The 54,272-nt window shown below is 69.8% G+C and carries 58 protein-coding genes and 1 riboswitch (1 of these 59 running past the window's edge); of the genes, 27 read left to right on the top strand and 31 right to left on the bottom strand.

Annotation, left to right across the window (positions count from 1 at the left end):
* Nucleotides 1-190: the 3' portion of a hypothetical protein gene (locus tag HNR01_RS24815; protein WP_153876011.1), read on the top strand. Its footprint begins 107 nt before the window's first position; the window shows 190 of its 297 coding nt (coding positions 108-297); the start codon falls outside the window, past its left edge; it ends in the stop codon at nt 188-190.
* A gap of 13 nt (nt 191-203) precedes the next feature.
* On the opposite strand, the gene HNR01_RS24810 is transcribed toward HNR01_RS24815, so the two are convergent.
* Nucleotides 204-497 carry a PepSY domain-containing protein gene (locus HNR01_RS24810; protein WP_183670397.1) on the bottom strand — a complete coding sequence of 98 codons (294 nt, stop codon included), beginning with the start codon at nt 495-497 and terminating at the stop codon, nt 204-206.
* A 241-nt stretch (nt 498-738) separates the two neighbouring features.
* Here HNR01_RS24810 and fliN point away from each other — a divergent pair, with 241 nt between their 5' ends.
* From fliN to HNR01_RS24785, 5 genes are all read left to right on the top strand, one after another.
* Nucleotides 739-1,065, top strand: coding sequence for a flagellar motor switch protein FliN (gene fliN, locus HNR01_RS24805; protein ID WP_017487355.1), 327 nt, complete (start codon nt 739-741; stop codon nt 1,063-1,065).
* 37 nt (nt 1,066-1,102) lie between these two features.
* Entirely contained in the window at nt 1,103-2,212 is a 1,110-nt protein-coding gene (locus HNR01_RS24800; protein ID WP_375373236.1) for a flagellar motor switch protein FliG, read from the top strand.
* A gap of 37 nt (nt 2,213-2,249) precedes the next feature.
* Nucleotides 2,250-3,314, top strand: a complete 1,065-nt coding sequence (flhB, locus tag HNR01_RS24795) for a flagellar biosynthesis protein FlhB (RefSeq protein ID WP_183670395.1) — start codon at nt 2,250-2,252, stop codon at nt 3,312-3,314.
* Nucleotides 3,311-3,757, top strand: a complete 447-nt coding sequence (locus tag HNR01_RS24790; protein ID WP_017487352.1) for a BspJ family T4SS effector nucleomodulin — start codon at nt 3,311-3,313, stop codon at nt 3,755-3,757. The genes flhB and HNR01_RS24790 overlap by 4 nt, the downstream gene beginning before the upstream one ends.
* 281 nt (nt 3,758-4,038) lie before the next feature.
* Nucleotides 4,039-4,773 (top strand): response regulator transcription factor, encoded by a 735-nt coding sequence (locus HNR01_RS24785; RefSeq protein ID WP_183670393.1) that lies wholly within the window; start codon nt 4,039-4,041, stop codon nt 4,771-4,773.
* A 6-nt stretch (nt 4,774-4,779) separates the two neighbouring features.
* Here HNR01_RS24785 and HNR01_RS24780 read toward each other — a convergent pair whose 3' ends face one another.
* From HNR01_RS24780 to HNR01_RS24770, 3 genes are read right to left on the bottom strand one after another with little or no spacing between them, the layout of a single operon-like run.
* Nucleotides 4,780-5,355, bottom strand: a complete 576-nt coding sequence (locus HNR01_RS24780) for a transglycosylase SLT domain-containing protein (protein ID WP_051061725.1) — start codon at nt 5,353-5,355, stop codon at nt 4,780-4,782.
* Nucleotides 5,309-7,075: a flagellar hook-length control protein FliK gene (gene fliK, locus HNR01_RS24775; RefSeq protein ID WP_183670392.1), complete on the bottom strand. Its 1,767-nt coding sequence runs from the start codon at nt 7,073-7,075 to the stop codon at nt 5,309-5,311. Before fliK ends, HNR01_RS24780 begins: the two co-directional genes overlap by 47 nt.
* Before the next feature lie 39 nt (nt 7,076-7,114).
* Nucleotides 7,115-8,374: a chemotaxis protein gene (locus HNR01_RS24770; RefSeq protein WP_375373235.1), complete on the bottom strand. Its 1,260-nt coding sequence runs from the start codon at nt 8,372-8,374 to the stop codon at nt 7,115-7,117.
* Between HNR01_RS24770 and HNR01_RS28105 the strand changes: the two genes are divergently transcribed.
* A complete protein-coding gene (locus HNR01_RS28105) occupies nt 8,276-8,569 on the top strand; it encodes a hypothetical protein (protein ID WP_309236252.1) in 294 nt (97 codons plus the stop codon). The two genes, HNR01_RS24770 and HNR01_RS28105, sit on opposite strands and share 99 nt — an antisense overlap.
* Nucleotides 8,570-8,571: 2 nt before the next feature.
* Here HNR01_RS28105 and HNR01_RS24765 read toward each other — a convergent pair whose 3' ends face one another.
* The 3 genes from HNR01_RS24765 to fliF are packed head-to-tail and all read right to left on the bottom strand — an operon-like array spanning nt 8,572 to nt 12,396.
* Nucleotides 8,572-9,945 carry a MotB family protein gene (locus tag HNR01_RS24765; RefSeq protein ID WP_183670390.1) on the bottom strand — a complete coding sequence of 458 codons (1,374 nt, stop codon included), beginning with the start codon at nt 9,943-9,945 and terminating at the stop codon, nt 8,572-8,574.
* 1 nt (nt 9,946) lies between these two features.
* Nucleotides 9,947-10,711 carry a hypothetical protein gene (locus HNR01_RS24760; protein WP_183670388.1) on the bottom strand — a complete coding sequence of 255 codons (765 nt, stop codon included), beginning with the start codon at nt 10,709-10,711 and terminating at the stop codon, nt 9,947-9,949.
* Complete coding sequence (gene fliF / locus HNR01_RS24755; RefSeq protein ID WP_153876019.1) at nt 10,711-12,396, bottom strand: flagellar basal-body MS-ring/collar protein FliF; 1,686 nt, start codon at nt 12,394-12,396, stop codon at nt 10,711-10,713. The genes HNR01_RS24760 and fliF overlap by 1 nt, the downstream gene beginning before the upstream one ends.
* A gap of 107 nt (nt 12,397-12,503) precedes the next feature.
* Between fliF and HNR01_RS24750 the strand changes: the two genes are divergently transcribed.
* On the top strand, nt 12,504-13,157 hold the full coding sequence (locus HNR01_RS24750) for a hypothetical protein (protein WP_183670449.1): 654 nt from the start codon (nt 12,504-12,506) through the stop codon (nt 13,155-13,157).
* A 25-nt stretch (nt 13,158-13,182) separates the two neighbouring features.
* Here HNR01_RS24750 and fliP read toward each other — a convergent pair whose 3' ends face one another.
* From fliP to flgB, 10 genes are read right to left on the bottom strand one after another with little or no spacing between them, the layout of a single operon-like run.
* Nucleotides 13,183-13,962: a flagellar type III secretion system pore protein FliP gene (fliP, locus tag HNR01_RS24745; protein WP_183670386.1), complete on the bottom strand. Its 780-nt coding sequence runs from the start codon at nt 13,960-13,962 to the stop codon at nt 13,183-13,185.
* Complete coding sequence (locus tag HNR01_RS24740; RefSeq protein WP_017487342.1) at nt 13,959-14,441, bottom strand: flagellar basal body-associated FliL family protein; 483 nt, start codon at nt 14,439-14,441, stop codon at nt 13,959-13,961. The genes fliP and HNR01_RS24740 overlap by 4 nt, the downstream gene beginning before the upstream one ends.
* 11 nt (nt 14,442-14,452) lie before the next feature.
* Nucleotides 14,453-15,163, bottom strand: coding sequence for a flagellar basal body L-ring protein FlgH (flgH, locus tag HNR01_RS24735; protein ID WP_017487341.1), 711 nt, complete (start codon nt 15,161-15,163; stop codon nt 14,453-14,455).
* The gene (locus tag HNR01_RS24730; RefSeq protein ID WP_246417639.1) at nt 15,163-15,801 is read right to left on the bottom strand and encodes a MotE family protein; all 639 of its coding nucleotides are present in this window, start codon (nt 15,799-15,801) and stop codon (nt 15,163-15,165) included. Before HNR01_RS24730 ends, flgH begins: the two co-directional genes overlap by 1 nt.
* Nucleotides 15,802-15,860: 59 nt before the next feature.
* Nucleotides 15,861-16,994, bottom strand: a complete 1,134-nt coding sequence (gene flgI, locus HNR01_RS24725; protein ID WP_017487339.1) for a flagellar basal body P-ring protein FlgI — start codon at nt 16,992-16,994, stop codon at nt 15,861-15,863.
* A complete protein-coding gene (gene flgA, locus HNR01_RS24720; RefSeq protein WP_096483802.1) occupies nt 16,991-17,467 on the bottom strand; it encodes a flagellar basal body P-ring formation chaperone FlgA in 477 nt (158 codons plus the stop codon). The genes flgI and flgA overlap by 4 nt, the downstream gene beginning before the upstream one ends.
* A 57-nt stretch (nt 17,468-17,524) precedes the next feature.
* Nucleotides 17,525-18,313, bottom strand: a complete 789-nt coding sequence (gene flgG, locus HNR01_RS24715) for a flagellar basal-body rod protein FlgG (protein ID WP_017487337.1) — start codon at nt 18,311-18,313, stop codon at nt 17,525-17,527.
* 25 nt (nt 18,314-18,338) lie between these two features.
* On the bottom strand, nt 18,339-18,692 hold the full coding sequence (fliE, locus tag HNR01_RS24710; protein ID WP_183670384.1) for a flagellar hook-basal body complex protein FliE: 354 nt from the start codon (nt 18,690-18,692) through the stop codon (nt 18,339-18,341).
* An 11-nt stretch (nt 18,693-18,703) separates the two neighbouring features.
* Entirely contained in the window at nt 18,704-19,117 is a 414-nt protein-coding gene (gene flgC / locus HNR01_RS24705) for a flagellar basal body rod protein FlgC (RefSeq protein ID WP_183670425.1), read from the bottom strand.
* On the bottom strand, nt 19,117-19,506 hold the full coding sequence (flgB, locus tag HNR01_RS24700; RefSeq protein WP_183670382.1) for a flagellar basal body rod protein FlgB: 390 nt from the start codon (nt 19,504-19,506) through the stop codon (nt 19,117-19,119). The genes flgC and flgB overlap by 1 nt, the downstream gene beginning before the upstream one ends.
* Before the next feature lie 156 nt (nt 19,507-19,662).
* On the opposite strand from flgB, the gene HNR01_RS24695 reads away from it, so the two are divergent.
* Nucleotides 19,663-22,320: a heparinase II/III domain-containing protein gene (locus tag HNR01_RS24695; RefSeq protein WP_183670380.1), complete on the top strand. Its 2,658-nt coding sequence runs from the start codon at nt 19,663-19,665 to the stop codon at nt 22,318-22,320.
* Nucleotides 22,321-22,352: 32 nt separating this feature from the next.
* Here HNR01_RS24695 and HNR01_RS24690 read toward each other — a convergent pair whose 3' ends face one another.
* On the bottom strand, nt 22,353-22,727 hold the full coding sequence (locus HNR01_RS24690; RefSeq protein WP_017487332.1) for a hypothetical protein: 375 nt from the start codon (nt 22,725-22,727) through the stop codon (nt 22,353-22,355).
* A gap of 129 nt (nt 22,728-22,856) precedes the next feature.
* Nucleotides 22,857-24,107: a glutamine-hydrolyzing carbamoyl-phosphate synthase small subunit gene (gene carA, locus HNR01_RS24685; RefSeq protein WP_153876027.1), complete on the bottom strand. Its 1,251-nt coding sequence runs from the start codon at nt 24,105-24,107 to the stop codon at nt 22,857-22,859.
* A gap of 188 nt (nt 24,108-24,295) precedes the next feature.
* Here carA and HNR01_RS24680 point away from each other — a divergent pair, with 188 nt between their 5' ends.
* Nucleotides 24,296-24,754, top strand: coding sequence for a GatB/YqeY domain-containing protein (locus tag HNR01_RS24680; protein ID WP_017487330.1), 459 nt, complete (start codon nt 24,296-24,298; stop codon nt 24,752-24,754).
* A gap of 120 nt (nt 24,755-24,874) precedes the next feature.
* Here HNR01_RS24680 and HNR01_RS24675 read toward each other — a convergent pair whose 3' ends face one another.
* Both HNR01_RS24675 and HNR01_RS24670 read right to left on the bottom strand, forming a co-directional pair.
* The gene (locus tag HNR01_RS24675) at nt 24,875-26,041 is read right to left on the bottom strand and encodes an L-dopachrome tautomerase-related protein (RefSeq protein ID WP_183670378.1); all 1,167 of its coding nucleotides are present in this window, start codon (nt 26,039-26,041) and stop codon (nt 24,875-24,877) included.
* A 10-nt stretch (nt 26,042-26,051) separates the two neighbouring features.
* Nucleotides 26,052-27,041, bottom strand: a complete 990-nt coding sequence (locus HNR01_RS24670; protein WP_183670377.1) for an SMP-30/gluconolactonase/LRE family protein — start codon at nt 27,039-27,041, stop codon at nt 26,052-26,054.
* A gap of 143 nt (nt 27,042-27,184) precedes the next feature.
* Here HNR01_RS24670 and dnaG point away from each other — a divergent pair, with 143 nt between their 5' ends.
* Both dnaG and rpoD read left to right on the top strand, forming a co-directional pair.
* Complete coding sequence (dnaG, locus tag HNR01_RS24665) at nt 27,185-29,113, top strand: DNA primase (protein WP_183670375.1); 1,929 nt, start codon at nt 27,185-27,187, stop codon at nt 29,111-29,113.
* 202 nt (nt 29,114-29,315) lie between these two features.
* Nucleotides 29,316-31,319 (top strand): RNA polymerase sigma factor RpoD, encoded by a 2,004-nt coding sequence (gene rpoD, locus HNR01_RS24660; protein ID WP_017487326.1) that lies wholly within the window; start codon nt 29,316-29,318, stop codon nt 31,317-31,319.
* 44 nt (nt 31,320-31,363) lie between these two features.
* On the opposite strand, the gene HNR01_RS24655 is transcribed toward rpoD, so the two are convergent.
* The gene (locus HNR01_RS24655; RefSeq protein ID WP_183670373.1) at nt 31,364-32,716 is read right to left on the bottom strand and encodes an MFS transporter; all 1,353 of its coding nucleotides are present in this window, start codon (nt 32,714-32,716) and stop codon (nt 31,364-31,366) included.
* Between the two features lie 4 nt (nt 32,717-32,720).
* A complete protein-coding gene (locus HNR01_RS24650) occupies nt 32,721-33,725 on the bottom strand; it encodes a helix-turn-helix domain-containing protein (protein WP_183670371.1) in 1,005 nt (334 codons plus the stop codon).
* 356 nt (nt 33,726-34,081) lie between these two features.
* On the opposite strand from HNR01_RS24650, the gene HNR01_RS24645 reads away from it, so the two are divergent.
* The 7 genes from HNR01_RS24645 (at nt 34,082) to HNR01_RS24615 (ending at nt 40,096) form a co-directional block, all read left to right on the top strand.
* Complete coding sequence (locus HNR01_RS24645) at nt 34,082-35,356, top strand: adenylate/guanylate cyclase domain-containing protein (RefSeq protein ID WP_183670369.1); 1,275 nt, start codon at nt 34,082-34,084, stop codon at nt 35,354-35,356.
* A 122-nt stretch (nt 35,357-35,478) separates the two neighbouring features.
* Nucleotides 35,479-35,601: riboswitch (TPP riboswitch) on the top strand.
* A 76-nt stretch (nt 35,602-35,677) separates the two neighbouring features.
* On the top strand, nt 35,678-36,898 hold the full coding sequence (gene thiO, locus HNR01_RS24640) for a glycine oxidase ThiO (protein WP_183670367.1): 1,221 nt from the start codon (nt 35,678-35,680) through the stop codon (nt 36,896-36,898).
* The gene (gene thiS, locus HNR01_RS24635; RefSeq protein WP_017487321.1) at nt 36,895-37,107 is read left to right on the top strand and encodes a sulfur carrier protein ThiS; all 213 of its coding nucleotides are present in this window, start codon (nt 36,895-36,897) and stop codon (nt 37,105-37,107) included. Before thiO ends, thiS begins: the two co-directional genes overlap by 4 nt.
* A gap of 4 nt (nt 37,108-37,111) precedes the next feature.
* Nucleotides 37,112-37,918 carry a thiazole synthase gene (locus tag HNR01_RS24630; RefSeq protein WP_153876033.1) on the top strand — a complete coding sequence of 269 codons (807 nt, stop codon included), beginning with the start codon at nt 37,112-37,114 and terminating at the stop codon, nt 37,916-37,918.
* Nucleotides 37,919-37,924: 6 nt separating this feature from the next.
* On the top strand, nt 37,925-38,539 hold the full coding sequence (locus HNR01_RS24625; protein ID WP_183670364.1) for a thiamine phosphate synthase: 615 nt from the start codon (nt 37,925-37,927) through the stop codon (nt 38,537-38,539).
* Between the two features lie 141 nt (nt 38,540-38,680).
* A complete protein-coding gene (locus tag HNR01_RS24620) occupies nt 38,681-39,475 on the top strand; it encodes an inositol monophosphatase family protein (RefSeq protein ID WP_017487318.1) in 795 nt (264 codons plus the stop codon).
* A 75-nt stretch (nt 39,476-39,550) separates the two neighbouring features.
* A complete protein-coding gene (locus HNR01_RS24615; RefSeq protein WP_017487317.1) occupies nt 39,551-40,096 on the top strand; it encodes an adenine phosphoribosyltransferase in 546 nt (181 codons plus the stop codon).
* Between the two features lie 111 nt (nt 40,097-40,207).
* Here HNR01_RS24615 and purQ read toward each other — a convergent pair whose 3' ends face one another.
* The 5 genes from purQ to HNR01_RS24590 form a co-directional block, all read right to left on the bottom strand.
* Nucleotides 40,208-40,888 carry a phosphoribosylformylglycinamidine synthase subunit PurQ gene (gene purQ / locus HNR01_RS24610; protein WP_183670362.1) on the bottom strand — a complete coding sequence of 227 codons (681 nt, stop codon included), beginning with the start codon at nt 40,886-40,888 and terminating at the stop codon, nt 40,208-40,210.
* On the bottom strand, nt 40,888-41,127 hold the full coding sequence (gene purS / locus HNR01_RS24605; protein WP_017487315.1) for a phosphoribosylformylglycinamidine synthase subunit PurS: 240 nt from the start codon (nt 41,125-41,127) through the stop codon (nt 40,888-40,890). The genes purQ and purS overlap by 1 nt, the downstream gene beginning before the upstream one ends.
* Nucleotides 41,128-41,320: 193 nt before the next feature.
* Entirely contained in the window at nt 41,321-41,545 is a 225-nt protein-coding gene (locus tag HNR01_RS24600) for a hypothetical protein (RefSeq protein ID WP_017487314.1), read from the bottom strand.
* A gap of 180 nt (nt 41,546-41,725) precedes the next feature.
* Entirely contained in the window at nt 41,726-42,328 is a 603-nt protein-coding gene (locus tag HNR01_RS24595; protein ID WP_026105970.1) for an ActR/PrrA/RegA family redox response regulator transcription factor, read from the bottom strand.
* 36 nt (nt 42,329-42,364) lie between these two features.
* Nucleotides 42,365-43,759, bottom strand: a complete 1,395-nt coding sequence (locus HNR01_RS24590) for an ActS/PrrB/RegB family redox-sensitive histidine kinase (protein ID WP_017487312.1) — start codon at nt 43,757-43,759, stop codon at nt 42,365-42,367.
* 157 nt (nt 43,760-43,916) lie between these two features.
* Between HNR01_RS24590 and HNR01_RS24585 the strand changes: the two genes are divergently transcribed.
* Together HNR01_RS24585 and HNR01_RS24580 are read left to right on the top strand one after the other, a co-directional pair.
* Nucleotides 43,917-45,161 (top strand): polyhydroxyalkanoate depolymerase, encoded by a 1,245-nt coding sequence (locus tag HNR01_RS24585; RefSeq protein ID WP_183670421.1) that lies wholly within the window; start codon nt 43,917-43,919, stop codon nt 45,159-45,161.
* A gap of 94 nt (nt 45,162-45,255) precedes the next feature.
* On the top strand, nt 45,256-45,981 hold the full coding sequence (locus HNR01_RS24580) for a M48 family metallopeptidase (RefSeq protein WP_183670360.1): 726 nt from the start codon (nt 45,256-45,258) through the stop codon (nt 45,979-45,981).
* A 10-nt stretch (nt 45,982-45,991) separates the two neighbouring features.
* On the opposite strand, the gene HNR01_RS24575 is transcribed toward HNR01_RS24580, so the two are convergent.
* Complete coding sequence (locus HNR01_RS24575; RefSeq protein WP_183670358.1) at nt 45,992-46,411, bottom strand: hypothetical protein; 420 nt, start codon at nt 46,409-46,411, stop codon at nt 45,992-45,994.
* A 237-nt stretch (nt 46,412-46,648) separates the two neighbouring features.
* On the opposite strand from HNR01_RS24575, the gene HNR01_RS24570 reads away from it, so the two are divergent.
* The 4 genes from HNR01_RS24570 to HNR01_RS24555 all read left to right on the top strand — a co-directional run bounded on the left by HNR01_RS24570 (nt 46,649) and on the right by HNR01_RS24555 (nt 51,661).
* Nucleotides 46,649-47,191 carry an invasion associated locus B family protein gene (locus HNR01_RS24570; RefSeq protein ID WP_183670356.1) on the top strand — a complete coding sequence of 181 codons (543 nt, stop codon included), beginning with the start codon at nt 46,649-46,651 and terminating at the stop codon, nt 47,189-47,191.
* A gap of 61 nt (nt 47,192-47,252) precedes the next feature.
* Entirely contained in the window at nt 47,253-47,882 is a 630-nt protein-coding gene (locus tag HNR01_RS24565) for a hypothetical protein (protein WP_017487307.1), read from the top strand.
* Nucleotides 47,883-47,927: 45 nt separating this feature from the next.
* A complete protein-coding gene (locus HNR01_RS24560; protein WP_183670419.1) occupies nt 47,928-49,985 on the top strand; it encodes a glycosyltransferase family 2 protein in 2,058 nt (685 codons plus the stop codon).
* Nucleotides 49,982-51,661 carry a glycosyltransferase gene (locus HNR01_RS24555; RefSeq protein ID WP_183670354.1) on the top strand — a complete coding sequence of 560 codons (1,680 nt, stop codon included), beginning with the start codon at nt 49,982-49,984 and terminating at the stop codon, nt 51,659-51,661. The genes HNR01_RS24560 and HNR01_RS24555 overlap by 4 nt, the downstream gene beginning before the upstream one ends.
* A 4-nt stretch (nt 51,662-51,665) precedes the next feature.
* Here the strand turns inward: HNR01_RS24555 and purC are convergent, their stop codons facing one another.
* Entirely contained in the window at nt 51,666-52,460 is a 795-nt protein-coding gene (purC, locus tag HNR01_RS24550) for a phosphoribosylaminoimidazolesuccinocarboxamide synthase (protein WP_017487305.1), read from the bottom strand.
* A 192-nt stretch (nt 52,461-52,652) separates the two neighbouring features.
* The gene (gene nth, locus HNR01_RS24545) at nt 52,653-53,465 is read right to left on the bottom strand and encodes an endonuclease III (RefSeq protein WP_246417638.1); all 813 of its coding nucleotides are present in this window, start codon (nt 53,463-53,465) and stop codon (nt 52,653-52,655) included.
* Between the two features lie 20 nt (nt 53,466-53,485).
* Here nth and HNR01_RS24540 point away from each other — a divergent pair, with 20 nt between their 5' ends.
* Together HNR01_RS24540 and HNR01_RS27390 are read left to right on the top strand one after the other, a co-directional pair.
* On the top strand, nt 53,486-54,007 hold the full coding sequence (locus HNR01_RS24540) for a DUF2244 domain-containing protein (protein ID WP_017487303.1): 522 nt from the start codon (nt 53,486-53,488) through the stop codon (nt 54,005-54,007).
* 25 nt (nt 54,008-54,032) lie between these two features.
* Nucleotides 54,033-54,272, top strand: a 240-nt coding sequence (locus HNR01_RS27390; protein WP_210313594.1) for a hypothetical protein, incomplete at its 3' end; no start/stop codon positions are given.

Raw genomic sequence — 54,272 nt, 5'->3', positions numbered from 1 at the left:
GTACGGCGCGGCGGTGGCCGCTTCCGGCGTGGCCCTGACCCAGGCCGGCGAGGCGGTACGCTCCTTCAAGGAGGAGGGCCGTGAAGTGCTGGATGCCCTGAGCCTCAAGATCGACGAGGCGCGGGCGGCGCTCGCCGAGCTGGAGGCGTCGCGGGCGGCGCTCGCTGCAGCGCGCTCGGAGAAGCCGTGAGGCGGCGTCCGCCTCAGTCGTCGCCCGGCTTGCCGGACCCCTCGACCACGGCGCCGGTGCGCGGATCGACCTGTACCTTGACGGTCCGGCCTTCCCGGCTGGCCTTGGCCTTCCACACGCCGTCATCGGCCTCGATGCTGCGCACGGAGCCGTAGCCGGCTGCGGACAGCTTGGTCAGGACCTGCTCGATCGGCATCCAGTCCTTTGCCGGCGTGTCGGCCAGGGCCGGCGCTGCGAGGCCGACGGTCAGTCCGGTGGCCAGGGCGGCTGTGAGGATGGCGACGAGGACGGTCTTTCGGGTGTTCACGGCGGTCAGCTCCGGTTCTTGTGTCGGACGGCCGCCTGATGCCATGACCCGGTCCCGCGACGCTGACGACCGCCGTCAGCGGAATGTCAGGCGGGGCCGCCGCCCCGCGCGAGGGCAACACGTCCTCGGATCTCCCGCGAGACCCTCGCTTCGGCACAGCCTCGCGCTGGCAAGACAGCCTCGCGTCAGCCAAGCCGGCTAGACCAGTCTCACGCATAAGCCGACCCGACGAGCCCGAGCGATGAGCAGCAGCCCCTTCCCCGACACCGATCTCGCCGGCAACGACGCCCGCGTCGGCGACGGGCGCAACCTCGATTCAATCCTGCGCATCCCAGTGCTGATGCAGGTCGTGCTGGGCTCCGCGACGATGCCGGTGGCCGACCTGATGAAGCTCGGGCGCGGCGCCGTGGTCCCCCTCGACCACCGCGTCGGCGAGCCGGTCGACGTGATGGTCAATGGCCGGGTCATCGCCCGCGGCGAGATCGTCATCGTCGAAGAGGACAATTCCCGCTTCGGCGTGTCGCTGACCGAGGTGGTCGGGCCCTCCGCCGCCGACCAGAACACCTGAGCCTCGGCGAGAACGGGCCGCCATGTCGTCGAGTCCCTTGGCTTCAAGTCCCCTGGCTTCGAACCCCTTGCCTTCGAATTCCCCGGCTGCGAGCCCGATCCCGGTGGAGGTCTTGCCCGCGGGCGCCGTCGCCACCCGCGCAGTGGCGGCCCGGCGGCTCGACCCCGTCGATCAGGTCGCGGCGCTCCTGCTCGCCATGGGCAAGCCCGCGGCGGGGCGGCTCATCAAGTATTTCGAGCCGGACGAACTCAAGCGCATCACCCGCTCGGCCTCGAATCTCGGCGCGGTCAGTCCGGAACAGCTCGACACGGTGGTGGAGACCTTCTCCGCCGAGTTCACCGCCGGCAACAGCCTCATCGGAACCGCCAACGAGGTCGAGAAACTGCTCAGCGGGCTGCTGCCGGCCGACCAGGTCGCCGACATCCTCGCCGACGTGCGCGGCAACGCCACCCGTTTGGTCTGGGAGCGGCTCGCCACCGTGCAGGAGAGCGTGCTGGCGAGCTACCTCGTCAAAGAGCATCCCCAGACCGCGGCGCTGATCCTGTCCAAGGTCAAGCCTGCCACCGCCGCGAAGGTGATGGGCCATCTGCCCGCGCCGCTGCGCAATACCGTGATGCGGCGGATGCTGAGCTTCAAGCCAATCGTCGACGACGTGCTGCACGCGATCGAGAAGACCCTGCACGAGTACTTCATGATCAACGGCGCGCGCAATTCCGGCGCCGACACCCACGCGAAGATGGCCGACATCATCAACAAGATGGAGCGCCAGCAGATGGACGACGTGCTGACCAACCTCGGCAAGTCGCGTCCGAAATCGGTGGAGATCCTCAAGGGCCTGCTCTTCACCTTCGACGACATCGTCAAGCTGGCGCCGCGCGCGCTCACCACCCTGTTCGACGTCGTGCCCAACGACCGGCTCGTGCTGGCCCTGAAGGGGACGGAGGCCGAGTTCCGCACGACGGTGCTCAGCGCCCTCTCGGCGCGCGTGCGCCGCATGGTCGAGCACGAGCTGAACGGCGGCGAGCCGGCGTCGCAGCGCGACGTCATGGAGGCGCGCCGCTTCATCTCCGATCTCGCCATGGACATGGCCGCGCGCGGGGAGATCGAGATCAATCCGGGAGGCGAGGATGACGCCCTCATCCGCTGACCAGCACCCCGTCCGCGCCCGCCCGCGGGGCTGATGCGTGGCGGAGGAGACGGACCAGGAAAGCAAGACCGAAGCCGCTACCGAACGGCGTGTACGCGAGGCGATCGAGAAGGGCGACATCCCCTTCTCCCGCGAGGCCCCGGTCTTTGCCTCGACGGTGGGCCTTCTGATCGCGCTCGTCCTGTTCGCGCGGGGTCAGGCGGCGCAGCTCGCGGGTGATTTCGCGCCGCTCCTCGACGATCCGCGCAGCTTCTCCCTGGAGACCGGCGGCGACGCGATGCTGCTCCTGAGCCGCGTGGCGATGGCGGCGGGCCGCTTCCTGCTTCCGATCCTGCTGATCCTGGCGGTCTGCAGCCTCGCCGCCTCGCTGCTGCAGAATCTGCCGCGGCTCGTTCTCGACCGGATCACGCCGAAATGGTCGCGGATTTCGCCGATGGCGGGCTTCTCGCGGATCTTCGGAACTTCGGGTCAAGTCGAGTTCCTGAAATCCGTCGTTAAATTCCTGTCGGTCAGTGTCGTCGCCCTTCTGCTCCTTCGCTCGGAGCGGACAAGAGCCGTGAACGCCATGTTCGTCGATCCGAGCCAATTGCCTGAACTGATCCTGACGGTCTCGATCCGCCTCGTCTCGGCGGTGGCCATCGCCACCATCGTCATCGTGGCGGGCGACCTCGTCTGGGCGCGGCTGCGCTGGCAGCGCTCGCTGCGGATGTCGCGCCAGGACATCAAGGACGAGCACAAGCAGACCGAGGGCGATCCGTCGGTCAAGGCGCGGCTGCGCTCGCTCGCCCAGGACCGCGCCCGCAACCGGATGCTGGCCAATGTGGACCGCGCCACCGTCGTGATTGCCAATCCGACGCACTTCGCCGTGGCTCTACGCTACGAGCCGAGCGAGAATCCGGCGCCGCTCGTACTCGCCAAGGGGCAGGATCTCATCGCCCTGCGTATCCGTGCGATCGCCGAGGAAAAGGGCATCGCGGTGATCGAGGACAAGCCTCTCGCAAGGTCCCTGTACGATGCTGTGCAGATCGATCAGACGATTCCGGCAGAATTCTACCGCGCCGTGGCACAGATCCTGTTCTTCCTCTTCGCGAGAGCCCGATGACCCTTCAGGTTCAACATTTCGCGCCAGGGCCGTCCGCCGTTCCGCACGCCTACGCGGCGGCCGAACAGATTTTCGCCGAGGCGCTGCGCGACTTCATCGCCGAACTGTGCCTTGTGGATGGCGATATTCTGATCGGCTGGATCCGCGGCGAGCGGCACGGCAACATCGCCGACGTCGTGGCCTCCTCCGCCGAGCTGTTCTTCAAGGAATCGGTGGTGACCTACGCCGACGCGGCCGATGTCTGTCTCGATTGGAGCCGCTCGATGCAGGTGGTCCTCGATCTCGAATTCGCGGCCGAGCCGATGACGGTGTTCTTCAAGCTCGTCCTCGACGAGGTGTTCGCGGGTGTCGCGATCCAGCGCATCGTCGCGGAGGACATGGCGGCCCTCTCTCTCGAAGGCTTCGCCCACGCCGTGAGCCAAGCCCGGGTCGGACACGCCTGAAGATCGAGATCGAATCGCTTCGACGCATCGCCGCGCCCGACAGGCCGGCCGCGCGTCCCAGGACCGGCTGCCTGGATGATCGCCGTGTGCGATTTCCGTCCATGTTTGGAATTGTACATTCCAGCGATTGACCCCTTTGTCGCCCCACGACATGACACGTTTGGCGCTACGTCTCGAAGCCTCGCGACGGGTTGGGCAAGGGCTTCTCGGAGTGCCCAAAACCCGCCCAGATCGCAGCGCAAGGCCGGAGTGATCCGGCTGGGTCAGGGGAATGGTCGTCGATGTATTTTCTGGTCGATCCGCGCGATTCCGTGAACGCGGGTTACAAGGCCAGCTTCGAGCGCGAGGGGATCTCCTCGTTCGCGCTCATGCCCGAGGAGTTCCTAGGCTGGCTCCGGGCGGCCTCCCGCAGCGACCTTGAAGCGGTCCAAGGCTTCCTCCTCGGCGATTTCGAGGAGCGGGCGAAATGCGCGAGCGTGATCCGCAAGCAGTCCCGCGCGCCGATCATCGCCCTCGCCGACCTCCGCTCGCTGGAGCAGACCGTCGAACTCCTGGAAGCCGGCATCGACGACGTCCTGCCCAAGCCCGTCCATGTCCGTGAGATCCTGGCCCGTTCCGAGGCGATCTGGCGCCGGGTCAATGGGGTCGTGCAAGGGAGCGGCCAAGGGAGCGGGCAAGGGAGCGGGCATGGGGCCGAGGCGGAAGGTCAGGCCGAGGGCGCGGCCAAGGCCGACCGGCTCAAGGTCTTCCACGACGGGCGCGATCCGGAGATCGACGGCGTGCCGCTGTCCCTGCCGCGGCGGGAGCGGCACATCCTCGAATATCTCGTGCGCAACCGCGGGCGGCGGCTCACCAAGACCCAGGTCTTCAACGTGGTCTACGGCGTCTACAGCAACGGCGTCGAGGAGAGCGTCATCGAGGGCCATGTGAGCAAGCTGCGCAAGAAGCTGACCGAGCGGCTCGGCCACGATCCGATCGAGGCCAAGCGCTACATGGGCTACACTTACGTCGGTTGAGCTCTGCTACTGGCAGAACGCCTTGGCGCCCGGCGTCCAGTTGCCGAAGCCCGAGGCGACCATGTTGGTGATGACCCGGCAGACATAAACCTTCTGCGCCGGGTTGTTGTTGGGCCCGGCATGGTAGCGGGCGACAGCCAGCGTCCAGCTGCCCTCGCGCTCCTTCAATTCCTTCAGGAAGCGGGTCGCGTACTCGACGTTCTGAGCCGGGTCGATCATCGCCTCGAGCGAAGCGAACTTCGCCCGGTGGTAGTGGTGGTTGATCTGCATGCAGCCGAGATCGACCAGACGCACGCCCTCCCGCTGCGCCTGGGCGAGGCGTTGAACAACGTCCGCGGCGCTGGAGCCGAAATAGGCCTTGCCCTGGATGTTCATGGCGTAGGGCTGGAGCGAGCCGCGGTTGCCGCTCTCGGTCAGCCCGACGGCGTAGAGCATCCCGAGAGGCACCCCGTGCTTGGCGGCGGCCTGCGCCATCTGGCGCTCGCACACGCGGGAGGCGTCGCCCGGTGCGGCCGCCGCGGCGGGGCCGACGACGCTAGAGATACAGGCCGCCGTGATCGCGCCGGCGAGAATCCGTTTCATGGTCGTTCTCCTCGGTGGGCGTGGCGGCCTCGTCCGCGCGCGGGGACGGGCGCCGGCCCGAATGATCGGGCGTCGCGGCGCCCGGCTGTCTGTCCTGCTGCCCGCCCTGCGACCCGGCGAAGGACGCGAGCCCCTGGCCGCGCGTCCCGGTTTCGCCCGGTCCGGTGCCGCCGGTCTGGATCGTCACGGTATCGGCCTCGTAGCCCGCCTCCCGCAGCAGGCCGGACAGCATGTCGCCCTCCCTTCGCAGACGTTCGGCGGTCTCCTCGCGGCTGGTGCGCAGGCTCATTTCCAGCCGCCCATCCTGCAGGCGCATTCGCACCAGCACCGAGCCCAGGTCGGCCGGATGGAGCTGCAGCGTCAGGATCTTCAGCGGTCCGGCTTCGGCTGGTACCATCGCGGGGCGGCCTGAAGCACCGGAGGCGGCCGCGGGCAGCTGGGCGGCGACCGCATCGACGATCTGGCGCAGCGGCGAGGTCGGCACGGGAGCCGATGTGCCCGCCATCTCGTGCGGGACCGGTTCGGCGAGCGACATCTGCGGGCGCGGCGCCTCGGCGGAAGAGCCGGCGCTCGCGCTGCCTGGGCCGGCCTCCGCGTCGGCCTTCGCACGCGGCATCGATGCGTCGGCACGCTCCAGGGCCGTCTCGGGACGGACGATCCCCGTCGGACGCTCCCGCGCCGGCTCCGGATCGCGTGAGACCTGTCCGTCCGGACCGGGTTGGGGCAGGGCCGGCACTTCGGGGAGGTCTCCGCTGGCCGAGGGCTCGGCCAAGGATGGCGCCGATGACACCGCACCGGCCTGCTCCATACGGTCGCTTCGGAGAGCGGCGCGTCCCCGGCTCGCGGCGCCCTTGAGGGCCTCCGTCGCGGCGGTGCCAGTCGCGACACTCGCGGCGCTCGCGCCTGCGGCCGGATTCCGTTCGAGGTCGAGCGGTGCCGGTTGCGCGGGCGTCGCCGCCCCATGGGACGCTGTGATCGCTGCGGGCGGTCGGTCGACGGAGGCTGGTGCGGCGAGCGCGGAGGCGCCCTGAGCGGTAGGCGATCCGTCGATGCCGGCGGCGGAAGCATGAGCCCCGCCGGCTGGGATCATACCGGTCTCGGTCGCTCCGATCCTGACCGGACCGACGGCCGGTGCGCTCGGCGCGGATGTCGGCAGGCGGGCGTCGTCCCGTAGGGCCGAAGGAGCTCCGTCGGCGTCGAGGCCGCCGGATACGGGGGTCGCCGACGAAGTGAGCGCCCCACTGGAGAATGGTTCCGTCTCGGCGGTCACCGGAAGCGCGGCGGTGTGAGGCCGAACGGGCGCGAAATGCGTTTCCAATCCGATCACGGATATCGGCAGGCCAGGCGCCGCCGGCGCCGGTCCGGTGCCAGACCGTGCCGCGGCCCGCTGCACCATGGCCTCGAGGCTGGCATCCGGGGCGGCCGGAGCGGGCGCCGCCGCGGGACCAGTGAGGGCCATCAGCGCCTGCAGGGCCGAACCGGCCGTGTCGGCGGCGTTTGCAACCGGCGCCACGGGCAGGTCGCCGGGTTGGGAGGGCGGTGCGTCGGCGCCGGCTTCGGCCGGATCGGCCGGCGCCTCACCGGCGGGCGCTGTTCCGTTCTCGAAGGCGTCGAGCACCGCCTCGAAGCCGGGGCCGCTGGTGCGCGAATCCTCGCCCGCGGGCGCGCGTCCGGCCTCGGCCTTCGGCCGCATCGGGAAGAGGGTGTCGAGGGACCGCATCACGGGTCGATCGTCCGGGAGTAGGAGGGCGGGAAGAGTTCAGGGTGTGCCGGTGGCGTCATCCATGGCGCGCTCGGCTCGGGCCAGGGCCTCCTGCGCCCGCAGGAGCGAGCCGGATTCGGGGATCGGCCGGCTCGCCGAGGCCGGCGGAGCCGGAGTGGCCGCGGCGACGGGGGAGGGCGTGCGGATCTGCCGGGCCGTCGAGAGCGCGGCGTCGAGCAACTCGGTGTCGGGGGCCGCGAGGTCGGCGCCGTCGAGACCGCGCAGGGCCTCGTAGCCCTCCTCGAAGCGGCCGCCCGCCACGATCAGCGCCGCTCCGCGATAGAGCCGTGCCTGCGCCGCCGGGCGCGAGTCCGGCGCGGCGAGGCCCATCGCCCGCTCGGAGGCGAACAAGGCGGTCTCCCGGCGGCCCTGCTCCAGCCCGGCCCGCGCCACGAGCAGGTAGAGGTCGCGCCGGCTCTCCGGTTCGATCTCGTCGAGCATCCGCTCCAGGCTGGCGATGCGGGTGCGGTCGCTGTCGAAGTCGAGCCGCGTGAGCGCGCCGGCAAAGCGCTGGCGGAAGTTGCCGGCATAGACCGAGCGGCGGAACCGGCGCAGATACTGGATCGCCAGCGCCTCGAAGCGCCGCGCATCGCCGCCCTGCGCGACCACGAAGATCTGGCGGCGCAGCGCGCCTTCCTCGACCAGGGTACCGGGCGCCAGGAGCCGCGCGAGATCGAGAAGTTCGAGGGACTTGGTGGACGCCTCGCGCACCATCAGCGCCGATTGCGTCAGCGCGAGCTGACCCGCGAGGCCGGCCGGCATCGTGCGCGGGTCGATGCCCGCGAGCTGGGCTCGGGCCTCACGCTCGCGACCCTCCAGATAGGCGAGCGCGCCGAGTGCCAGGGGCTGCTCCCCCTCCGGCACCTTGCCGGACTTGAGCAGCACGCGCAGGGCCGTCGGCCCGCCGCCCGCCAGAGCGAAGGTGACGGCGGCCCGCACGTTCTCCGCCTCGGCCCAGGTCTCGGGGGCGAGCGCGATCAGTCGCTGCTCGATATGGGCGAGGAGTTGGCGCTGCGCGAGATGCGCCTGGGTCGAGCCGCGGGCGATGCGGTCCTGCAGGAGTTGCAGCGTGCGCGTCAGCTCGACGGGAAGACCGTGCGCCTTCACCGGCAGCGGTTCGATCGGCTTTGCCGGGGCAGCGTGCCCACCATGGTCGCCATGGCCACCACGGTCGTCGACGGCTTGGCTGCCGGCGGGCGGCGCATGGCCGTCCGCGTGATCGGCGGCGCTTACAGGGACGATGGCGAGGCAGAGGATGAGGGCAGCAGCCGTTGGGCGGACAAGCGCCGTCAGCGCTGTCCGGGATCGCTTCGACGCGCCGGGGAGGACCGGCTCGCCCATTCCGGCATGGCGAGCCGTCAGGCGAGGCGATCCGGCGGGACGGCACTCCCTGTCCGCGTGCGCAAGAGCGGCCGGGCGGCCGGACCGAGCTGGCGATGTCCGGAAGATTGACGTCATTCCGGCAGGCCCCGCAGCAGAATCTCGATGCGGCGGTTCTCGGCGGCCTTCGGATCGGCGGCGATGCGCGGCTGGCGGTCGGCATGGCCCTCGATGCGCTCGATGCGCGCCTCGTCGAGCCCGCCGCGCACGAGCATGTAGGAGGCCATCTGCGCCCGGGCGGAGGACAGGCGCCAGTTGTCGTAGGTCTCGGAGCGGAACGGGCGTCCGTCGGTATGGCCGCGCACGACGATGCGACCGGGGCGGGTGTTGAGGATCTTGGCGATGCGCTCCAGCGCCTTGACCACCTTCGGCGTCGGCTCGGCCGAGCCGATCCCGAACATGCTGAAATTGATCTCGTCGGTGATGCTGATGAGCACGCCCTCGCCGGTGCGGCGCACCTCGACATGCGGCGCGGGCGCAGTGCCGGGCCGCGAGGGCACCGCCTTCGCGATCTCGGCCTTCAGGGCCGAGAGTGCGGCGGTCTCGGCCGCCTTCGCGGCCTGATCGGCACCGGCCGGCGGTTCCTTCACGGGAGGCGCTTCCGCCTTCGCGACCAGCTTCGGCTCGGCCTGGGCCGGTTTTCCCTCCATCGGCGGCGCGTTGGCCTCCGGCGTCTCCGGAGCCGCCTCGGCTGCGGGCTTGGCGGAGGCCTCCAGGGGCATCGGCTCGGCGGAGGCGAGCTTCACTCCGGCCTGCCGCATGGCTTCGTGCAGGCTCTGCCGGGCGATCTCCTTCGGGCTCTCCTTCGGCGGTTCCTTCGCCTTGACCGCGGCGCCGCTCTGGGCGCGCGCGTCGAGGCGCGCCTCCGGGGCGGCGCCGACGGTGTCGAGGGCGCCGGGATTCTCCGTACGCTGACGCGGCAGGGCGGCGACCTGCCAGTAGAGCGGGTCGAACGGGTCTCGCCCGGTCTCCCCGCCGCTGACGCCCGGCTGTCCGACTTCGAGGCCGGAGGCATCCGCGCTCGCGGCCTCCGGACCGGCGGTGTCGGCCTCCGCGGCGAGCTTGGCGAGGATGGCGTAGGGGTCCTGGAACAGAGCGGATTCGCGTGCTCGGCTGCCCGGTGCGCCCGCCGCGTCCCCCTTGCCTTCGGCACTGCCGCCGTCCCCCTTGCCCTTGCCGGAGGGGGCAGGGTCGTTGGGAGCATTCTGCGGGTCGTTCACGCCCTTGCGATCGTGGGTGACCTCCGCGAGCTTCACCGGGTTGAAGTACTCGGCGATGGTCTGCTTCTGCTCCTTGCTGGTGGAGTTGATCAGCCACATCACCAGGAACAGCGCCATCATCGCCGTCATGAAGTCGGCGAGCGCGATCTTCCAGGCACCGCCGTGATGGCCGTCCTCGTGGTCGCCATGGCGCTTGATGATGATGATCTCTTGGGCGTGCTCGGACATCTCACGCCTCCGCGACCGCCGCAGCGATCAGGCGGCTCCAGGCCGCAAGTTCGGTTTCGATCACAGTCTCCCCCGCGCTCACGCTCACCTCCGGCCCCGCACAGGCCTCGAAGGCGACGCCAGAGGCGAGGGCGCCGAGGCGGGTGGAGAGGGCTGCGATCAGGTCTTCGGGCCCGCGCACACGCACCGCCGGCCGCTGCGGCTCGGACAGGGTGCGCTTCAAGGCGGCACCGAGTTCGTCCAGCGTCTGCCGTTGCAAAGCCTGGCTCAGAACCGGCGCGATCAGCCGGGCGACGCGTTCCGACAGCACAGCGTCGAGCGCATGCATCGCCGCGGTGAAGCCGGTGGCGAGGGCTTCGCCCTGCGCCTCGCTCCAGTCGCGGCGCGCCTGCGCCAGTCCTTCCTCGAAAAGGACCTGCTGCGCCTCGCGCTCGCGCGCAGCTTGCGCCGCGGCCTCGGCCAACGCCTCCGCGCGGCCCTGCTCGCGCCCGCGCGCCTCGGCGGCGGCGATCAGCGCCTCGCGGTCCTCGACCGGCCGCGCCACCGGGGCGGTGCGGGGCAGGATGGGTTCGATCTCGGCCTCCGATCGCACGTCCGGCATCGGCGCGAGCGGGTTCGGGACCGGTGCCGCGGAGGCCGGGATCGGCTCCGGAGGACGAGCGGGCGCGCGGAACCACTGGCCGGAAAAGTTGGGCTCCTCGGCAGCCGCAGCCGCAGGGGGCGGCGCGGAAAAGTCGGGCAGGTAGCGGGCGATCACCGCGTCCATCACGCCGGCTCCTCACGCATCAGCCAGCGCTTGAGCACGGCCGCGACCTGCTCCTCGTCGATATCGATCAGCTGCTCCAGACGCTTCTGCGGCGAGCGAGCCATCTTGTCCTCCAGCTCCTCCAGCAGGCCGGCAACGCCCGGCGCAGGGAGCTTGACCGCCTCCGCTTGGCCCGCGGCGCCCGGTCCGGCGATTGCCGCCGTGCCGTCGGCGGCGATGCCCCGGGTCAGCGCGGTCGCGCCCTCGGGGCCGGCGAGAGCGGCGGCCTCGATTGCGGCGGTCTCCGGCGTCGCCAGGATGGCGCGGAGCGCCGGGCGCAGGCCGAACCAGATCAGCAGGCCGGCCACGACGAGGATGGTCGCCGCGTTGATGAGCGTTCCGGACTGCTTCATCATCACGTCGGTGAGCGAGAGCGGCGGCACCGGCTCGAGCGGCTGGCCGTCGTTGACGAAGCCCACCGCGGCGACCTTGATCGTGTCGCCACGCTCCTTGCTGAAGCCGGCGGCCGAGCCGACGAGCTCTTCGATCTCCGCGATCTGTTTATCGAGCGCGGCCTTGTCGTCGGGGCCGGCGAGTGCGGTCAAGCGCGAACGGTTGACGAGGACCGCGACCGAGAGGCGGCGGATGGCGTAACCGTCGCTCACCGTTTGAACGGTCTTCTGGGAGATCTCGTAGTTGGTGAGGTCTTCCTTCTTCGAGCTCTCGTTGCTCGACTGATCGTTGCCGTCCGAGCGGGTGCGCTGGTCGGGCAGGTTCTCCTGGGCGCTGGTCGGGCGCTGGCTGTTGCGGTTCTGCGCGTTCTCGCTCTCGCGCACCGAGCGCACCGAGCGCTCGACCCGCTGGTCGGGGTTGAAGATCGTCTCGTTGGTCGAGGTCTTGTCGGTGTTGAGCTGGGTCGCGACGCTGACCTCGAAATTGCCCACGCCGAGATAGGGCGCCAGCGTGCGGCGGATGTTGTCCTGCATCTCGCGGCTGACCGACTTCTCCAGCGTCGCCATCTTGCCGGTCGGCGCTGTTCCCGCATCGTCGCCCGCGAGCAGCACCGTGCCCTCGGAGCCGATCACGGTGACGCGGTCGGGCTTCATGCCGGGGATCGCCGAGGCGACGAGCTGGCGGATCGCCTGCGCGCCGGAGACGTCGTCGGCGGGCTCGGTCCGCACCACCACGGAGGCCGAGGCCGGCTGCTGGTCGCGGCGGAACGAGCCGCGGTCGGGAAGGACGAGGTGGACGCGGGCGGCGCGCACGCCCTTCATGCCCTGAATGGTGCGGGCGATCTCGCCCTCCAGCGCCCGCACCCGGGTCACCTCCTGCATGAAGGAGGTCATGCCGAGCGAGCCCAGATCGTTGAACAGCTCGTAGCCGGACTTCGAACTCTGCGGCAGGCCCTTCTCGGCGAGCAGCATCCGCGCCTGCGCGGTGTGGCCGAAGGAGACCAGCACCGCCGCGCCGTCGGACGACACGTCGAAGGGGATGCCGTTGTCCTTGAGAACGCCGCCGATGCGCGACACGTCCTCGCGCGACAGCCCCGTATAGAGCGTCTCCTGCGCCGGGCGGCTGAGATAGTAGGCGCCGACGCCGACCCCGAGAAACACCAGAAGGCCGACCAGCCCGAGGGCGATCAGCCGCCTCGCGCCGAGATCGACGATGTTGCTCCACAATCTTTCGGCTTGCTCGCGACCGAACATCCCCGGACCGATCCCGTTGGCGACCTGACATGCGTCGCCAGCCTGTCTGAGGGCTGAGCCTTGCGCGGGGATTGCGACTCGTCGCGTCCGGCCTCCAGAGTGGCCGCATGACCTTCGATCGCGAGGACGAGACCTGGATGGTCCGAGCCCGGCCGCTCGGCTCGGTCCTGTGCGACGCCGCCTTCCGCATCGCCGACAGCCTCTATATCGGCCCCGACCATGACATCGGCCCGGCCGATTGGGAGCGGCTGCGGGTTCCCCTCGGCCCGGCGGACCTGCTGTGTTGCGTCCCGCTCCTGACGGCGACGCTCGATCTGCCGGGCCGCGAGCCGGCTCTGGTCGCCCATTACGAGCGACTGATCGCCCTGGCGCGCCAGCACGGCAAGGACGCCGCCCTTGCGCATCCGTTTCCGTATTTCTCGGTTACGCCTCTGCTGCTGGAAGAGGGCCGGGCGATCGTCACCTTCCCCTGGACCGACGACGTGCCGCAGACCGTCGCCATCCTCACGGCGCTCGCCGGTGCGGGCTCCGACGGCGTGCTGTGGGACGATATCGACCAGGGCTGGTTCATCCGCCTCGTCGTCCGCGACGGGACGCTGTTCATCGCCGAGGGCGATCCGGACGAGGGCGCGGATACCCTGCTCCGCGCCGACGCGAAATCAATCGCCGATCAGGCCACCGCGGCGCTGGCGCGGTTGCGGAGCCTGCACGCGCACCTGATCCGCGCCGTCGGGCGCGATCTCTGGACCTGTGCGAGCTGACCGGCCGAGACGCCGATGCCTTGCGTCAGAAGAACGAGCGCACCAAGCCGCTGACCAGCAGGTTCCAGCCGTCGATCAGGATGAAGAACAGCACCTTGAACGGCAGCGAGATCACGGTCGGCGGCAGCATCATCATGCCCATCGACATCACGATGGTGGAGACGATGATGTCGATGACGAGAAACGGCAGCACGATCAGGAAGCCGATCTCGAAGCCCCGGCGCAGCTCGGAGATCATGAATGCCGGGATCAGGATGCGCAGGTCGATCTTTTCCCCCTGCTCGGCCTTGGGGAAGTTGCGGCTCGCCAAGTCCGAAAAAGTCTGGAGGTCCTTCGGGCGCACGTGCTGGGTCATGAACTCCCGGAACGGCTCGACGATCTTGCCGAAGGCCTCCTCCTCACCGATGCGGTTCTCCTGCAGCGGCTTCACGCCCTCGTTCCAGGCACGGTCGAAGGTCGGGGCCATGACGTAGAAGGTCATGAACAGGGCGAGCGAGACGAGGAACAGGTTGGCCGGCGTGCTCTGGAGGCCGAGACCCGAGCGCAGGAACGAGAAGGCGACGGCGAAACGCGTGAAGCTCGTCACCATCACCAGCAGTCCCGGCGCCAGCGACAGCACGGTCAGCAGCGCAACAAGCTGGATGATGCGCCCGGACGCCGCCCCGTTGCCGGGCGGCAGCAGCGCGTCGAGGCCGGGCACGCCCGTGACGCCGCCGGGCGAGGCACCCTGCGCCAGGGTGGCGGTGGCGCTGAGAGCCAGGACAACCCCGGTCAGCGCGAGACGCCGAACCACCCACCTGCTCATTGTACCACCAGCGATTCGACGATGAACTCGCGCACCGCTCCCTTGGTGCGGATCGCGACGCGTTCGTTGAGGTCCTCGCGCAGGTGCTGGAGGCCGCTTGCGCCCTCGATCTGCGCCATGGAGAGCGTGCGCAGATAGGCAAGCGCGTCGGCGCGGATCTCGGCCAGCGTCACGTCGGGGTTCGGCAGGGCCCCGGTCTTGAAGACGACCGAGGATTCGATCCGGATCCAGGCATCGGTCGGTTCGGCGAGGTTGGCCACCACGGAACCGACGCTGCGCAGGGACAGGTCGCCGGTGTAGTTCAGCACCTTCACCGCCTTGTCGGCCTCCTCGCGCTTCTTGAGGTCGACCGACTTCTCGACGCTGCCGAGAAGGTAGACGCCGAGACCGCCCCCGGTGCCGACGGCGACGAGCGTCACCAGGGCGAGCGCTCCGATCCAGCTCTTGCCGCTCTTCTTGCCGTCCTTGGCGTCCGCCATGATCGCCCCCGTCAGAACGGCGCCACGGTCTCGAAGACCTGCTGGCCCAGCGTCGGGTTCTGCACGTCGGTGAGGCGCCCGCGCCCACCGTAAGAGATGCGCGCCTCGGCGATCTTGTCGTAATCGATGGTGTTCTTGCGCGAGATGTCGCGCGGGCGGACGATGCCGGCGACGTTGAGCACGCGCACTTCGTTGTTGACCCGCACCTCCTGCGAGCCCGAGATCACCACATTGCCATTGGGCAGCACTTCCGTGACGACCGCCGCGACGGAGAGGCTGAGCGATTCCTTGCGGTCGATCGAGCCCTGGCCCTTGGTCTCGGTGCCGGAGCGGATGCCGGTATCGGCCGTGGCCGAATCCTTGAGGCCCGAGACGCCGTAGCCGAAATCGAAGCCGAGGAAGCTCTTCTGGCTGCGCTCGCGTTCGGTGGCGTTGTCGAACTGCGCCTTGTCGTTGATGGCGATGCTCACCGTGATGACGTCGCCGACGTCGCGGGCGCGGGGATCCTGGTAGAGCGCGGCGCTCGCCGGACTCCAGGTCGAATGGTAGCTGTGGCGCCCGCCCAGCGCGCCGAAGGTGGTCGGCAGCGGCTCGCGCGGGGCATTGAGCCCGGTGCCGATCGGCGTCAGCACGGGCGGGCGGCCGAGGCGGTCGAGATCGCTCTGGCAGGCGCCGAGCGAGAGGGCGAGCAGGGCCGCCGCGAGGGGGAGGGCAGGGCGCATCACGACCTCTGGTTCTTCTTCTGGGCCGGCGCGGCCGCATCCTTGCGGCCGGATTCCGACATCGCCCGGGCGAGGTTCGCCGCCCGCGCGGCCTCCATCTCCGAGAGGATGGCGCTCGCCGTGCGGGCGTTGAGCTTGGTCAGCAGCGCGGCGGCCGCCTCGTCGGGCATGTTGGCGAGCTGGAGTGCCGCCGCGTCGGGCCGCATCTTGGCGTAGACCGCGACCACGCTCTCGTCGGCCTTGGCCAGGAACTCGTTGCGGCGCTTGAGCCACGCCTCGTACTCGGCCCGCTTCTCTTCGAGGAGCTTGATGCGCTCCTCGACCTGCCGCTCCATCGCCGCGAGCTGCTCCTTCTGCCACGCGAAACGGGCATCCGCCGCAGCGTCGGCGATGTTGGCGCAGTAGCCGGACTTGGCCGGCTCCCTGGCGACGAAATCCTGGGCGGAGACGTCCTTCGGCGCGTCGCGGGCGGCGAGCGCGCGCATGGCGGCTTCTTTCGCCGGATCGGCATGCTCGCCGCCGGCGGCGAGGGCGGCGCCGGAGAGAGCGAGCCAGCAGAGGGCCGCCAGTCCCCGAAGGATCTCGGCCCGGTGACGGGCCGCGATCCGAGGCAAGCGCGAAGGCGCGTCGCCGCCCATGCGGCGGGCCATCCCGGGGCCGGCTTGCCGGGGCTGGGATGACAGGGAAAGAAATGTCGTCATTGGACGACAAGCTCCGCCTGGAGGGCGCCGGCGGTCTTCACCGCCTGCAGGATCGCGATGATGTCGGTGGGCTTCAGCCCGACCTGATTGAGGCCGCGCACCAGCGTCTGCAGGTCGGAGCCGCCGAGGATGGCGAGCTTGCCGCGCTCCTCCCGCGCCGCCACCTCGGTGCGCGGCACCACCACGGTCTGGCCGTTGGAGAAGGGCTCGGGCTGCGACACCTCCGGTGCCTCGGTGACGCGCACCGTGAGGTTGCCGTGCGTCACCGCGACGGTGGAAATCGTCACGTTGCGCCCGATCACCACCGTGCCGGTGCGCTGATCGACGACGACGCGGGCCGGCGTGTCGGGCTGGATCGTCAGATCGCCGATCTGCGCCACCAGCCGGGTCTGCGCCATCTGGCGGCCGCGCATCACCACCACGGCGCGCTGGTCGCGGGCGCTGGCGATGCGCCGGCCGAAGGCCCCCAGCGACCAGGCATTGATCGCGTCCGAGATCTGGGTCGCGGTCTTGAAGTCGGGGTTCTTCAACTCGAACACGAGTTCGGGCAGATCGCGGAAGGTGCCGGGCACCTCGCGCTCCACCAGGGCACCGTTGGGGATGCGGCCGGCGGTGGGCACGCCTTGCGTCAACTGCTCGGCCTGCCCCTGCACCGAGAAGCCCGAGACCGCGAGCGGCCCCTGCGCCGCGGCGTAGACGAGGCCGTCGCCGCCGGTCAGCGGCGTCATCAGCAGCGTGCCGCCCCGCAGCGAGGTAGCGTCGCCCATGGAGGTCACGGTGACGTCGATGCGCGAGCCGGTGCCGGTATAGGGCGGCAGGTCGGCGGTCACCATCACGGCGGCGATGTTGCGGGTGCGCAGGCGCGCGTCGCGCACGTTGATGCCGAGCCGGTCGAGCAATGATTGCAGCGACTGCTCGGTGAACTGCGCGTTGCGCAGGGTGTCGCCGGTGCCCTGGAGGCCGGTGACGAGGCCGTAGCCGAAGATCTGGTTGTCGCGCACGCCCTTGAGCGTGGCGATGTCCTTGATGCGGGTGCCGGCCGCGAAGACCGGACCGGTCATGAACGCGAAGCCGAGCCCGGTGAGCAGGCCCAGCAGAACGGCGAGAAACAGGCGGCGAAGGGGTGTCATTGCGCGCCGATCCGGATGCGGCCGTCGGCCATCACCGTGCCGAGGATGATGCGGTTGGTGTCGGTGTTGCGCACGCGAATGGTCTCGCCGAGGCCGCCGTTCTGCAGCGGTGCGCCCACGGCGGTGATGACGAGGCCGTTCTCCTCGAAGATCATCTGCGTCGGTGCGCCGCGACTGACGAGACGGGGATCGTCCACGGCGTTGACCGGCACCGGCTCGCCCGGCAGCAGCATCCGCCGCGCGGTGCGGCCGGCGATCGCCGCGGCGGCGTCGATCACGGCCGTGCGCGCCCGGTAGGTCGCGGGGTAGGCCTGCATCCGCAGCATCGATTCCTTGATCGTGTCGCCGGGATAGATCGTGACGGTGGGCACCGGCAGCATGAGCTCGGCATTCGCCATGCCTTCGGCGGCGTGAGCCGGGCCGGCGGCGAGGGCGGCGAGCACGAGGCCGCGGAGAAAGGTCTTGCGGAGCATGGGAAATCGCGCCGGAGGAGGGGGCGGGAGACGACGCAGCGGGGGACGCCGCGGGCGCTAGCGGATGCCCTTGGAGATCGTGCCGGCCATCTCGTCGGCGGCCTGGATCACCTTCGAGTTCATCTCGAAGGCGCGCTGGGCCGTGATGAGGCTGGTGATCTCCTTCACCGGGTCGACGTTCGAGCCTTCGAGGTAGCCCTGCTGCAGCCGGCCGTAGCTCACGTCACCGGGATTGCCGACGACCGGCGCGCCGGAGGCCGGCGTCTCGCGGTAGAGGCCGTTGCCGAGCGGTTCGAGGCCCGACTCGTTGGCGAAGTTGGCGAGCGTGAGCTGACCGATGTTCTGCAGCGCGACCTGGCCGTCGATCTTGGCGAAGACCTGACCCGATTCGTTGATCGTCACCTGGGTGGTGTTCTGCGGGATCAGGATCGCCGGATCGACGGCATAGCCTTCCATGGTGACGAGCTGGCCGGCGTTGTTCTTGTTGAACGAGCCGGCGCGGGTGTAGTTGATCTCGCCTGCCGGGCTGGTGATCTGGAAGTAGCCGCGCCCGTTCACCGCGAGATCGAGCTGGTTGCCGGTATTGGCCAGCGACCCCTGCCGGTGCAGGTTGCGGATCGCGGCGGCGCGGACGCCGAGCCCCAGCATCGCGCCCTCCGGCACCGCCTCCTGGCCCGCCTGGTTCGGCACGCCCTGCTGCCGCTCGGCCTGGTAGAGCAGGTCGGTGAATTCGGCCCGCGCACCCTTGAACCCGGTGGTGTTCAGGTTGGCGATGTTGTTGGCGATGACTTCGAGGTTGAGCTGCTGGGCGGACATGCCCGTGGCGGCGATGGCGAGAGCGCGCATGGCGAAAAATCCTTGAAGTGACCGATCAGATCGGCATGCGGCTGAGTTCGAGGTAGGCGGCGACGACCTTGTCGCGGATCGCCACGACGGTCTGCAGGCTCTGTTCGGCGGACATCACCGCCTCGACCACTTGCTGGGCGGTCGCCTTGCCCTGGATGCCGGAGATCGCCGTGGCCTCGCCGCCGCGGATCGCGTCGCGGGCGCTGGCCGCGACCTGGGCCATGACGTCGCCGAAATCGGTGGGCGCCGTCGGGGCGGTCCCGGCGATGCCGGATACGGCGGACGGGCTGAAGGCGGCCTTCTGGGCCGGCGCCGTCTCGGCGAACGAGGTGCCGGCGACCTTGTCGAAGGCGGCGAGCGAGGTGAGGGCTTCGATCATCGCGGGCGGTCTCAGGACTTCAGGAGATCGATGACGCTGGCGACCATCGCCCGGGCCTGCTTGATGACCTGGAGGTTCGCCTCGTAGGAGCGGTTGGCCTCGCGCATGTCGGCCATCTCGACGAGCATGTTCACGTTCGGCAGCTTGACGTTGCCGTTCTCGTCCGCCGCCGGATTGGCGGGGTCGTGCTCGGTGCGGAACGGGGCGGTGTCGGTGCCGATCTCGCGCAGTTTCACCGAGGCGGTGCCCGCGGCCCGGTCGAGCTCGGAGCGGAACGTCACCGTCTTGCGGGCATAGGGGTCGGCGCCCGGCGTGGCGCCGGTCGATTGCGCATTGGCAAGGTTTTCCGAGACGACCCGCATGCGCAGCGACTGCGCTTCGAGGCCGGCGCTGGCGAGCCGCGAGGCGGAGAGCAGGGGATCGATCATGATCCGCTTCTCACCGCGGCCATCAGCATGCGGTGGAACGACTTCACCACCGCCGTGTCGAGGTTGTGCTGGCGGGAGACGTCGCCGGCCTTGAGCATCTCCTGCTCCAGGCTGACGGCGCTCGACGATTCCAGCACCTCCCAGGTCTCGCTGGATTTGGCCTCGCGCACGGGAATGCGCGTACCCTGGGATTCGATATGGGTTTTGGCGGTCGAGGCCATGTCGAGCCCGGTCCGGGCCAGGACCTGGGCAAAGGGCATCACGTCTCGCGCCTTGTAGCCGGGCGTGTTCGCGTTGGCGACGTTGCCGGCGATGGTGGCCTGCCGCGTCGCGAGGTAGCGCGCGTGCTGCGAGGCGAGATCGAACAGGTAGACGCCGGTTGTCATGGCAACGCCCCCATCCGAGGGCCTCCGGAGAAACGCGGGACGCGGGCGGGCCCGAACGGTTCGCCCTGCGTCGGAGGGGAGGTTTAGGTAGGCAATCTTGCACGAGGCTGGCTCGTACCTTGACAGGCCCGCCCCTGGCGGTAGCGCCTGCGGGTGATGGACCAGATCGACGAGCGGGCCGGTGCGGCGGTCTCTGACGTGGACGGCGCCGAGGGGGCGGCACCCCTTCTGCCGGCCCCTGCCCGCTATGCCGGCGGCGCCGGGCCGGGGAGAGGCGAGGGGCTGCACCGCATCACGCCCAACAACCGCTTCTCGCGGGTGGGACTGAGATTTTCCGATCTCCCCTCAGGCCGCTGGGCCTGCCTGGAGTTCGGTCTCGCTTTCGACGAGGACGAGGAGGCGGCGCTCGCCGTCGATGCCGCCGCCGCCGGATTCGAGTTCCTGACAGCGGACGGCTCCAGCCTAGATCTCGACCATGTCCCGGGTCTCGCCCGCAGCCTGCTCGATCCGCAGGTCGCCTGGATTCCGGGGCCGGCGCTGCTCGGGCCCGCGCCGTTCCGCATCGCCTTCCGCGTCCCCGATCAGGCGCGCGCTGTCGTCGTCACCCTGCGCTCCTGGCGCAATAGCCACGATTTCACCGTCGCGGATCCGGTGCTGCGCCCCGATTCGGCCGATACCGGGCCGGCGCCGCGTCGGCGCTTGCTGGGCGGAGAAGGGGTGAGGCTCGGCTTCGCGCTCGCCGAGGAGACCGCCCTCGTGCTGCGCGGTCAGATCTACGCGGCCAGGGCCGACGAGCACGCCGCGCGCGTGCGGCTCGTCTACCGGGATCGGGCGGGGGGAGAGATCGCCCCGCCCTATGCCAACGCGGTCTCCGTGCCGGGGCTGGGGGCGGTCATCAACCTGTCGGCCCAGCCGCAGGCCCGCCGCTTCACCCTGATCCTGCGTCCGCCGCCCGGCGCGGCGGCCGTCGAGCTGCATTTCGGTGTCTGGGAGGATGCGGAGGATCCGCCGGAGGCCGAGTTGATCGGCCTGCTCGAACTGGCGCTCGAGGATGATTTCCGTCTCGAGAGCCTGTGCGAGGACGAACTCCTCGACGCGCCCGCCTTCCTTGCGCGCCTCGCCGACCGGATGGGCCTGCCGGAGGGTACGCCCGCCGCGTGGCTGGCGCGTCCCGGTGCGGGGGCCCCGCCGATCCTCGCCCGCGCCCGCGCGTTGCGGGCCGGGCCGGATCGGAGCGCGCGCATCGAGGGCGACAGCGTGGTCCTGAGCCTTGCCGGCCTGCCGGATTGGGCGTTGCCGGAGGCGCCGGATTGGCGCGAGGACCCGTTCCGCTCCGTGGCGTGGCGTCTTGCCTACCAATCCCTGGCATGGCTGCAGCCGCTCGCCGCTCTCCCGGGCGGCGCGGTTCGTGCCCGAAGCATTGCCGTCGCTTGGTCGCGAGCCAATCCCTGGGGACGGCCGGCGGACGGGCTCAGCCTGCACCCGGCGTCGTTGGCACCCCGGGGCGACGTCCTGGCGAGCCTGATCGCGGAGGGCGACGAGCCCGCCCAAGCCGAGATCGCCGCGGAGGCCGCCCGGCACGGCTTCGCGCTCGCCGAGATCGTCGGGCAGAACGCCCTGGCTCGGGCTCTGCACGGCCTCCAGACGGCGGCCGCTCTCCTCGTGCTCGCGCGGGCTCTTCCCGGTTTCCCTTTCGCCGGGCATTGGGACACGCTCGCCCGCGACGGCCTCGCCCACGGCTTCGACGCGCTCCTGCCCGAGGACGGCGCCTTCGCCGAACCCTCACCCGTGCGGCGTCTCGACCTCCTGAGCCACGGGCTGGCGATTGCCGCGGCCCTCGACGAGTCCGAGCCCGGCCCGACGATCCGCCGCCGCGTCGAGGCGGCGCTGCCGGGGCTCGCCGGCCTGCTCGATCCGGGCGGACGCTTCCCCCCATTCGGCGATGCACCCGCGGGACTCGACCATGCCGGCTGGATCGCCCGGCTCTCGTCGCCCGATCGGGACCTCGTGGCGGAACGCGATACGACACCGCGTCCCGAGGCGCGTACCGCCGGCATGTTCGCGCTGCGCCACGACGCGATGGAGCGCGGCTGGGGACACTTCGCCCTCACCTACGCGGCGCAATCGCCGCACGGCCACCGCGACTGCACTTCCTTCACCTTCGCCACCGGCTCGCGGCGCTGGATCGCGGAGGGTGGCGGTGCCGAGGGTGTCGAGGTCGGCCCGGCCCGCCATCACCTGCTCTCGGCCCGCGCCCACAATGTCGCCCTCCCGGACGGGTGCGAGACCGTGGCCGGTTCAGGGATGCTGACGGCACAGGTGAGGCTCGACGGGGCCGAAGCCATGAGGCTCGCCACCACGGTGCACGGGCCGGACTACGCCCATGCCCGCCTCTTCGTCGTACTCGACGACCTGAGCGGTCTGGCGGTGATCGATCGTTTCGCCCGGCCGGGACGTGCCCTGTCCTTCGAGGGGCGGCTGCATCTTCTCCCCGATACGCTCGTCGCCCTCGCGAGCCCGCGCCGGGCGCTGGCCCAGCAGGACGGGCGGCGGCTCGACGTCTTCGCCGTTCCGCTGAAAGGGCAACCGGCGGGGATGGAAGCCACGATCGGCCGCAACGACCGGCCGCACGCGATGCAGGGCTTCTGCGCGACGGGAGCGGGCGGGCTGAGGCCCGCGCCGGTGCTGCGCTACGCCTTCAGCGGCCGCGACAGCGTCTGCGGCGGCGTCGTCGTCGCCGCGGATACGGCGGCGGAGCAGCGGCTCCTGCGGCTTCTCGCCGACGATGCGGTGAGGCGCTTGACGGAGGCGTGAGTGCCGGTCGAAGCCCCGGCACGACGGCGGGTTCAGAACCCGGCGCTGATGACGGCGACCGCCCGGTCGATCGACAGGTAGAAGACGCCGAAGGCCACCATGGCCGCAGCCGCGAATTCGAGGGTCTGATTCGGCAGGGTCTGGAAGCGGCGCATGGTCTCGCGACCGAAATAGGCCGAGGCCCAGGCCAGGGTCAGCACGGCCGGCATCACGAACAGGTAGGAGAGCGTGCTCTCGATCCGCACCGGTCCGGCCGGGTCGATCAGCGCGCGGATGTTGCGCACCCACGGCGCCGAGGCGGCGGCATAGAGCGTCGTCAGCCACGCGAGGCCGACCGCCACGCCGAGGTGGAAGGTGAACAGGCGATGCAGGCGCGAGAAGTCGTCGCGCGCGTCGTCGAGCGTCATCCGGCAAGCCCCCAATGATACCGGCCGCTGATTCTTGTCCGATCCGGCCATGAACCAGGGGATGGGGGGCAAGGTGGGGTTTTTTGTGACACGGGGACGGCGGCGTTCGGGCCGCCGTCCCCGGGAGTCTCAGGCGGTGGTTTCGGGCCGGTTCTCGCGCATCAGCTTCACGAAGCGCTCGAACAGGTAGTGGCTGTCGCGCGGGCCGGGAGAGGCTTCCGGGTGATGCTGCACCGAGAAGGCCGGACGGTCGGTGAGCGAGAGGCCGCAATTCGAGCCGTCGAACAGCGAGACGTGAGTTTCGACCGCGGTCGCGGGCAGGCTCTTGGGATCGACCGCAAAGCCGTGGTTCATCGAGACGATCTCGACCTTGCCGGTGGTGTGGTCCTTCACCGGATGGTTCGCGCCGTGATGGCCCTGGCCCATCTTCACCGTGCGCCCGCCGAGCGCGAGGCCCATGAGCTGGTGGCCGAGGCAGATGCCGAAGGTCGGCACCCGCTCATCGAGCAGCTTGCGGATCACCGGCACGGCGTATTCGCCGGTCGCGGCCGGGTCGCCGGGGCCGTTGGAAAGGAACACGCCGTCCGGCTTCATCGCCAGGATGTCCTCGGCCTTGGTGGTGGCCGGCACCACGGTGACGTCGCAGCCGGCCTCGGCCAGCAGGCGCAGGATGTTGCGCTTCACACCGTAATCGATCGCCACGACCTTCAGGCCCTGGCCCGCCGCCCGCGAGCCGTAGCCGCCCTTCACCGCCCAGACGGTCTCGGTCCAGGCCGAGACGTCGCGGGAGGTCACCGGCGGCACGAGGTCGAGCCCTTCCATCGGCGCCAGCGCGGCGGCGCGGGCCTTCAGGGCCTCGCGGTCGAACCGGCCCTCGGGATCGTTGGCGATCACGGCGTTGGGCATGCCGCGGTCGCGGATCAGCGCCGTCAGCGCCCGGGTGTCGATGCCGGTGATGCCGACGATGCCCCGGGCCTTGAGCCAGCCGTCGAGATGCGAGGAGGAGCGCCAGTTCGAGGGCTTGGTGACGGCGGATGCGATCACCGCGCCGCGCACGCCCGAGGCCGGGGCCTGATCGAGGCTCTCCAGATCCTCGTCATTGGTGCCGACATTGCCGATATGCGGGAAGGTGAAGGTGACGATCTGTCCGGCATAGGACGGATCGGTGAGGATCTCCTGATAGCCGGTCATCGCGGTGTTGAAGCAGACCTCGCCGTCGGCGATGCCGGTCTGGCCGATGCCGAAGCCCTCGAGCACGGTGCCGTCGGCGAGCACGAGCAGCGCCGTCACCAGCGGCTCGCTCCAAGGTTCCGGCGTCTTGGGTTCCGGGTTCGTGCGCGCGGGATCGGCGCGCAGGGTCGCGTGTTCGTCTTGCAGCATGGGTCCGATCCGGCTTATGTCCGCCGCCTCGCGCGGCCGCATAGCGGGCCGCGGGGCAAGGCGATATCTCGCGGGGCTCATAGCGAGCCGGCCGCGCCCGGGTCAATCTGGGCGCGGAAGCAGCCCTGCGCAATGCCCTGGACAAGCAGGGCGGCTACGCCGAATCATCTGACTGGAGTTCGATCATCATGCTGCGCGAGCGCATCACCGCCGAGATGAAGGCGGCCATGAAGTCCGGCGAGAAGCAGAAGCTCTCGACCGTGCGCATGATCCAGGCGGCGCTCAAGGACCGCGACATCGCCGCACGCGGCGAGGGCAAGAGCGAGACGAGCGAGGAGGAAATCCTCGCGCTGCTCCAGAAGATGATCAAGCAGCGCCAGGAGGCTGCGGGCGTCTACGAGCAGGGTGGCCGGCCGGAGCTCGCGGAGAGCGAGCGCGCGGAGGCCGAGATCATCCAGGCCTTCCTGCCGCAGCAGCTCGACGAGGCCGAGATGCGTGCGGCGATCGCCGACGCCATCGCCGACACCGGCGCCGAGAGCCCGAAGGACATGGGCAAGGTGATCGGCGCGCTGAAGGGCAAATATACCGGCCGCATGGATTTCGGCCGCGCCAGCGCACTGGTGAAGGACGCGCTGGCAGGCAAGTAGGTTGCGGCTCCGCCATCGCGAACGTCAGCGAAGCGACCCAGCGCCGCGACCGGTTCTGAACAGGTGCGGACTGGATCGCTTCGGCCCGGCCTCGCGATGACGGGTGGGACCGGGAGCGGCTCACGCCGGCCCTGCATCGATCCGCATCCGGAAGATCGCGTAGGGCGGCTGCTGCCGGTCGATTCCGCCGTTGTGCTCCGGCCGCCGGTTGGCCTGGGCGGATGACAGGTACAGCCAGCCGTCGCCGGTGATCCAGAACGTGTCCGGCCAGATCAGGCGCGGATCGGTGGCGACGACCTCGATCCGGCCGTCCGGGTCACGCCGGCCGATGCCGTTGAACTCTTGCAGGCTGAGATAGACCCGGTCGCGGGAATCGGCGATCAGCCCGCCCGTGAGGCCTTTCTCGCCGAGATCCGTCACCGTGTCCGCGACCGCCGCATCGTCCTTCGCGGGATCGAGCAGCGCGGCCGTCTCGACCGCGTAGAGGCTTCGGCTCATCAGCGGCGTGTAATACAGCCGCGCGCCGTCGGGGCTCAGGGCGATGCCGTTGGCGCCGCCCTTGATCGGGCTCGTGGTGCCGTCGGCCTCGCGCTTCATCAGCACCCGGCCCTCGACGATCTTGAGGATGCCGTCGACCGATCGCGTGCTGGCGTGGCCCGCGAGCCGCCGCACGGCGCGGCCGCTCGCGAGATCAACGGCGATCAGTGCGCCCTCGCCGGTCTGGCCCTGATCGGTGAGGTAGGCGACTTCGCGCCCGGGCCGGACATCGACCCGCAGGTCGTTGAGCGAGGAGGTCTTCGTCACGACCGGTTGCAGGGAGATCGTGCGCACGATCGCATCGGTCGCCGGATCGATGCAGACGAGCTTGGCCGCGCCGGGCACCGGCTCGCCGGAGGAGGCCATCAGGCCGGCATCGAGCAGCCAGAGACGATTCCTCCGGTCGAAGACGCCGTTGGGAACGTGGAACAGGGTCTCGGCCGGGCGGGCCGGGTCGGGTCGGTTCGCGGCGTCGCTCGGATAGGCCGCGACCCGACCGTCAGGAAACAGCTCGCCCGCCGTGAAGACCGTCTTCTCGTCGAAGCGCGGCATGAACAGGAACATCCTGCCGTCGGACGAGAGCGTCAGCCCGGTCGGCGTCGTCGGCGCCCGGGCACCGACGACCAGATCGAGGATGCCGACCGGATCGGACGCCGGTTGGGCGCTGACCGGCCTCGCTGCCATCGTCCGCGCGGTGGCGAGAGCCGCGGTGCCGGCCAGCAGCGTGCGACGGGCGAAACGAATCGTCATGGGCGGCGCCTCACGCGCGGACCGCCGCGCCGCGAACCTTGGTCTCGACGGCGAGCACTCTCTTGCCGGCGCAGAGAAACAGCTGCCGTCCATCCGGACCGCCGAAGGCGACGTTGGCGCAGGGCCCCTCGGTCGGGATGTGGCCGAGCGGGCGGCCGTCCGCCGCCCAGATCCTCACGCCGTCGCCGGTCCCGGCATAGACGCGGCCATCGGTATCGACCTTGATCCCGTCCGGCACGCCGTTCGTCACGTGCGCGAAGACGCGGTCATTGGACAGCCGGCCGTCGGCGACATCGAAGGCACGAATCTCGCTCGACGTATTCGCTCGGGCTACGGTGCCCGCCTCGCTGACGTAGAGGGTGCGTTCGTCCGGCGAGAAGGCGAGGCCGTTGGGCTGTACGAACCGATCCGTCGCGACGGTGAGGCGACCGTCGGGCGCGAGACGGAAGACGAAGCGTCCCTTCTGCTCGGAAGCGCGCGGCTGACCCTCGTCGGCCTGCGTGATCCCGAAGGTCGGATCGGTGAACCAGACCGCGCCGTCGCGGGCCACGATCACATCGTTGGGCGAGTTGAGCCGGCCGCCGTCGAATCGCTCGGCCAGGACGGTGAGCGCGCCGTCCGCCTCCCGGCGCACCAGGCGCGAGGTGCGGTGCTCGCAGGTGAGGAGGCGGCCCTGCCCGTCGAGGGTGTTGCCGTTGGCATTGTCGGAGGGTTCGCGGAACACCTCGGCGCGTCCGCCCCGGCGAATGACCATCATCCGGTTGCGCCGGACGTCGCTGAAAACGAGGCCGCCGAGGGCCGGCGCCCAGACCGGCCCCTCGCACCACGCCCCGTCATCGTAGAGGGTTTCCACCCGGGCGGAGGGATCGAGCACGGCGGACAGGTCCTCGGCGGCCTCCGCCTTACAGGCGAGTCCGGGGACGAATGCGCCCAGCAGGCCGAGGCCGAGGAGCGGGCGGCGGGCGATGCCGCGTTGCGGAAGAGGCAGGGTCACTGACATCGAGCCGCCAACGCATCGCTCGGGCGAAAGCTCCGCGCCACGCTTTAAGACTCGGGCAGGCCCTCTCGGCTACACTGCGCGGCCGAGGCCGGTCCTCGTCGTCCAAGTGATCCCTCACCCGATCCGCTTCCGGCAGAGCCCCCGTGCGCTACCCGCCCCACATCCTCGAAGAGATCCGCGCCCGCGTTCCCACCTCCGAGGTGGTCGGCCGCCGCGTGCGGCTGAAGAAGGCCGGCCGCGAGTGGCGCGGCCTGTCGCCGTTCAATTCCGAGAAGACTCCCTCGTTCTACGTGAACGACCAGAAGCAGTTCTATCACTGCTTCTCGTCCGGCAAGCACGGCGACATCTTCCGGTTCGTCATGGAAACGGAGGGCCTGAGCTTTCCCGAGGCGGTGGAGCGCCTCGCCGGCGAGGCGGGCGTCGCGTTGCCGAAGATGACGGTGGAGAGCGAGCAGGCCGAGGAGCGGCGCAAGGGCGCCCTCGAAGTCATGGAACTGGCTGCCGCCTATTTCGAGGAGCAGCTGCGAGGGGCAGCCGGCGGCGAGGCCAGGGCCTATCTCGACCGGCGGGCCCTGGGCGAAGCGACGCGCAAGACATTCCGGCTCGGCTACGCGGTCTCCGGCCGCTACGCCCTGCGCGACTTCCTCGCGGGCAAGGGCGTCGATCGCGACCTGATGCTCGAGCTCGGGCTGCTCACGGCCCCCGAGGGTGTGAGCGTGCCCTACGACAAGTTCCGCGACCGGGTCATGTTTCCGATCCTCGACATCCGCGGCCGGGTCGTCGCCTTCGGCGGTCGGGCGATGCAGGCGGACGCCAAGGCGAAGTACATGAACTCGCCGGAGACGCCGCTCTTCCACAAGGGGCGGATGCTCTACAATCTCCACGCCGCCCGGAAGAGCGCGCATGACCGCGGCCGGATCATCGCGGTGGAGGGCTATGTCGACGTCATCGCCATGACGCTGGCGGGCTATCCCGAGACGGTGGCGCCCCTCGGCACGGCGCTGACCGAGGATCAGCTCGCCCTGCTCTGGCGTCACGCCGACGAGCCGATTCTCTGCTTCGACGGCGACGGCGCGGGCCAGCGCGCCGCCTTCCGCGCCCTCGATGTGGCCCTGCCGATGCTGGAGCCCGGCAAGTCCCTGCGCATCGCCATGCTGCCCCAGGGCCAGGACCCGGACGACCTGATGCGCGCCAGCGGTCCCTCGGCGATCGAGGCGGTGCTCTCGGGTGCGCGACCTCTCGTCGAGATGCTGTGGGCCCGCGAGACCGAGGCGGCCACCCTGGACACGCCGGAGCGCCGGGCCGGGCTCGCCCGAACCCTCAGGGAGGCGGTGGCCGGAATCCGCGACGAGACCGTGCGTCGCTTCTACCGCGACGACATCGAGGAGCGCTTGCGGGGATTGTCCGGCGGTCAGGCGCGGGAGTTTTCCGGCGGACGATCCGGAGGTTCGGCCGGCGGGCGGGCCGCCGGACCGCGCGGCGCGCCGTTTCAGCGCCGGCCGCGGCCCGGCGACCCGCCGCCCTCGCCGCGCATCACCACCGGATTCAACCCGCTCCTGAAGACGGCAGCGCCGGTGCCGGCCGCGGGAGGGCGGGCGGCCAAGCGCGAGGCGATGATCGTGATGAGCCTGCTCGCGCATCCCGAGCTGCTCGGAATCGAGGAGGAGGCTCTCGCCGCCCTGGAACTCGTCAACCCGGACGCCAGCGCGCTGCGCACCCTGCTGCTCGACCGGGCGGCGGAGGCCGGCACGCCGGAGCCCGAATTGCTGGAGGCCCGGCTGCGCCGGGCCGGGCTGGAGGAGGCGCATGCCCGGCTGCTCGGCCTGGTCAATCCCGGCGACCGCTGGATGCTCGATCCGAACGCCGATCCGCAGCGCCTGGAACATACGCTGCATCAAGCCGTGATCTTGCACCGGCAGGCAGGAGCGCTACATAGCGAACTCCACCAAGCTGAGAGAGCTCTTGCCGAGGATGGGTCCGAGGCCAATTTCGCTTGGCTGTGCGACGTACAGCAGCAATTGGCTGTGATCGCCGCGGCCGAGGCGGAAGCGGAGGTCTCTCAGGATGAATGAATTCGTGCCGGCGTGACCGGAGGGTGACGGCGGCGGGACGCCGACTTGGTTAACGGTCGGTCAACGCACGGCAAGTTAGAGCGAATGAACGAGAATCGGCGCGGGCACTCGACAAGCGCGCCATTCCACGACATTGCGACGGGTCTTTCGCGGAGCGCGCGGGCTCAGCCTGCGGCGCCGCCACGAGAACAATAGGCTGAGCATGGCAACGAAGGCAACCGAGCGGGACGATGCGGACGCCGCCCAGGATCAACCGACGGACGGCCCGCTCCTTGACCTGACGGATGCCGCGGTCAAGCGGATGGTCAAGCTCGCGAAAAAGCGCGGCTACGTCACCTACGAAGAGATCAACGAAGTTCTCCCCGACGGTCAGGTCGACGGCGACCAGATCGAGGACGTGCTCGCGCAGCTCGACGACATGGGCATCCGCGTGGTCGAGGCCGAGGAATCGGAAGAGACCGCGACCGAAGCCAAGGCCAACGGCGAGGCTTCCGAGGAGGAGGAGAGCGCGGAGGGCGGCGAGGTCGCCGAGGCGTCCGGCTCGCGCGCCGTCGCGGTGGCGACCCCCACCACCCGCGAGCCCACCGACCGCACGGACGATCCCGTGCGCATGTATCTGCGCGAGATGGGCTCTGTGGAGCTGCTCTCGCGCGAGGGCGAGATCGCGATCGCCAAGCGCATCGAGGCCGGCCGCGAGGCGATGATCGCGGGCCTGTGCGAGAGCCCGCTGACCTTTCAAGCGATCATCATCTGGCGCGACGAGCTCGTCGACGGCAAGGTGCTCCTGCGCGACATCATCGACCTCGAGGCCACCTATGCCGGCCCCGACGCCCGCGGCGCGCCGCAGGGTGGCGAGGCCGAGGAGAGCGAGGAATCCGAGGAGGGCGACGGCGCCGTCCCGCCGGAGGGCGGCGACGACGAAGACGACATGGAGAACAACGTGTCGCTCGCGGCCATGGAGGCCGAGATCAAGCCGCGCGTTCTCGAGACCTTCGACAACATCGCCTCGAATTACCGCAAGCTGCGCAAGCTCCAGAACGAGGAGACCGAGCTGAAGGCCGGCGGCGGTACGGTCACGTCCGCCCAGACCAAGAAGCAGGCCGAGCTGAAGGACATCGTCGTCACCGACGTGAAGTCGCTCTCGCTCAACGCCAACCGCATCGAGGCGCTGGTCGAGCAGCTCTACGACATCAACAAGCGCCTCATCAGCCATGAGGGCCGCCTGATGCGCGCTGCCGAGCACCACGGCGTCGCCCGCGACGAGTTCCTGCGCCACTACCAGGGCTACGAGCTCGACCCGAACTGGATGGACCGCGTCGCGACGCTGGGCGGCAAGGGCTGGAAGAACTTCGTCGAGCGCGGCGGCCGTCAGGTCGCGGACCTGCGCGAGCAGATCCTGACGCTCGCCTCCGAGACCGGCCTGCAGATCGGCGAGTATCGCAAGATCGTCGCCATGGTGCAGAAGGGCGAGCGCGAGGCCCGCCAGGCGAAGAAGGAGATGATCGAGGCCAACCTGCGCCTCGTGATCTCGATCGCGAAGAAGTACACCAACCGCGGCCTGCAGTTTCTGGACCTGATCCAGGAGGGCAATATCGGCCTGATGAAGGCGGTCGATAAGTTCGAGTACCGCCGCGGCTACAAGTTCTCGACCTACGCCACGTGGTGGATCCGGCAGGCGATCACCCGCTCGATCGCCGACCAGGCCCGCACCATCCGCATCCCGGTGCACATGATCGAGACGATCAATAAGATCGTCCGCACCTCGCGCCAGATGCTCCACGAGATCGGCCGCGAGCCGACCCCGGAGGAGCTGGCCGAGAAGCTGGCCATGCCGCTGGAGAAGGTCCGCAAGGTCCTGAAGATCGCCAAGGAACCGATCTCCCTCGAGACGCCGATCGGCGACGAGGAAGATTCGCATCTGGGCGACTTCATCGAGGACAAGAACGTCGTCCTCCCGATCGATGCGGCGATTCAGTCGAACCTGCGCGAGACCACGACCCGCGTGCTCGCCTCGCTGACGCCGCGCGAGGAGCGCGTTCTGCGCATGCGCTTCGGCATCGGCATGAACACCGACCACACCCTTGAGGAGGTCGGCCAGCAATTCTCGGTGACCCGCGAGCGCATCCGCCAGATCGAGGCGAAGGCGCTGCGCAAGCTGAAGCATCCGAGCCGGTCGCGGAAGCTGAGAAGCTTCCTCGACAACTGATCCGGACGACGAACCGGCCGCCCCTCGGGGCGGCCGTTCTCGTTTCAGCGGGTGGGCCGAGGGGTCGGGCGCCAAAAGCGGCGCGCGAATGCGGCGGACAGGACGCCCAACCCTCCGACGAGCGCGTACACCGCGAGGAGGGCGAACCCCAGGCCCGCCTCCCCGAACACGTGATCGCTAAGGAGGCCGACGAGGAGCGGCCCGAGGCCGAAGCCAGCTAGAGTGACGGTCGCGAGGAAGAGGGCATTGACTCGGCCACGCAGCCTTCGCGGGGTCAGGATCTGGATGCCGGCCAATCCGGGTGGGCTGGTGAAGCCGAGCAGTGCGACGAGGCCGGCGAAGCCTAGCAGCGACAGGGACAGGTCGGGGCTCAGGCTCACGAGCGCGGTCACCGGCACGGCCAGGATCAGACCGAGCGCCAGAAGCAGCGGCGCCGCATCCGCGCGTCCGGCGCTGCGCAGTCGGTCCAGAGCGAACCCGCCTGCGGCGTGCCCGAGCGGCGCGGCGATCAGCGCCAAGAGGCCGAGACGCAGGCCACTTTCCGCCGGGCTGAAGCCGAAGGCGCGGACGTAGAAGGTCGGCGCCCAGGCGGTGAGGGTTTGGGTCATCAGCACCGCGGCGGTGGCGGCAACGGCATGCGGCAGGTAAGCCCGTCGCCTCCGCCGGATCCAGGCTACAGCGCCCCGAAGCGACGATCCGTGCGGCCCGCGGCTCTCCTGTCCCCGCCGAGGGGCGGCTGCGTGCCGACTCGTCCGGATGCGGAGGATGAGAAGGGCGAGAGGAAGATTCGCCAGCCCTGCGAGCACGAAGAGGGCCTGCCACGGGGCGAGCGGGTCGAGGCCCGGAGGAGCGAGGCCGCCGCGCGCGGTCAGCCATGCCAGCACGGCGCCGCCCGCGAGCAGGGCGACGCTGCGCCCGAGCGTGGCTGCGGCGGTGAGGGCGGAGAGGCTCCGTCCGAGCCGCTCCGGGCGCAGGTGCAGGCTCATCAGGGAGAGCGCCGCCGGGCCGAAACCTGCTTGGCCGAGCCCCAGTGCGAGCCGCGCGGCGAGCAGTGCGCCAAACCCGCCCGCGAGGCCGCTGGCGAAGGTCGCTCCACCCCACAGCATGAGGCCGCCCAGGAGGAGACCGCGCTGGCGGCCGCGATCGGCAACGATGCCGAGGAGCGGCAGGGCGAGCGCGTAGGGGAGGGCGAAGGCCGAGCCCTGGAGCAGCCCGAGTTGAGTGTCGCTCAGTGCCAGGGCCTGCTTGAGCGGGGTGGCGACCAAGGTGAGAAGGAAGCGGTCGCTGAACGCCGCGAACTGTATCGTCGCCAGCAGCGCGACGAGCGGCCATCCCGCGAGTCCGCCCCCTGCGGGCGCCGTGGACGGGGGCGAAGCTTTGAAGGCTGATGGGGTCACAGGGTCAGGCGAGGGCGCGCGACCACATGGACATCAAACTCGCGGCGCTCTCGCCGGGCCGAGGCTCGCTCCGCCCGCCCGCCCAGGTATGACGCATCTCGGCGCGGTAGCGGCCCGGCGGCAGTCCGAAGGTGCCGCGGAAGGCTCGGCTACAATGGCTCTCGCTGGCGAAGCCGTGATCGAAGGTGAGCGTGGTGACCGAGCGCGTCTCGCTCGGGTTGCGCAGCGCCGCGCTCAACCGTTCGAGACGGCGGCTCAGGATGTGCTGCGCCACGCCCCCCATGGGCTCGAACAGGCGGTAGAGCGCGCTGCGCGACAACCCGGCTCCCCGGGCCACCGCCGAGACGCCCAGGGACGGGTCGTTGAGACGAGCTTCGATGAACGCTTCCGCCCGCCGCCGCCGCAAATCGGCGATGACGGAGCCCGAGGCTTCGTCGTCGAGCCGGACCTGCCCGAGCGTACCGGCCAGCAGCTCGGTGAGGGCGCGGGCGATGTTTGCCGCGTTGTCGGGCGTCGTCGCCCCCGCCCGTCGGGCGAGAGAACCCATCAGATCGCCGAGCAGTCCCGATGCCGCCTCGGGCAGGATCTGCCCATGATAGCGGCTCGCCTCGGGGGCGGCGGCCTCGACGAGCTCCCGGCTCAGGCTGACGGTGACGGTGCGCGCCGATTCGAGGCGTGTGCGCTGCGGGCGGGTCAGATCGAACAGAATGATGTCGCCGGGGCTGAGGCGGCGCTCCGCGTCGAGGGCGCCGCCGTGGAAGGTGCCGCCGCGCAGGTATTGGAGCGTGAAGTGATCGAATCCATCGCGTCTCACGCGGGTCTTGTCGCGCCGATGCTCGACACCGCTCAAGGCGCGCTCGAACACATTCATCCGGCCGAACCGATGCGCCTCCACCCGCGCGTGAAACGGTGCGCCGGTCGCCGTGACGTCGGCTCCGCTCGCGTAGAGCGCTTGATAGCCCTCGAAGCCGTCGGCTTCAGACGTGAAGGTGAAAGACTGGTTCGACACGGGATGAAAAATAGGAAAAGTTAATTGAAGCGAAGTCCCCTTTTTATCGGAGACATTCGAGTCTTTCGCAAGTGCAGTATTCTCTTGGGGGATTCTCCTCCGCGTTCTTGTGCCCCGTGATGGCGTCGTCGTGGCGTTGTCATTCAGTCGACGGTCGACCGAGCAAAACCTCTTGATTCCGTTGCCTCACTGCGTCCACCGTGTCGGCACCGGACGGCGCTCATGTCACGATGCGGCCAAGCTTGCCCGCTAAGCAAACGGCCTGCCGGGAAGCCGTCGCCGGACACGGGCTTCGAGCCCGTGTCGTGACCGGCGCGAAGCCTTGCTTTGGCGATCCGAGGACCCACCTTCCCCCGATGCGCGACGCGGACGCCCCGAGACCAACGCCGACGGCTCTCGCCGACGGATCGGAAGCCGAAGACGTCCCGTTCGGAGCGCTTCAACCCTGCGTTGGTATCCGCGACTGGCTGCTCGGTGAAGGCGCCCGGCTGCCGAAGGCCGACGACCTGCTCGCGGGGCTCGCCGAGCGTCTCAACGCCATCGGCGTGCCGATCGATCGCGCCTCCACCGCCATCGACACGCTTCACTCGGAATATTCGGGTGTCGGCCGCGTCTGGACCCGCGGTGCCGGCTCGACGGTCCGGCTGTTCCCCCACGGCGAAGTCTCCGCGAAGGCTTATCAGGCGAGCCCGTTCTACGCCGTCCATGAAACCGGCGAGTGGCTGAGCCTCGATCTCGCCGAGACACCCGACGACGCCTACGCGATCATCCCCGAACTGAAGGCGGCCGGGTACACGCATTATCTTATCGCCCCGCTGATCTTCACCAACGGCACCAAGAACGGCATCACCTTCGCCACGCGTGCCGATGGAGGCTTTCGCGACGACGACATCGCGATCCTGCGCTTCGTCATGCCCGCGCTCGCCGCGGTGATGGAGATGCGGCTCCTCAACAAGCAGCTCGACACGGTGCTGCGCATCTATGTCGGCGACGAGCCGCATCGGGCGATCCTCTCGGGCGACATCCGGCGTGGCCAGGTCCGCCGCATCCGCTCGGCGATCCTGTTCGCGGATATGCGCGACTATACCCGCCTGTCCGCCGGGCGGACGCCGGAGGGCGCAGTCGATCTCCTGAACGCTTTCTTCGATTGCCTCGTCCCGCCGATCGAGCGGGAGGGCGGCGAGGTGTTGAAATATCTCGGCGACGGCCTGCTCGCGATCTTCCGCGAGTCGGGGGACGACCTCGGCGGCGCAGCCAAGAGCGCGCTGACGGCGGCGGAGGCGGCGCTCGCGGCGTTGACGGAGGCCAACGCGGTCGGGCGCTTCGGCGAGGGAGAGCCGGCGGTCGATGCCGGCATCGCCCTGCATCACGGCGAGGCGGCCTACGGCAATGTCGGGTCCGGTACTCGGCTCGATTTCACGGTGATCGGCCGGGACGTGAATCTGGCGAGCCGGCTCGCGCGGCTCAACCGCACGCTTCAGGAGCCGCTGCTGATGTCGAAGCCGTTCGTCGACTTCCTCTGGGGTGATCCGGAGCCGCTCGGAAGCCATGCCCTCGACGGGTTCGAGGAGCCGATGACCGTCTATCGACCGGGGCGGCGGCCGGCCGCGAAGGCCGCTGCGGCGGAATAAATCGTTCGACGATCGCCCGCTGGCCACCCCGCTCGCACGTCGTGTGCGGTGCGTCGGAAGACCGAATCGCTCGATCCCGGTTCGCGAGGGATTGACCGCGCGACCGGCTGGGCCCACATCCGAGGTGTTCCAGGGAGATCCCCGACAAGGGGCTGAGAAACCGCTATCGCCGTCACCGGCAGCGCGGAAATCCTTCGAACCTGATCCGGCTCATACCGGCGTAGGGATTGGACCTGAGGGCCGCTCGATCGAGCGAACCTCGCTTCTTCGGGAAGCACATGGTGCCGGTTCCTGCGGGCAGATCCGCGGAAGGCCCTTTCGATGTCCGACTTGCTGACTTCGCCGATCGGCCAGCGCCGTAGCCTCTCGATGCGCCCGCGCGCGGCCGAGCTACCGCAGCGCACCGACGTCGGGATCGTGGGGGCTGGGCTGATCGGCCTGTCGATCGCGTGGCGGCTGGCACAGTCCGGCCGCTCGGTGACGGTGGTGGAGCGCGGCAGCGTCGGCAGCGGCGCGAGCCTCGCCGCCACCGGTATGCTCGCGCCCGCCGCCGAGCACGAGCCCGGCTCCGACCTGTTGCTGCCCCTGGCACTCGAATCCCTGCGCCGCTGGCCGGCTTTCCGCGACGCGCTTCAGGTGGCGTCGGGCCGGGGGATCGACTACCGCGAAGACGGCACCCTGGTGATCGCTATCGGGCGCGACGAGGTGGAGCGTCTGCGCTTCCGCCACGACCTGCAGCGGCGCTCGGGCGTCGCCGCCGAGTGGCTGTCCGGTCCCGAGGTGCGCGTGCGCGAGCCGCTGCTGCGCCCCAACGTCACCGCCGGCATCCTCTGTCCGCTGGACGCGCAGGTTGATCCCCGCCTCGTGATGGAGGCATTGCTCCGCGCCTGCGAAGCGGCGGGCGTCACCATCGTCGAGAACGTCGCGGTGGAGGGGCTGGAGAGCGAGGGCGGCCGCGTCAGCGGTCTGCGTGCCGCCGGCCGCGCCCTTGCCGCCGAGACGGTGATCCTGGCCGCGGGGGCCTGGAGCGGAGAGGCGGGCCTGCTGCCCGATGACCTCGCGCTGCCGGTCCGCCCCCTCAAGGGGCAGTCGCTTGCGCTGCGCACCACGAAGCGGACCGGCACCCTGTCCCGCATGGTCTGGACCGACGCAGTGCATATGGCGCCCAAGGGCGACGGGCACCTCATCGTCGGCGCGACGGTAGAGGATTGCGGCTTCAACAGCGGCGTCACCGCCGGCGGCTTGTTCGCCCTGCTGGAAGGGGCGCGGCGGGTCCTGCCCGGCATCGAGGAGATGGAGATCGATGCGGTCTGGAGCGGTTTCCGCCCGACTTCGGACGACGACGCGCCGATCATCGAGGAGGCGGCGCCCGGCCTCGTCGTCGCCACCGGCCATCACCGCAACGGCTACCTGCTCGCCCCCGCGACCGCCGACGCCGTCGCCGCGCTCGTCGGCGAGGGAGATCTGCCGGACTTCGCCCGCGGCTTCGGGCGGGCGCGCTTCTCAGCATCGCGTGAAGGCCGGGGGAGGGCCGTGGCATGAGATTGACCGTCAACGGAGAGCCCTGCGAGCGCGAGGCGCCGAACCTCGCTGCCCTCTTCGCCGAAGAGGCCGAGGAGCGGGGCATCGAGAGTTCCGAGGGCATCGCCATCGCCGTCAACGGACGAGTCGTGCGCAAGGCCGCCTGGGCCGGGACAGCACTTAACGAGGGCGACCGCATCGAGATCGTCCGCGCCATGCAGGGAGGCTGAGCGCATGAACCATCACGACACCACCCTCGCGCAGACTGCCGCCGGGGACGACGCCCTGGAGATTGCCGGCATCCGGCTCTCCTCACGGCTGTTTATCGGGACGGCGGGCTATCCGAGCCAGGAGATCATGGCCCAGTCGGTGCGCGCCTCGGGCGCCGAGGTCGTCACCGCCTCGATCCGCCGGGTCTCGCTCCAGGGCCACGGCTCGGACACCTTCCAGAAGCTGAAGGGCGCCCGCTTCCTGCCCAACACCGCCGGCTGCGAGACGGCGCGCGACGCGATCATGACCGCCGAACTCGCCCGCGAGGCCCTCGGCACCGACTGGATCAAGGTCGAGGTCATCGGCGACCGCGAGACGCTCTACCCGGACGTCACCGAGCTGCTCGAAGCGTGCCGCCACCTCGTCGATGACGGCTTCACCGTTCTGCCCTACTGCAACGACGATCCCGTGATCTGCGAGCGGTTGGCCGATCTCGGCTGTGCGGCGGTGATGCCGATGGGCTCGCTCATCGGCTCCGGGATGGGCATCGCCAACCCGGCCAATATCGAGCTGATCTGCCGCCGGGCGAAGGTGCCGGTGATCGTCGATGCCGGCATCGGCACGGCCTCGGACGCGGTGATCGCGATGGAGCTCGGGGCGGCCGCCTGCCTCATCAACACCGCCGTGGCCAAGGCCGACGATCCGGTGCGGATGGCGGATGCCATGCGCCATGCCGTCGAGGCGGGTCGACTGGCGCATCTGGCAGGACGCATCCCCCGTCGTGGCCGGGCCGAACCGTCCAGCCCGCAGCTCGGCCTCGTCGGGTCCTGAGGCTGGGTGGCGCTTCCGCCCCTCCTCGTCGTCACCGACCGCCACGGTGCCGACCGGCCGCTCCCTGACACCGTCCGCGCGGCAGTCGCGGGCGGTGCGCGCTTCGTCTGGCTGCGCGACCGCGATCTCGATCGGGAGGCGCGCAGAAATCTCAGCCGCGACCTGGTCGCGATCCTGGCGCCGGTCGGCGGACGTCTGGTCGTCGGCGGGGATGTGGAACTGGCGGCGGAGATCGGCGCCCAGGGCGTGCATCTGCCGGGCTCCGCCGGGAGCGACGGCATCCGCGCGGCGCGGACGACGCTCGGCGCGGCGGCGCTGATCGGGGTCTCGGCCCATACGGTGGCCGAGATCGCGGCGGCCGAGACGGCAGGTGCCGATTACGCCACGCTCAGCCCGATTTTTCCGACTGCGAGCAAGCCCGGCTACGGCCCCGCGCTCGGCGTCGCGGCCCTGCGCGCCGCCGCGCACGGCCTGCCGGTCTTCGCGCTCGGCGGGATCGACGCCGACAATGCCCGCGCCTGCCGGGAAGCCGGGGCAACGGGCGTCGCAATCATGGGCGGCGTGATGCGCGGGTCGGATCCTCAGGGAGCGACCGCCCGCATTCTGGCAGGACTGACTTGAGGACGGCCTCGTCCCGGCGCCGATCCTGGCCGGATACCGGCCTTGCACCGATCACCCCTGGCGCTGTGGCGCGAGGCGTATAGAAGCGCTGACAGATTCCACTCTCAGCCAGGCGCCCCTCGGGGCTGCGAGCCGACCCGCATGATCAACTCTCCCCTCATGACCGTCATGGTCGATGCCGTGCGCAAGGCCGCCCGCGGCCTCAAGCGCGATTTCGGCGAGATCGAGAACCTTCAGGTCTCGCGCAAGGGCCCCGGCAACTTCGTCTCCGCCGCCGACAAGAAGGCAGAGGAAGTCCTACGCGACGCGCTGATGAAGGCCCGGCCCGGCTACGGCCTCATCATGGAGGAGAGCGGCAACATCGAGGGCAGCGACAAGAGCCACACCTGGCACGTCGATCCCCTCGACGGCACCACCAACTTCCTGCACGGCATCCCGCATTTCGCGATCTCGGTCGGCCTGGAGCGCGACGGCCAGATCGTCGCCGGCGTGATCTACGATCCGGCCAAGGACGAGCTGTTCATCGCCGAGCGCGGCAAGGGTGCCTTCCTCAACAACCGCCGCCTACGCGTCTCCGGCCGTCAGGACTTCGCCGACGCGCTGGTCGCCTACGGCACGCCCTACCTCGGCCGCGGCAGCCACGGACGGCTGCTCAAGGAGGTCGCCGCGGTGATGGCGGTGTCCGGCGGCACCCGCCGCCTCGGCTCGGCGGCGCTCGACCTCGCCTACGTCGCCTGCGGCCGGACCGACCTGTACTGGGAACGCGACCTTCAGACCTGGGACATCGCGGCGGGCATCATCCTCGTGCGCGAGGCCGGCGGCTTCGTCACCAGCGCGGATGGCGGCGCCGAGCCGCTCGCCGCCCGCTCCGTGGCCTGCGGCAACGAAGTGCTACACCGCGAGCTGATCGGCCTGCTGCGCAAGGCCGCCGCGTAACCGGGCGGAGGCTCGGTCTCGCACCGTGCCTTCTGCTCAACCCTCCGCGAATTCGAAACGAATCGAGCGCCCCGCATGGAAGCCCGCCGCCACTCCGCCCTCAAGGACTCGGTCCGCTCGATCCCCGATTATCCGAAGCCGGGCATCATCTTCCGCGATATCACCACTCTGCTCAGCGATCCGCGATCGTTCCGCCGCGCGGTCGATTCACTGGTGCATCCCTACGCGGGCGGACGGATCGATCAGGTCGCGGGCATCGAGGCGCGGGGCTTCATCCTCGGCGGCGCGGTGGCGCACCAGCTCTCCTCGGGCTTCGTCCCGATCCGCAAGAAGGGCAAGCTGCCCCACAAGACCGTCTCGACGGCCTACGCCCTCGAATACGGCACCGACGAGATCGAGATCCACGTCGATGCGATCAAGTCCGGCGATCGGGTGATTCTCGTCGATGACCTCATCGCCACCGGCGGCACGGCGACGGCGGCGGTGAATCTGCTGCGCCAGCTCGGGGCGGAAGTGGTCGCCGCCTGCTTCGTGATCGATCTGCCGGAGATCGGCGGCGCCCAGCGCCTGCGCGACCTCGGTGTCACGGTTCGCACGCTGATGGAGTTCGAAGGGCACTGAGGCCCCTCTGGATCGGACTCCCGCGGGTTCGGCGGAGACCGATCCGGTCGCCCGCGCGGCCAGACCGCTTCGGCTCCGCCGCGCGATGCCGCGACGGTCGAAAGAAAACCCTCAGGCCGCCAGGCTGTCGAACAGACCCTTGCCGTCGGTGCCGCCGACGAGGCCATCCACGAAATTTTCCGGGTGGGGCATCATGCCGAGCACGTTGCGCTGCTCGGAATAGATCCCGGCGATGGAGTTGAGCGAGCCGTTGCGGTTGGCATCCTCCGTAAGAGCACCGGTGGCGTCGCAATAGCGGAACGCGACGCGGCCCTCGCCCTCAAGGCGCTCGATGGTCTCTGAATCGGCGAAGTAGTTGCCCTCGCCGTGAGCCACGCAGACGTCGATCACCTGACCTTCGGTATAGGCCGAGGTGAAGCGCGTATCGGTGCGCTCGACCCGCAGGAATTGCCGGTGGCAGATGAAGCGCCGGTTGAAGTTGCGCATCAGCACGCCCGGCAGGAGGCCCGACTCGCACAGGATCTGAAAGCCGTTGCAGATGCCGAGCACGAGGCCGCCGCGCGCCGCGTGCGCGCGCACCGCGTCCATGGCCGCCGCCCGGCCGGCGATGGCGCCGCAGCGCAGGTAATCACCGTAGGAGAAGCCGCCTGGCACCACCGCGAGGTCGGTGCCCGCAGGCAGTTCTGTGTCGGCGTGCCAGACGCTGACGACCTCCGCGCCGGAGCGGCGGAGCGCACGGGCCACGTCGCCGTCGCGATTCGAGCCCGGAAAGACGACGACGGCGGCGCGCATCAGGCGATCTCGACGGTGTAGTTCTCGACGACGGTGTTCGCGAGCAGCTTCTCGCAGGCGGCTTTCAAGGTTGCCTCGGCCTGTTCGCGGTTCTCGGAAGCGACCTCTAGGTCGAAGACCTTGCCCTGCCGTACGCCGGAGACATCCTCGATCCCGAACGACTTCAACGCCGCTTCGATCGCCTTCCCCTGCGGGTCGAGAACGCCGTTCTTCAAGGTGACGACGATGCGGGCTTTCATGACTAGCACTCGTTTGAATGGTGGGCGGGCGGCGCGGCAAGGGGGCGGTGCGACCGGGGAGGGAGGTGCCGGTGCTAGACCGTGCACGAGAAGCCTGAACTCAGGTTTGTCATCTGAGTGCAGTCGACGCGTTGCTCGCCGGAGAACGAAACTCTATCGCGCTTTCGTGACTGCGTCACCGCAGGGGTCCTCGCTACCGGTGCTTGGCCGATCCGATCGGCTCAGCTTCGGTCGCGCGACGCCAGAGCTGGACCATGATCCAGGCGGCGACGAGGCTGAACACGCCCATGAGGACGTGCCCGACGCGGTCGCCCAGATCGAGCAGTCCGGCGAGTGCCCAACCGGCGGCGATGGCGGCGGCGAACACTTCCGTGCCGACCAGCACCATCAGGCCGAGTATCGTGATGAGGTTCCGCATACCCGCGCAAGCCTGTTCAATCCACTGACCGGCGAACTAGCCCGAGGGCGGTGTCCGGTGCAACCGTTCCCGCGATGCGTCTTACGCAGCGTGAGAAGAGAACCGGGACGATCCAGCCCGAAAAGAAACGGCCGGCGATGTTCCGCCGGCCGTCCGATCCGTAACCTGTTCCCTGCTCCGTCAGCGCGGCGCGCGCTTGGCGAGGATGCGCTGGAGCGTGCGCCGGTGCATGTTGAGGCGCCGGGCCGTCTCCGAGACGTTGCGTCCGCACAGCTCGTAGACCCGCTGGATATGCTCCCACCGGACTCGGTCGGCCGACATGGGATTTTCCGGTGGATCGGCGCGCTCGCCCGGCTGCGCCATCAGCGTTCCGTGGATCTCATCGGCATCGGCGGGCTTAGCGAGATAGTCGAAGGCGCCGAGCTTCACCGCGGTCACGGCGGTCGCGATGTTGCCGTAGCCGGTGAGAATGACGCCGCGAGCCTCGGGACGGCGTTCCTTCAGGCGAGCGATCACATCGAGCCCGTTGCCGTCGCCCAACCGCATGTCGATCACGGCGAAGGCGGGCGCTTTGTTCTCGACGGCAGCGACGCCCTCGCTGACGCTTTCGGCCACGTGAACCTCGTAGCCGCGCGACTCCATCGCCCGGGCGAGGCGGGTCGAGAACGGCTTGTCATCGTCAACGATCAGCAGGCTGCGATCGCTGAAGGCGGAGAGAGGATCGGAATCGGATAGAAAAGCGGTGTCCGAGCCTGGCACCGTCGTCCCGCTCTGCGTCAGCATGCGGCGCTCCTCGTCGGTTCGTGTCATCTATGTGCATTATATGGGTGCGGCATCGCGTTCCGTTAGGGGTCGCAGAGAATTGTGCGCAACGCGATGGGGCGCAATCGCCTCCCTCTCGAAAACGTGACGTGCCCAGGTCACCCGCACCAGGGCGCCGTGCTGCCCCGCCTCGGTGATGTTCGACAGCAGGAGCTGCGCGCCGGAGCGCTCGATCAGCGTCTTGGCGATGAACAGACCCAGCCCGAGACCCCCGCCCGCCTCGTCGGGCTTGCGTGTCCGCCCGCGGCTTCGGGTGGTGACGTAGGGTTCGCCGGCCCGCAGCAGCACCTCGCTGGGAAAGCCCGGACCGTCGTCGCGGATCGTCAGCGTCACCCGCTCGGCAGTCCAGCGCGCCTCGATCAGCACGCGCGACTCGGCGAAATCCACGGCGTTGTCGAGGATATTGGCGAGCCCGAACATCACGCCGGCATTGCGTCGGCAGACCGGCTCCGCGCCTTCGCCCTGCTTGGAGACATCGACCGCGATGCCCAGCGCGCGCTGAGGTGCGACCAGCTCCTCGACGAGGTGGCCGAAGGTGACGGTCTGGAGGAAGGTCTCGCCTTCCTCGGTCTCCTCGCCCATGGAGGTGAGCTTCGAGAGAATGCCCCGGCAGCGGTCGACCTGATCGCGCAGCAGGCTGAGATCCTCGGCGATGGCCGGCGATGCGGTGGGGCCGAGCTGCCGGTCGAGTTCCTTCGCCACCACCATGATGGTGCCGAGCGGCGTGCCGAGTTCGTGCGCGGCCGCTGCGGCGAGGCCGTCGAGCTGCGATAGGTGCTGCTCGCGGGCTAGCACCAGTTCCGTCGCGGCGAGCGCCCGGGCGAGCTGGCGCGTCTCCTCCGCCACCCGCCACGCGTAGACCCCGGTGAAGGCCGTGCCGAGCAGGATCGCGGTCCAAACGCCTGAAACGTAGAGGAAGGGCAGCTCGATCCGCCCGTCGGCGAACCAGGGAAGGGGGCGGTGGACGAGGGCAAGCAGGGTGGCGAGGCCCACCGCCAGAAGGCCCAGTGCGAGGGTCCGCTCCGGAGGCAGGGCGGTCGCCGAGATCAGGACGGGGGCGAGGAACAGGAGCGAGAACGGGTTCTGCAGACCGCCGGTGAGGAAGAGCAGGCCCGCGAGCTGGACGATGTCGAAGGCGAGCAGGAGCGCCGCGGAATCGTCGCTCAGGCGGTAGCTTGCGGGGAAACGGATCCGCAGGGCCAAGTTGAGCCAGCACGAGGCGGCGATGACGAGGAAGCACCAGCCGAAGGGCAGGTTGAGGCCGAGCCCGAACTGGGCGCCGACGACCGCCGCGCTCTGCCCGGTCAGGGCGAGCCAGCGCAGGCGCACGAAGGTGTCGAGCCGCAGGTGGCGGCCCGCTGGCGTGAAGGTCTCGTGGGCCGCTTCCATCATCCTGCGGCTACGATAGGGCTGGCTCGGGGCGCGTCCACTGCCCTGTCCACAGATGCCGCGGCCGGCAGCGCGTTTTTGCCGGATTTCTCCGGCTGCAACATACGATAGGATCGGCTCGTTGACGGTCGATCTGCGGACCGAGACAGGGAGGGCCGAGATGGATCTGGCGTATGTCTGGTACGAGACGGCGCGCGCGATGCTGACGCCGGCCCGCCTCGCAGCGGATGCGGCCCGGCACTCTCTCGGCAATCCAGGCAACCCCTTCGCCTATGGCCCCTATGCCCGCTCGACCGCGGCGGCGCTCGAGATGTTCGAGCGGGTCACGCGCCGCTACGGCAAGCCGGCCTTCGGCCTGCCGACGACCGTGATCGACGGCCAGGCCGTTCCGGTCTCGGAGCGCGTTGTGTGGGAGCGGTCCTTCTGCCGCGTGATCGCGTTCGACCGGGCGCTGCCGGTGGGGCTCTCGGAGCCGCAGCCGAAGCTCCTGATCGTGGCGCCGATGTCGGGGCATTACGCGACGCTCCTGCGCGGCACCGTGGAGGCGATGCTGCCCAATCATCGGGTCTTCATCACGGACTGGTCCGACGCGCGGATGGTGCCGCTGCTCGACGGGCGCTTCGATCTCGACACGTATATCGACTACCTGCAGGCGATGTTCCGCGATCTCGGGCCGGACCTTCACGTCATGGCCGTCTGCCAGCCCGCCGTGCCGGTCTTCGCCGCCGTCGCGCTGATGGAAGCGGCGGATTCGGCCCCTGTGCCGGTCTCGATGACCCTGATGGGAGGACCCATCGACACGCGCTGCTCGCCGACCGCCGTGAACTGTCTCGCGCAGGAACGCGGGATGAGCTGGTTCGAGAAGAACTGCATCACCGTGGTGCCGCCGCTCTACCCGGGGGCGATGCGCCGGGTCTATCCCGGCTTCCTGCAGCTCTCGGGCTTCATGGCGATGAACTTCGACCGCCACGTCACCGCTCATACCGACATGTTCCACCATCTCGTCACCGGGGACGGCGACTCGGCGGAAAAGCATCGTGACTTCTACGACGAATACCTCGCGGTGATGGACCTGACGGCGGAGTTCTACCTCCAGACCGTGCAGACCGTGTTCGTCGATCACGCCCTGCCGCGCGGGCACATGCGCCATGCCGGGCAGCCGGTCGACCTCTCGGCCATTCGGCGCTGCGCGATCCTCGCCGTCGAGGGCGAGAACGACGACATCTCCGGCGTCGGCCAGACCAAGGCCGCCCTCGATCTCACGCCGAACCTGCCCGATGCCCGCAAAGCCTATCACCTGCAGGAGAAGGTGGGGCATTACGGCGTCTTCAACGGCTCCCGCTTCCGCTCCGTCATCGCACCGCGCATCGCCCGCTTCGTGCGGGAGATGGAGGGAAGCGCCTGATCGCGGGGCGAGCGCACGTCCGGCAGGTGAATTTCCGGTGAGAGACGGTTTGCTGGGATGGCTGAGCCGGCCGCCTGCGGCTAGGTTCGCCGCCATGACGCGCGCCCTGCTGCGACGGCCGGATCCGGATCACATCGAGATCGCCCATGAGGGCCAGACCTTCCGCGTCGCCATCCTGCGGCGGCCGACCGCGCGCCGGTTGACCCTGCGAGTCTCCAGCGCCACCGGCGCCGTGGTGCTGACGCTGCCGACCCGCTCGTCGGTCGCCACGGCGCAGAAATTCGCCCAGAGCCATGGCGGCTGGATCGCCACCCGCCTCGCCAAGCTGCCGGAGCGGGTTCCGTTCGCGGCTGGCTCGGTCATCCCGCTGCGCGGCGTGCCACATCGGATCGTGCCGCGCGAGGGGCGCGGTACGGCCGAGGCGGATCCGGGGAGCGCGACCCTGGCCGTCCCGGGTGATCCGGTCCACATGCCGCGCCGCGTCCGCGAGTTCCTGATGCGGGAGGCGCGGCGCGACCTGTCGCAATCGGTAGCGGTCAACGCGGCCCGGCTCGGCCAGCGCCCGGCGCGGGTGACCCTGCGCGATACACGCAGCCGCTGGGGCTCCTGTACGGCCCGCGGCGAGCTGAACTTCTCCTGGCGACTGATCCTCGCGCCGCCAGTGGTCCTCGACTATCTCGTCGCCCACGAGATGGCTCATCTGCGGGAGATGAACCATTCCCCGCGCTTCTGGGCGCTCGCCAACGAACTCTGCCCCCACGTCGAGGAGGCGGAGCGCTGGCTGAAGCGGCACGGCTCGGAGCTGCACCGCTACGGCTGAGAGCGTCCGATCAGTACTTCGTCACGACCGCCCGGCCGCGCGCGGCGGCGGGCTGGGCCGGCCACGCCGGACGCGGGTTGACGTGGCCGGGCCACATCGTGCGCGGCGCGACGTTTTCACAGACCTCGCGCTGGCGAAGGTAGGTCGGGCGGCCCGACGCGTCGCGTCGCAGCACGGTGCCCCCGTCCCGGCAGAAACCGGCAATGGCCGCCGCATCGCCGCGAAGGCGCCCGCGCGGATTCCGCTCCACCGGCGGGTGCTCGATGGTGAGCGGCGCCTGATGGTTCAGGGAGCGCTCGATATAGGTCGTTGTCGCTTCGGGCGGCAGGTAGTCCGATTCCTCGAAGGGCAGGGATAGGGCTGAGGCGCCCCCGGTGCCCAGCGCGATGATCAGTGACGCGAGAGCCAGGGAGGAGGCGAGGCGGCGCATGGCGGTTTCCTCGGATGACGGAGAGCTTGGCCTTACTTTAGGGCAGTGCGGCGGCGAGGGGTAGCTGCTTTGCCTCAATCCCGACACACGCTCGCCGCGATTGCTTGACACCGGGACACCTGCATGGTCCCAACGCCCGAGCCCGCGCGGCGCCTCCGAACGCATGGACTGCGCGAGCGCGACGGGCGCTCGCCCGGAACCGGACGCCGCCTCACGAAGCGATCGATCGGAGTTCGTATGAGTCTGTTAGCGGGCGTGGTTCGCGCGGTTCGGCCGGGGAAGTGCCGCCGTCTTGCGCTGTCGGTCGCGACCGCTGCCACGATTCTGGCCGGGGGCGGCGCCGCGCAGGCGCAGGGAACCGTGCGCAAGACCTTCGATGACTGGCAACTGCGCTGCGAGACGCCGGCCGGTGCCAAGGCCGAGCAATGTGCCCTGGTGCAGTACGTGGCGGCGGAAGACCGGCCGAACCTCAACCTCGTCGTCATCGTGCTGAAGACCGCCGACAATCGCGGCTACCTGCTGCGCGTGGTGGCCCCGCTCGGTGTGCTGCTTCCCTCCGGCCTCGGCCTCAAGATCGATCAGACCGATATCGGCCGCGCCAGCTTCGTGCGCTGCCTGACCACGGGCTGCGTCGCCGAGGTGGTGATGGATGAGGGCCTGATCAAATCGCTGCGCAACGGGTCGCAATCGACCTTCATCGTGTTCCAGACGCCGGAGGAGGGCGTCGGCATCCCGGTCTCAATGAAGGGGTTCGGCCCCGGTTTCGACACGCTCAAGTAAGTTCGTTCGGCTCCGGAGCCTTCGAAAGTATCGCCAGGGAAGGGCAGGGAACGGTCAGACGATGCGTAGGGCCTCGATCATCTTCGCCGGTTTGGTGCTTGCCGTTCCGGGTGCCGCGCGGGCCGAACCCGGCGGCTTCTTCAAGAACATGTTCGGCGGGAGTGAGGGCGGCGCATCCGTCGCCGCACCCCGCGCGCAGGATCCCGACGACGTCTACTGCCCGCCGGTCTTCGTGCCGGACGGAGGTGCGGCGATCCAGGCCTTTGCCGGAGCCGCCGGCGACAACCGGCGCCTTCGGCACCAGATCGTGTTCAGCCGGCTCAGCCGCGAGTGCAAGGCGCGGCCGGATGGTTCTGTGGCGGTGCGCGTCGGCGTCGAGCTGCGCGCCCTGCTTGGACCGGCCGGCACTGCCGGGCGCTTCGAGGCGCCGGTCACCATCGCCGTGAAGTACAACGAGCAGCCCGTCATGGCGCGCACCCACCGCGTCGCCGTGGCAGTGCCGGCCGGCGCCGTCCAGGGCGAGGCCACGGTGATCGAGAACGACCTCTCCGTGCCCGCCGACAAGGCGATGGGTTACGATATCGAGGTGACCCTGGCCGGTGCGGCAACGCGGGCGAAGTCGGCCGTACGGCGCCGCAAGCCCGCCCCCGCGGCGGCGGCGGAGCAGAGCGAGGCGGCCGCCGAGCAATGATCCCGTCGCGCGCGCCGCACGGTTCGGAACACGCCGGAGGACGGCATCGCCCATTCTGATGCTCGGCGAGGCATATGGTGGAATCTCTGGCGGGGCCGGGCGACGCCGTTCTCGCTTGTGCCCGCCGACGACCCGCTCTTCAATTGCAGACTCGCCCTGCCCGCTACCTTCCGAAGCCCACGGAAGGGGCGGTGGCTCGTCCTGACCTACACGCTGCCGGCGCGTGCCCGGCCGCAGCGACCGCTGCTGCGCCTTAGGCGCGCCGGGGGCGGCCACGACAGCTTCGTGCTGCCCGGGCTCGCACTCGGCAGCGCCCACTGGCTCGGCTACCTGCCCGGCGATTGCGAGGGCATCGAGATCGCCGCGGAGCCGGGCTTCGTTCTCGAGCGGGTCGGGCTGCGTCGAACCGGAAGCGTTATCGCCGAAGCACTGCTCAAGCGGCCGCTGCGCGTCGCAGCGGCCCTGCGGGCCCGGTTCGCCCGCGATGAACGGCGCTGGCGCGACAGCCTGCGCGGGGCCTGCGCGGTGACGCCGATCGGGCGCTACCCCGCCTGGAGGAGTGCGCGCCTGTTCCGGACCGGCGTGGCCGAGCCCCTGTCCGCCACCTCAATCCGCCTCGTCCTGCCCGCCCCCTTCGCGCGGGCCGATGCCGTTGCGCGCAGCGTGGCCAGCTTGCGTGCCCAGACCCATCGGAACTGGTCACTGTGCATTGCCTGGACCGATGACGGCCCGCCGATGAGGCCGGCGGGCGCCGATCCGCGCGTCGTATCGACGGGCTGGGATCCGTCCGCGCCGATCCACGACCTCTGCGCGGGCGCCGAGCTCTTCGGCATGCTGCGTCCTGGCGATGTTCTGGCCCCGGAAACGCTGAGCCTGCTCGCGAATGGCTTCGCGTCGGAGGCGGCTGAGTTGATCTATGCCGACGAGGAAGCCGGCGCCCGGACGACGAGGCCACGCCTCAAGCCGGATTGGAGCCCCGACCTCGCTCTGGTTACGGGCTATGTCGGCGCGCCTGCCCTCCTCTCGCGCGCCTTCCTCGCCGCCCTGCCGGTCGAGCCGGCAGGCTCACTGGAGGAGGCGGCCCTGGCGCTCGATCTCGCGGCCGGGGCTGCCACCCGCGTGGTTCACATCCCGCGGATCCTCTGCCGCCGCGAGCCCCTCGCGGCCGCGATCTCCACCCGCGCGGCGCGCCTCGACCGGCACCTGAAGGCCGTACGCTCGCCGGCGCGCGCGAGGCTTAACCGGGACCGCCTCGACCTCCACTGGCCGCGTCCGGAGCCGGCGCCGCTCGTCAGCGTGATCATCCCCTCGCGCGACCGGCTCGACCTCATCGCGCGGGTCACGGAGGGCGTCCTCCAGAAGACCGACTATCCCGCCCTCGAACTGATCATTGTGGACAACGGCTCGACGGAGCCGGGTGTGCTCGCGCTGTACGGGCGGCTGCGCGCCGACCGCCGTGTGCGGATCGTGCCCTATCCGCACCCCTTCAATTTCTCCGCGATGGTCAATGCTGGCGCGCAGGTGGCGCAGGGCGGGATTCTGATCCTGCTCAACAACGACGTGGCGGTGTTGCGGCCGGACTGGCTCGACGTCCTCGTCGCCCAGGCGGCCCGGCCCGAGGTCGGCGCCGTCGGCGCGAAGCTCCTCTACGAGGATGGCCGGCTCCAGCACGCCGGCGTGGTGGTGGGGCTCGGCGGCGAGGCCGGGCACATCCTGCGGCGGCGTCCCGCCGACACCCCCGGCCATCTCGACCGTCTACACGTGGCGCACGAAGTCTCGGGTGTGACGGCGGCCTGCCTCGCCGTGGCGCGGGAGAAGTATCGGGCGGTCGGCGGCTTCGACGAGGAGACCTTTGCGATCGACTTCAATGACATTGACTTCTGCCTGCGCCTCGGCGCACGGGGCTGGAAGACGATGTGGACGCCCCACGCCGTTCTCTCTCACCTCGAATCCGTCAGCCGGGGCCGGCCGGTCGGAGCCGCCCGCACTCGCTTCGAGCGGGAGGCCGTCGCTTTCACCGAGCGCTGGCGCGACGTGATCCGGCACGATCCGTTCTACCATCCGGCCCTGTCGCTGACGACGTTCGGCGAGGAACTGGAATGAGCGTCGGGGCGGCGCCCGAGACCCTGGCCGATGCGTTGCCTGACGCGCTGCGCTTCGCTGCCGAGCCCGTGCCGGGACGCTTCGCGCTCTTCCTTCGCGCCCTGCGCCATCCGAGGCGTCTCCTGTCGCTCCTGCTCACGCGCCTCTCGGGCCGTCGGCTTCGGGCGGCGCAGCGGTTCGTCGCCCTGGTCGGCGCCCATCATCATCTACATTGGCCCGTCGGCCTGGCTCCGTCAGCAGAGCCTCCTGCCGCTCTTGCCGCGGCCGGGATCGAATGCGTCGAGGTCGATGCAGGAGGTCTCGTCCGCATCGCACCGGCGGGACATCCTCTCGTTCTCCTCTCGGTCGACGGGCAGCGGATCGCGGCCGGGGCATCCGCTGCCATCGCCGCCGCCTTCGCCGACCCGGATCTTCACGCCCTTTACGGCGACGCCCTGTGCGGTCGAGGATCCGACGGGCCCTGGCTTCCCCTGCTGCGCCCGGCCTTCGACCGGGACTACCTGCATTCGGTCGATTACCTCGGCCCCGTCCTCGCCCTCCGTCGCGCCAGCCTGGCCGGTGCGGCGCCCGTCGCCGGCGCCGCCGCTCTCGATCTCGCCTTGGAACTTGCTGACCGGTTCGGCGAAGGTGCCGTGCGCCACCTCCCGCAGATCCTGTCGTTCGGACAATTTGACGGGGGAGGGGGAGAGCGACAGGCGCGCTGCCAGGCCCGGCTGAAAGCCGTCGAGCGCGATCTCGGCCGCGTCGGGGAGGCAGGCACGCGCGTCGTCCTTGAGGCGGGCGGCGTGATCCGGCTCGACCGCCCGCTGCCGGAGCCGCATCCCCTCGTCAGCCTGATCGTGCCGACCCGCGACCGGATCGACCTGCTGCGGCCCTGCATCGAGAGCCTGCGCCACCGGACCGACTGGCCGGCCAAGGAGATCCTGATCTGCGACAACGACAGTCGCGATCCCGCGACGCTCGCCTATTTCCGTACCCTCGAAGCGGAAGACGCGGCGCGGATCGTCGCCTGTCCCGGCCCCTTCGATTTCGCCGCCATCAACAACCGCGTCGCGGCGCAGGCGCGCGGGAGCCTCCTGGCCTTCATCAACAACGACGTCGAGGCCGAGGCGCCGGATTGGCTGGAGCGCATGGCCCGCGAGGCGCTGCGCCCCGGAACCGGCGCGGTCGGCGCCCGGCTCATCGACGGCGAGGGCCGCATCCAGCACGGCGGCATCGTGCTCGGCACCGGCGGTCTCGTCACCCACGGCCACCGCCACTTCGCCGCCGACGCGGTGGGTTACCTCAGCGCCTTGCGCGCAACCCGAAGCGTCTCGGCCGTGACGGCCGCCTGCCTCGTCATCGGGGCGAACAAGTTTGCCCGCGTGGGCGGCTTCGATGCGTCGGCCTTCGCGATCGATTTCAACGATGTCGATCTCTGCCTCAGACTGAACGCGATCGGCCTGCGCACGCTCTACGTCGGTGGCGCCGTGCTGCACCACCGGGAATCGGCGAGCCGACGGCCCTCACTGGAGGCCGCTGCGCGCCACGACCGCGAGGTCGGGGCGTTCAAAAAGCGATGGGGGCCGCTGCTCGCGCAGGACCCCCACTATCATCCGGGCTTTGATCCGGATCTCTCGACACATCTGCGCCTGCGCCGCGGCTGGACCGGCCGAGGACCAGTCGAGCCGCGCTGAGGGCTTACTGCACCAGGCGCGGCCCGCCGGTCTGGACCTTCTCGTTCTCGGACATGATGCCCAGGCGCTTGGCGACTTCCGTGTAGGCCTCGATCAGACCGCCCAGATCCTTGCGGAAGCGGTCCTTGTCGAGCTTGTCAGAGGACTTGATATCCCACAGCCGGCACGAGTCCGGGGAGATCTCGTCGGCGACGACGATGCGCATCAGGTCGCCCTCCCAGAGGCGGCCGGTCTCCATCTTGAAATCGACCAGACGGATGCCGACGCCGAGGAAGAGGCCGGACAGGAAGTCGTTCACGCGGATGGCAAGCGCCATGATGTCGTCGATCTCCTGGGGCGTCGCCCAGCCGAACGCGGTAATGTGCTCCTCCGACACCATCGGGTCGTTGAGCTGATCGTTCTTGTAGTAGAACTCGATGATCGAGCGCGGCAGCTGGGTGCCTTCTTCCAGCCCGAGCCGCTGGGCGAGCGAGCCGGCCGCCACGTTGCGCACGACCACCTCGAGGGGAATGATCTCGACCTCACGGATCAACTGCTCGCGCATGTTGAGTCGGCGGATGAAGTGGGTCGGCACGCCGATGTCGTTGAGGTGCTGGAAAACGAACTCGGAAATCCGGTTGTTCAGCACGCCCTTGCCGTCGATCACCTCGTGCTTCTTGGCATTGAAGGCGGTCGCGTCGTCCTTGAAATGCTGGATGAGCGTCCCCGGCTCCGGTCCCTCGTAGAGGACTTTCGCCTTGCCCTCGTAGATGCGACGGCGGCGGTTCATAGGCGTGTACCGTGGTTTGAGGAAGTCCATGGGGCCGTGGCTCCTTCGGAACTGGCACGTGAAGCGAAATCCGCGGCGCGGCGACCCGTCTGGCGGGCGGACGGCCAGGACCTGCCCTCGGGTGCCAATCCCGGCCGCCATACCATCAATCTACCGGAACGAGGTTTGCAGCACAACGCGTTGGCGCTGCACCGCTTCGCCGACGAGGGCGCGGGTCTGTGTCTATTCGCCGTCCGATATGGGGGCGAGCGCCAGCGTCTTCGAGGGATAGCGGCAAAGATCGGCGATGGCGCAGCGCGGGCAATCGGGGCGGCGGGCCTTGCAGGTGTAGCGCCCGTGCAGGATCAGCCAATGATGCGCGTTGAGGCGGAACGGCTCCGGCACCCGCGCTTCCAGGCCGGCCTGGACCTTGTCGGTCGTGCTCGCGGGAAACAGGGGGATGCGGTTCGAGACGCGGAAGATGTGGGTATCGACCGCGATCCGCGGAATGCCGAAGGCCACGTTCAGGACGACGCTCGCGGTCTTCGTTCCGACGCCCGGCAGTACCTCCAGGGCTTCGGCCTCGCGCGGCACCTCGCCTCCGTGCCGCTCCACCAGGATCCGTGAGAGCGCGATCACGTTCTTCGCCTTGGTGTTGAACAGGCCGATGGTGCGGATGAAATGGCGCACCCGCTCCTCGCCGAGCGCCAGCATCTTCTGTGGCGTGTCCGCAAGGGCGAAGAGCGGCGCGGTTGCCAGGTTCACGCTCTTGTCGGTGGCCTGCGCCGAGAGAACGACTGCTACCAGCAGCGTGTAGGGATTGATGTACTCGAGTTCCGAGCGTGGCTCCGGATCGGCCGCCCGCAGACGTGAGAAGATCTCGACCAACGTCGCATCGTCGACGGGGGTTGGCGCGATTTCGATCCGCGTCGTCAATGCCGGCTGCAGCGTGGCCTTCGGTTTCGACGGCTGAGCTTGTGCCGTCACTGACTTCGCCGCCTGACGTTTTACCGCAGTCGGGGCGGAAGGACGGGAAGACGGCTTTTTCGCGGACATCGGCGCGTTATATTCGGCCCATGGCGAGCGGCAACATTCCAGCACATCCGGACGGGCTCGATCCCGCGACGATGGACCGGCCGGTCTACTCGGCCGTGATCCGGCCTCATCAATCCTTGAGCCAGGACGGCTTCCGGGTCGTGATGGGGTTCTGCTGCCTCGTCTCGCTCGTCACATCGATCGCTTGCTGGCGCGCCGGCTTCTGGCCGATCGCCGGTTTCTTCGGCCTCGACATGATCGCGCTCTACGTCGCTCTGAAGGTGAGCTTCCGCCGCGGGCGCTCCTTCGAGGAAGTGGCGATCTCGCCGATCGAAGTCTTCCTGGCGCGCATCGATCCGCGGGGCGTGCGCCGCGAGTGGCGCTTCAATCCGCTCTGGACCAAGCTCAGTCGCGTCGATGACGAGGAGTTCGGTCTGCGCACGCTGACCCTGATGTCGCGTCGCGAGCACGTCGTGGTCGCCCGCGACGCCTCGCCCGACGAACGGGCGATCGTCGCCGATGGCCTGACGCGGGCTTTGGCGCAGGTGAAGAGGGGATACTGACCGCACCGGCGATCGCAGTCCCTTCATGGAACGGTCGCAGAATGCGCTCCGCGGTCCGGTGGCGGCCTTCCTCGCCCTTATTTCGGATTTTCCGATTGACGCGGTGCGGCGCGCCCCCTATACCCCATTTCACCGACGGGGCGCCGCGGTCCACCGCTTGGTGGGCGAGGGCTTCGACGGTCTTCGGGATTGTCGGTGGAGCGGAGCTGATCCGGGTAACTGGATCGGGCGATCGCTGTCCTTCTCGTCCCGGGGTGTCGATCGT

The organism is Methylorubrum rhodesianum (assembly GCF_014199985.1).
Classification (GTDB): domain Bacteria; phylum Pseudomonadota; class Alphaproteobacteria; order Rhizobiales; family Beijerinckiaceae; genus Methylobacterium; species Methylobacterium rhodesianum.
The sequence above is the reverse complement of the archived record's forward strand: the minus strand, read 5'-3'. Positions and strand labels throughout refer to the sequence as shown.

Excerpts from the sequence above, each read along its gene's own strand:
- purC (WP_017487305.1), bottom strand. The coding sequence starts at position 52,460 with ATGGACTTCCTCAAACCACGGTACACGCCTATGAACCGCCGCCGTCGC.
- HNR01_RS24580 (WP_183670360.1), top strand. The coding sequence starts at position 45,256 with ATGACGCGCGCCCTGCTGCGACGGCCGGATCCGGATCACATCGAGATC.
- HNR01_RS24575 (WP_183670358.1), bottom strand. The coding sequence starts at position 46,411 with ATGCGCCGCCTCGCCTCCTCCCTGGCTCTCGCGTCACTGATCATCGCG.
- HNR01_RS24595 (WP_026105970.1), bottom strand. The coding sequence starts at position 42,328 with ATGCTGACGCAGAGCGGGACGACGGTGCCAGGCTCGGACACCGCTTTT.
- HNR01_RS24615 (WP_017487317.1), top strand. The coding sequence starts at position 39,551 with ATGGAAGCCCGCCGCCACTCCGCCCTCAAGGACTCGGTCCGCTCGATC.
- HNR01_RS28105 (WP_309236252.1), top strand. The coding sequence starts at position 8,276 with ATGGCCACCACGGTCGTCGACGGCTTGGCTGCCGGCGGGCGGCGCATG.
- carA (WP_153876027.1), bottom strand. The coding sequence starts at position 24,107 with ATGCTGCAAGACGAACACGCGACCCTGCGCGCCGATCCCGCGCGCACG.
- HNR01_RS24555 (WP_183670354.1), top strand. The coding sequence starts at position 49,982 with ATGAGCGTCGGGGCGGCGCCCGAGACCCTGGCCGATGCGTTGCCTGAC.
- thiS (WP_017487321.1), top strand. The coding sequence starts at position 36,895 with ATGAGATTGACCGTCAACGGAGAGCCCTGCGAGCGCGAGGCGCCGAAC.
- HNR01_RS24730 (WP_246417639.1), bottom strand. The coding sequence starts at position 15,801 with ATGGGCGGCGACGCGCCTTCGCGCTTGCCTCGGATCGCGGCCCGTCAC.
- HNR01_RS24790 (WP_017487352.1), top strand. The coding sequence starts at position 3,311 with ATGACCCTTCAGGTTCAACATTTCGCGCCAGGGCCGTCCGCCGTTCCG.
- flgB (WP_183670382.1), bottom strand. The coding sequence starts at position 19,506 with ATGACAACCGGCGTCTACCTGTTCGATCTCGCCTCGCAGCACGCGCGC.
- HNR01_RS24780 (WP_051061725.1), bottom strand. The coding sequence starts at position 5,355 with ATGAAACGGATTCTCGCCGGCGCGATCACGGCGGCCTGTATCTCTAGC.
- HNR01_RS24585 (WP_183670421.1), top strand. The coding sequence starts at position 43,917 with ATGGATCTGGCGTATGTCTGGTACGAGACGGCGCGCGCGATGCTGACG.
- HNR01_RS24740 (WP_017487342.1), bottom strand. The coding sequence starts at position 14,441 with ATGGCGGACGCCAAGGACGGCAAGAAGAGCGGCAAGAGCTGGATCGGA.
- nth (WP_246417638.1), bottom strand. The coding sequence starts at position 53,465 with ATGTCCGCGAAAAAGCCGTCTTCCCGTCCTTCCGCCCCGACTGCGGTA.
- rpoD (WP_017487326.1), top strand. The coding sequence starts at position 29,316 with ATGGCAACGAAGGCAACCGAGCGGGACGATGCGGACGCCGCCCAGGAT.
- HNR01_RS24750 (WP_183670449.1), top strand. The coding sequence starts at position 12,504 with ATGACCTTCGATCGCGAGGACGAGACCTGGATGGTCCGAGCCCGGCCG.
- flgG (WP_017487337.1), bottom strand. The coding sequence starts at position 18,313 with ATGCGCGCTCTCGCCATCGCCGCCACGGGCATGTCCGCCCAGCAGCTC.
- HNR01_RS24695 (WP_183670380.1), top strand. The coding sequence starts at position 19,663 with ATGGACCAGATCGACGAGCGGGCCGGTGCGGCGGTCTCTGACGTGGAC.
- fliE (WP_183670384.1), bottom strand. The coding sequence starts at position 18,692 with ATGATCGAAGCCCTCACCTCGCTCGCCGCCTTCGACAAGGTCGCCGGC.
- HNR01_RS24765 (WP_183670390.1), bottom strand. The coding sequence starts at position 9,945 with ATGTCCGAGCACGCCCAAGAGATCATCATCATCAAGCGCCATGGCGAC.
- HNR01_RS24540 (WP_017487303.1), top strand. The coding sequence starts at position 53,486 with ATGGCGAGCGGCAACATTCCAGCACATCCGGACGGGCTCGATCCCGCG.
- fliK (WP_183670392.1), bottom strand. The coding sequence starts at position 7,075 with ATGCGGTCCCTCGACACCCTCTTCCCGATGCGGCCGAAGGCCGAGGCC.
- HNR01_RS24670 (WP_183670377.1), bottom strand. The coding sequence starts at position 27,041 with ATGTCAGTGACCCTGCCTCTTCCGCAACGCGGCATCGCCCGCCGCCCG.
- purQ (WP_183670362.1), bottom strand. The coding sequence starts at position 40,888 with ATGCGCGCCGCCGTCGTCGTCTTTCCGGGCTCGAATCGCGACGGCGAC.
- HNR01_RS24645 (WP_183670369.1), top strand. The coding sequence starts at position 34,082 with ATGCGCGACGCGGACGCCCCGAGACCAACGCCGACGGCTCTCGCCGAC.
- HNR01_RS24785 (WP_183670393.1), top strand. The coding sequence starts at position 4,039 with ATGTATTTTCTGGTCGATCCGCGCGATTCCGTGAACGCGGGTTACAAG.
- HNR01_RS24570 (WP_183670356.1), top strand. The coding sequence starts at position 46,649 with ATGAGTCTGTTAGCGGGCGTGGTTCGCGCGGTTCGGCCGGGGAAGTGC.
- HNR01_RS24690 (WP_017487332.1), bottom strand. The coding sequence starts at position 22,727 with ATGACGCTCGACGACGCGCGCGACGACTTCTCGCGCCTGCATCGCCTG.
- HNR01_RS24600 (WP_017487314.1), bottom strand. The coding sequence starts at position 41,545 with ATGCGGAACCTCATCACGATACTCGGCCTGATGGTGCTGGTCGGCACG.
- HNR01_RS24680 (WP_017487330.1), top strand. The coding sequence starts at position 24,296 with ATGCTGCGCGAGCGCATCACCGCCGAGATGAAGGCGGCCATGAAGTCC.
- thiO (WP_183670367.1), top strand. The coding sequence starts at position 35,678 with ATGTCCGACTTGCTGACTTCGCCGATCGGCCAGCGCCGTAGCCTCTCG.
- HNR01_RS24760 (WP_183670388.1), bottom strand. The coding sequence starts at position 10,711 with ATGGACGCGGTGATCGCCCGCTACCTGCCCGACTTTTCCGCGCCGCCC.
- flgA (WP_096483802.1), bottom strand. The coding sequence starts at position 17,467 with ATGCTCCGCAAGACCTTTCTCCGCGGCCTCGTGCTCGCCGCCCTCGCC.
- fliP (WP_183670386.1), bottom strand. The coding sequence starts at position 13,962 with ATGAGCAGGTGGGTGGTTCGGCGTCTCGCGCTGACCGGGGTTGTCCTG.
- HNR01_RS24675 (WP_183670378.1), bottom strand. The coding sequence starts at position 26,041 with ATGACGATTCGTTTCGCCCGTCGCACGCTGCTGGCCGGCACCGCGGCT.
- flgI (WP_017487339.1), bottom strand. The coding sequence starts at position 16,994 with ATGACACCCCTTCGCCGCCTGTTTCTCGCCGTTCTGCTGGGCCTGCTC.
- HNR01_RS24590 (WP_017487312.1), bottom strand. The coding sequence starts at position 43,759 with ATGATGGAAGCGGCCCACGAGACCTTCACGCCAGCGGGCCGCCACCTG.
- HNR01_RS24565 (WP_017487307.1), top strand. The coding sequence starts at position 47,253 with ATGCGTAGGGCCTCGATCATCTTCGCCGGTTTGGTGCTTGCCGTTCCG.
- HNR01_RS24630 (WP_153876033.1), top strand. The coding sequence starts at position 37,112 with ATGAACCATCACGACACCACCCTCGCGCAGACTGCCGCCGGGGACGAC.
- flgH (WP_017487341.1), bottom strand. The coding sequence starts at position 15,163 with ATGCGCCCTGCCCTCCCCCTCGCGGCGGCCCTGCTCGCCCTCTCGCTC.
- HNR01_RS24620 (WP_017487318.1), top strand. The coding sequence starts at position 38,681 with ATGATCAACTCTCCCCTCATGACCGTCATGGTCGATGCCGTGCGCAAG.
- purS (WP_017487315.1), bottom strand. The coding sequence starts at position 41,127 with ATGAAAGCCCGCATCGTCGTCACCTTGAAGAACGGCGTTCTCGACCCG.
- fliN (WP_017487355.1), top strand. The coding sequence starts at position 739 with ATGAGCAGCAGCCCCTTCCCCGACACCGATCTCGCCGGCAACGACGCC.
- fliF (WP_153876019.1), bottom strand. The coding sequence starts at position 12,396 with ATGTTCGGTCGCGAGCAAGCCGAAAGATTGTGGAGCAACATCGTCGAT.